This window comes from Ensifer sp. GW101-20A05 (assembly GCF_059424735.1).
On sequence record NZ_JBWKZT010000009.1, the window covers coordinates 54,760 to 112,430 of the forward strand.

48 protein-coding genes (1 of these 48 running past the window's edge) are annotated in these 57,671 nt (G+C 63.3%); 29 read left to right on the forward strand and 19 right to left on the reverse strand.

From position 1 onward, the window contains the following. Positions 1 to 95 precede the first annotated feature (95 nt). Together AC070A_RS21565 and AC070A_RS21570 are read right to left on the reverse strand one after the other, a co-directional pair. On the reverse strand, positions 96 to 416 hold the full coding sequence (locus AC070A_RS21565; RefSeq protein WP_057249227.1) for a 2Fe-2S iron-sulfur cluster-binding protein: 321 nt from the start codon (positions 414 to 416) through the stop codon (positions 96 to 98). 40 nt (positions 417 to 456) lie between these two features. Next, positions 457 to 1,710 (reverse strand): cytochrome P450, encoded by a 1,254-nt coding sequence (locus AC070A_RS21570; protein WP_057249226.1) that lies wholly within the window; start codon positions 1,708 to 1,710, stop codon positions 457 to 459. Between the two features lie 112 nt (positions 1,711 to 1,822). Between AC070A_RS21570 and AC070A_RS21575 the strand changes: the two genes are divergently transcribed. Continuing rightward, positions 1,823 to 2,671, forward strand: a complete 849-nt coding sequence (locus AC070A_RS21575; protein WP_082615765.1) for a helix-turn-helix transcriptional regulator — start codon at positions 1,823 to 1,825, stop codon at positions 2,669 to 2,671. Between the two features lie 98 nt (positions 2,672 to 2,769). Here the strand turns inward: AC070A_RS21575 and AC070A_RS21580 are convergent, their stop codons facing one another. The 3 genes from AC070A_RS21580 to puuE form a co-directional block, all read right to left on the reverse strand. Further along, positions 2,770 to 3,255, reverse strand: coding sequence for an ureidoglycolate lyase (locus tag AC070A_RS21580; RefSeq protein WP_057249225.1), 486 nt, complete (start codon positions 3,253 to 3,255; stop codon positions 2,770 to 2,772). Positions 3,256 to 3,362: 107 nt separating this feature from the next. Beyond that, complete coding sequence (gene alc / locus AC070A_RS21585) at positions 3,363 to 4,385, reverse strand: allantoicase (protein WP_057249224.1); 1,023 nt, start codon at positions 4,383 to 4,385, stop codon at positions 3,363 to 3,365. 10 nt (positions 4,386 to 4,395) lie between these two features. Continuing rightward, positions 4,396 to 5,811 (reverse strand): allantoinase PuuE, encoded by a 1,416-nt coding sequence (gene puuE, locus AC070A_RS21590; protein ID WP_057249223.1) that lies wholly within the window; start codon positions 5,809 to 5,811, stop codon positions 4,396 to 4,398. Between the two features lie 172 nt (positions 5,812 to 5,983). Between puuE and uraH the strand changes: the two genes are divergently transcribed. From uraH to xdhC, 4 genes are read left to right on the forward strand one after another with little or no spacing between them, the layout of a single operon-like run. Beyond that, a complete protein-coding gene (gene uraH, locus AC070A_RS21595) occupies positions 5,984 to 6,355 on the forward strand; it encodes a hydroxyisourate hydrolase (RefSeq protein WP_112996917.1) in 372 nt (123 codons plus the stop codon). A 3-nt stretch (positions 6,356 to 6,358) separates the two neighbouring features. Beyond that, positions 6,359 to 7,837: a xanthine dehydrogenase small subunit gene (gene xdhA, locus AC070A_RS21600; RefSeq protein ID WP_057249221.1), complete on the forward strand. Its 1,479-nt coding sequence runs from the start codon at positions 6,359 to 6,361 to the stop codon at positions 7,835 to 7,837. An 11-nt stretch (positions 7,838 to 7,848) separates the two neighbouring features. Continuing rightward, on the forward strand, positions 7,849 to 10,188 hold the full coding sequence (xdhB, locus tag AC070A_RS21605; RefSeq protein WP_057249220.1) for a xanthine dehydrogenase molybdopterin binding subunit: 2,340 nt from the start codon (positions 7,849 to 7,851) through the stop codon (positions 10,186 to 10,188). An 18-nt stretch (positions 10,189 to 10,206) separates the two neighbouring features. Then, positions 10,207 to 11,073, forward strand: coding sequence for a xanthine dehydrogenase accessory protein XdhC (gene xdhC, locus AC070A_RS21610; RefSeq protein WP_057249279.1), 867 nt, complete (start codon positions 10,207 to 10,209; stop codon positions 11,071 to 11,073). A gap of 4 nt (positions 11,074 to 11,077) precedes the next feature. Here the strand turns inward: xdhC and AC070A_RS21615 are convergent, their stop codons facing one another. After that, positions 11,078 to 11,884: an NAD(P)H-dependent oxidoreductase gene (locus AC070A_RS21615; protein ID WP_112996918.1), complete on the reverse strand. Its 807-nt coding sequence runs from the start codon at positions 11,882 to 11,884 to the stop codon at positions 11,078 to 11,080. Positions 11,885 to 11,978: 94 nt separating this feature from the next. On the opposite strand from AC070A_RS21615, the gene AC070A_RS21620 reads away from it, so the two are divergent. Beyond that, positions 11,979 to 12,905: a LysR family transcriptional regulator gene (locus tag AC070A_RS21620; RefSeq protein ID WP_057249218.1), complete on the forward strand. Its 927-nt coding sequence runs from the start codon at positions 11,979 to 11,981 to the stop codon at positions 12,903 to 12,905. A gap of 105 nt (positions 12,906 to 13,010) precedes the next feature. Here the strand turns inward: AC070A_RS21620 and AC070A_RS21625 are convergent, their stop codons facing one another. Beyond that, the gene (locus AC070A_RS21625) at positions 13,011 to 13,925 is read right to left on the reverse strand and encodes a LysR family transcriptional regulator (protein WP_057249217.1); all 915 of its coding nucleotides are present in this window, start codon (positions 13,923 to 13,925) and stop codon (positions 13,011 to 13,013) included. Between the two features lie 147 nt (positions 13,926 to 14,072). Between AC070A_RS21625 and AC070A_RS21630 the strand changes: the two genes are divergently transcribed. Beyond that, positions 14,073 to 15,311: a urate hydroxylase PuuD gene (locus AC070A_RS21630; RefSeq protein ID WP_058322534.1), complete on the forward strand. Its 1,239-nt coding sequence runs from the start codon at positions 14,073 to 14,075 to the stop codon at positions 15,309 to 15,311. Further along, entirely contained in the window at positions 15,308 to 16,660 is a 1,353-nt protein-coding gene (gene guaD / locus AC070A_RS21635) for a guanine deaminase (RefSeq protein WP_112996919.1), read from the forward strand. The genes AC070A_RS21630 and guaD overlap by 4 nt, the downstream gene beginning before the upstream one ends. 114 nt (positions 16,661 to 16,774) lie before the next feature. Here the strand turns inward: guaD and AC070A_RS21640 are convergent, their stop codons facing one another. After that, a complete protein-coding gene (locus AC070A_RS21640; protein ID WP_058322583.1) occupies positions 16,775 to 17,596 on the reverse strand; it encodes an IclR family transcriptional regulator in 822 nt (273 codons plus the stop codon). Between the two features lie 170 nt (positions 17,597 to 17,766). On the opposite strand from AC070A_RS21640, the gene gcl reads away from it, so the two are divergent. From gcl to AC070A_RS21660, 4 genes are all read left to right on the forward strand, one after another. Beyond that, on the forward strand, positions 17,767 to 19,551 hold the full coding sequence (gene gcl, locus AC070A_RS21645; RefSeq protein ID WP_112996920.1) for a glyoxylate carboligase: 1,785 nt from the start codon (positions 17,767 to 17,769) through the stop codon (positions 19,549 to 19,551). A gap of 76 nt (positions 19,552 to 19,627) precedes the next feature. Next, positions 19,628 to 20,443: a hydroxypyruvate isomerase gene (hyi, locus tag AC070A_RS21650; protein WP_113737386.1), complete on the forward strand. Its 816-nt coding sequence runs from the start codon at positions 19,628 to 19,630 to the stop codon at positions 20,441 to 20,443. Positions 20,444 to 20,448: 5 nt separating this feature from the next. Continuing rightward, positions 20,449 to 21,333 carry a 2-hydroxy-3-oxopropionate reductase gene (gene glxR, locus AC070A_RS21655; protein ID WP_057249211.1) on the forward strand — a complete coding sequence of 295 codons (885 nt, stop codon included), beginning with the start codon at positions 20,449 to 20,451 and terminating at the stop codon, positions 21,331 to 21,333. Between the two features lie 229 nt (positions 21,334 to 21,562). Continuing rightward, positions 21,563 to 22,831 carry a glycerate kinase type-2 family protein gene (locus AC070A_RS21660; RefSeq protein ID WP_112996922.1) on the forward strand — a complete coding sequence of 423 codons (1,269 nt, stop codon included), beginning with the start codon at positions 21,563 to 21,565 and terminating at the stop codon, positions 22,829 to 22,831. 33 nt (positions 22,832 to 22,864) lie between these two features. On the opposite strand, the gene hpaH is transcribed toward AC070A_RS21660, so the two are convergent. From hpaH to AC070A_RS21685, 5 genes are all read right to left on the reverse strand, one after another. Next, a complete protein-coding gene (gene hpaH, locus AC070A_RS21665) occupies positions 22,865 to 23,668 on the reverse strand; it encodes a 2-oxo-hept-4-ene-1,7-dioate hydratase (RefSeq protein WP_112996923.1) in 804 nt (267 codons plus the stop codon). Positions 23,669 to 23,743: 75 nt separating this feature from the next. Continuing rightward, positions 23,744 to 23,881, reverse strand: coding sequence for a hypothetical protein (locus AC070A_RS21670; protein WP_492383907.1), 138 nt, complete (start codon positions 23,879 to 23,881; stop codon positions 23,744 to 23,746). A 53-nt stretch (positions 23,882 to 23,934) separates the two neighbouring features. Next, positions 23,935 to 26,016: a penicillin-binding protein 1C gene (pbpC, locus tag AC070A_RS21675; protein ID WP_112996924.1), complete on the reverse strand. Its 2,082-nt coding sequence runs from the start codon at positions 26,014 to 26,016 to the stop codon at positions 23,935 to 23,937. A gap of 8 nt (positions 26,017 to 26,024) precedes the next feature. Then, the gene (locus AC070A_RS21680; RefSeq protein ID WP_162728175.1) at positions 26,025 to 31,481 is read right to left on the reverse strand and encodes an alpha-2-macroglobulin family protein; all 5,457 of its coding nucleotides are present in this window, start codon (positions 31,479 to 31,481) and stop codon (positions 26,025 to 26,027) included. Between the two features lie 211 nt (positions 31,482 to 31,692). Further along, positions 31,693 to 32,358 carry a GntR family transcriptional regulator gene (locus AC070A_RS21685; protein WP_113737387.1) on the reverse strand — a complete coding sequence of 222 codons (666 nt, stop codon included), beginning with the start codon at positions 32,356 to 32,358 and terminating at the stop codon, positions 31,693 to 31,695. Between the two features lie 290 nt (positions 32,359 to 32,648). Between AC070A_RS21685 and AC070A_RS21690 the strand changes: the two genes are divergently transcribed. Further along, positions 32,649 to 33,680 (forward strand): trans-3-hydroxy-L-proline dehydratase, encoded by a 1,032-nt coding sequence (locus tag AC070A_RS21690; protein ID WP_057249205.1) that lies wholly within the window; start codon positions 32,649 to 32,651, stop codon positions 33,678 to 33,680. 77 nt (positions 33,681 to 33,757) lie between these two features. Here the strand turns inward: AC070A_RS21690 and AC070A_RS21695 are convergent, their stop codons facing one another. Further along, positions 33,758 to 34,378 carry a cupin domain-containing protein gene (locus tag AC070A_RS21695; protein ID WP_112996925.1) on the reverse strand — a complete coding sequence of 207 codons (621 nt, stop codon included), beginning with the start codon at positions 34,376 to 34,378 and terminating at the stop codon, positions 33,758 to 33,760. A 226-nt stretch (positions 34,379 to 34,604) separates the two neighbouring features. On the opposite strand from AC070A_RS21695, the gene AC070A_RS21700 reads away from it, so the two are divergent. From AC070A_RS21700 to AC070A_RS21770, 15 genes are all read left to right on the forward strand, one after another. Beyond that, positions 34,605 to 36,182, forward strand: coding sequence for an ABC transporter substrate-binding protein (locus AC070A_RS21700; protein WP_057249203.1), 1,578 nt, complete (start codon positions 34,605 to 34,607; stop codon positions 36,180 to 36,182). Between the two features lie 63 nt (positions 36,183 to 36,245). Then, complete coding sequence (locus AC070A_RS21705) at positions 36,246 to 37,187, forward strand: ABC transporter permease (protein ID WP_112996926.1); 942 nt, start codon at positions 36,246 to 36,248, stop codon at positions 37,185 to 37,187. After that, positions 37,184 to 38,053, forward strand: coding sequence for an ABC transporter permease (locus AC070A_RS21710; protein WP_113737388.1), 870 nt, complete (start codon positions 37,184 to 37,186; stop codon positions 38,051 to 38,053). Before AC070A_RS21705 ends, AC070A_RS21710 begins: the two co-directional genes overlap by 4 nt. Position 38,054: 1 nt before the next feature. Beyond that, entirely contained in the window at positions 38,055 to 39,068 is a 1,014-nt protein-coding gene (locus tag AC070A_RS21715) for an ABC transporter ATP-binding protein (protein WP_113737389.1), read from the forward strand. After that, positions 39,065 to 40,081 (forward strand): oligopeptide/dipeptide ABC transporter ATP-binding protein, encoded by a 1,017-nt coding sequence (locus AC070A_RS21720; protein WP_113737390.1) that lies wholly within the window; start codon positions 39,065 to 39,067, stop codon positions 40,079 to 40,081. Before AC070A_RS21715 ends, AC070A_RS21720 begins: the two co-directional genes overlap by 4 nt. A 25-nt stretch (positions 40,082 to 40,106) precedes the next feature. Beyond that, a complete protein-coding gene (locus AC070A_RS21725) occupies positions 40,107 to 41,909 on the forward strand; it encodes an aminopeptidase P family protein (protein WP_057249199.1) in 1,803 nt (600 codons plus the stop codon). Positions 41,910 to 42,153: 244 nt separating this feature from the next. Continuing rightward, complete coding sequence (locus AC070A_RS21730) at positions 42,154 to 42,885, forward strand: DeoR family transcriptional regulator (RefSeq protein WP_057249198.1); 732 nt, start codon at positions 42,154 to 42,156, stop codon at positions 42,883 to 42,885. A 178-nt stretch (positions 42,886 to 43,063) separates the two neighbouring features. Further along, positions 43,064 to 44,077: a deoxyribose-phosphate aldolase gene (gene deoC / locus AC070A_RS21735; RefSeq protein ID WP_112996928.1), complete on the forward strand. Its 1,014-nt coding sequence runs from the start codon at positions 43,064 to 43,066 to the stop codon at positions 44,075 to 44,077. Positions 44,078 to 44,082: 5 nt separating this feature from the next. Further along, on the forward strand, positions 44,083 to 46,467 hold the full coding sequence (locus AC070A_RS21740) for an aldehyde dehydrogenase family protein (protein ID WP_113132674.1): 2,385 nt from the start codon (positions 44,083 to 44,085) through the stop codon (positions 46,465 to 46,467). A 135-nt stretch (positions 46,468 to 46,602) separates the two neighbouring features. Then, positions 46,603 to 47,055, forward strand: a complete 453-nt coding sequence (locus AC070A_RS21745; RefSeq protein ID WP_057249195.1) for an RbsD/FucU family protein — start codon at positions 46,603 to 46,605, stop codon at positions 47,053 to 47,055. A gap of 105 nt (positions 47,056 to 47,160) precedes the next feature. Continuing rightward, the gene (gene rbsK / locus AC070A_RS21750) at positions 47,161 to 48,093 is read left to right on the forward strand and encodes a ribokinase (protein WP_112996930.1); all 933 of its coding nucleotides are present in this window, start codon (positions 47,161 to 47,163) and stop codon (positions 48,091 to 48,093) included. Continuing rightward, positions 48,090 to 48,965 carry a carbohydrate ABC transporter permease gene (locus AC070A_RS21755; RefSeq protein WP_057249193.1) on the forward strand — a complete coding sequence of 292 codons (876 nt, stop codon included), beginning with the start codon at positions 48,090 to 48,092 and terminating at the stop codon, positions 48,963 to 48,965. The genes rbsK and AC070A_RS21755 overlap by 4 nt, the downstream gene beginning before the upstream one ends. After that, a complete protein-coding gene (locus AC070A_RS21760; RefSeq protein ID WP_492383910.1) occupies positions 48,962 to 49,990 on the forward strand; it encodes a carbohydrate ABC transporter permease in 1,029 nt (342 codons plus the stop codon). The genes AC070A_RS21755 and AC070A_RS21760 overlap by 4 nt, the downstream gene beginning before the upstream one ends. Positions 49,991 to 50,031: 41 nt before the next feature. Then, positions 50,032 to 51,486, forward strand: coding sequence for an ABC transporter substrate-binding protein (locus AC070A_RS21765; RefSeq protein ID WP_112996932.1), 1,455 nt, complete (start codon positions 50,032 to 50,034; stop codon positions 51,484 to 51,486). A gap of 130 nt (positions 51,487 to 51,616) precedes the next feature. Then, positions 51,617 to 52,708, forward strand: a complete 1,092-nt coding sequence (locus AC070A_RS21770) for an ABC transporter ATP-binding protein (protein ID WP_492383912.1) — start codon at positions 51,617 to 51,619, stop codon at positions 52,706 to 52,708. A gap of 39 nt (positions 52,709 to 52,747) precedes the next feature. On the opposite strand, the gene AC070A_RS21775 is transcribed toward AC070A_RS21770, so the two are convergent. The 5 genes from AC070A_RS21775 to AC070A_RS21795 form a co-directional block, all read right to left on the reverse strand. After that, on the reverse strand, positions 52,748 to 53,254 hold the full coding sequence (locus AC070A_RS21775) for a GAF domain-containing protein (RefSeq protein ID WP_112996934.1): 507 nt from the start codon (positions 53,252 to 53,254) through the stop codon (positions 52,748 to 52,750). A 77-nt stretch (positions 53,255 to 53,331) separates the two neighbouring features. Further along, positions 53,332 to 54,072 (reverse strand): ABC transporter ATP-binding protein, encoded by a 741-nt coding sequence (locus AC070A_RS21780; protein WP_112997018.1) that lies wholly within the window; start codon positions 54,070 to 54,072, stop codon positions 53,332 to 53,334. Continuing rightward, positions 54,069 to 54,902 carry an ABC transporter ATP-binding protein gene (locus AC070A_RS21785; RefSeq protein WP_425988029.1) on the reverse strand — a complete coding sequence of 278 codons (834 nt, stop codon included), beginning with the start codon at positions 54,900 to 54,902 and terminating at the stop codon, positions 54,069 to 54,071. The genes AC070A_RS21780 and AC070A_RS21785 overlap by 4 nt, the downstream gene beginning before the upstream one ends. Beyond that, entirely contained in the window at positions 54,902 to 55,807 is a 906-nt protein-coding gene (locus AC070A_RS21790; RefSeq protein WP_112996935.1) for an ABC transporter permease, read from the reverse strand. The genes AC070A_RS21785 and AC070A_RS21790 overlap by 1 nt, the downstream gene beginning before the upstream one ends. Before the next feature lie 11 nt (positions 55,808 to 55,818). After that, a complete protein-coding gene (locus AC070A_RS21795) occupies positions 55,819 to 56,811 on the reverse strand; it encodes an ABC transporter permease (protein ID WP_234793047.1) in 993 nt (330 codons plus the stop codon). Positions 56,812 to 57,007: 196 nt separating this feature from the next. On the opposite strand from AC070A_RS21795, the gene AC070A_RS21800 reads away from it, so the two are divergent. After that, positions 57,008 to 57,671, forward strand: partial view of a helix-turn-helix domain-containing protein gene (locus tag AC070A_RS21800; RefSeq protein WP_057249186.1) — the 5' portion only. It continues 17 nt past the right edge of the window; 664 of the gene's 681 nt are visible here — the first part of the coding sequence; it begins with the start codon at positions 57,008 to 57,010; the stop codon falls past the right edge of the window.

Genomic DNA, 57,671 nt, shown 5'->3' on the forward strand with positions numbered 1-57,671 from the left:
ACGAAAATGTTGCCCCGGCCTTTTTCTACCTGATCTGACTTTTTAAGGTACGCGAATCCGGGCGGAAAACCGTTTCACACTTTTCCTGGACTTGCTCAGTATTGCCCGGCCGGCAGATGCACCACCAGGCCATCGAACTCGGCCGAGACCGTGATCTGACAGCTCAGGCGGCTGCGCTCGTTGGGATTGACCACGCACTCGATCATGTCCTGCTCCTGGAAATCGGGTGCCGGCAATCGTTCGGCCCATTCGCCGTCGATGTAACAGTGGCAGGTGCCGCAGGCGCAGGAACCGCCGCATTCGGCGGCAATGGCATCGATGCCGTTCTGCACCGCCGCGGACATCAGCGATTGGCCGACCTCCGCCTGCACTTCTTTGGTCGTGCCGTCCGCGTCGATGAAGACGATCTTGGGCATGGGTATTCTCCGGTTCTTAGAATGTCGGTTTCAGTGCGGGTCAGGCTTGCCGGATGGCAATCTTCAGCCGCTTGGGGCCGCGCACCGAAAGGCCGCGCTTGTATTCCGGTTCCCGCTCGGCGAGTTCGATGGTCGGGAAGCGGCGAAGCAGGGTGCTGAAGATGATATCCATGTCGAGCCGCGCGAGGTGGTTGCCGAGACAGAAGTGCACGCCGCCGCCGAAGGCGAGGTGCCGGTTGGGCGTGCGGCCGATATCGAAGGTGTCGGCGTTGTCGAATTGCTTGGGGTCGCGGTTGGCAGCACCGTAGAGCAGGCCGAACTTGGTGCCGCGTTCGAAACGCCGGCCGCAGATCTCGACGTCCTCGACGCAATGCCGGTGGAAGAAGGGAAGCGGGGATTCGTAGCGGAACATCTCCTGTACGCCGGTCTGGATCAGGCCGGGTTCGTTCCTCAGCCGCGCCATCTGCTCGGGAAAGCGCAAGAGCGCATGCATGCCGCTGCCGAGCACGTCGATCGTCGAGCCGTGGCCCGCCATCAGGATCAGCATGCAGGTCGAGATGAATTCGTCGAAGTTCATTGCGCCGGAGCGCTCCGCCTCGATCAGCACCGAGATGAGATCATCGTTCGGCGCGCGCTCGCGCTCGGCCTTCAGCGCCGTCAGATACTCGTAGAACTCGGTGGTGTTGTCTTCGGCGATCTTCTTGCGCGCGTCGGAACGGTCGACGTCGAAGAACTGCACGATGTTTTCCGACCAGATGCGGAGCTGCGGACAGTCTTCGTCCGGCACGCCGAGCAGGCGGCCGATGATATGGCCGGGAACGTGGGCGGCGAGGTCGTCGACGAAATCGATCTCGCCGCGATCTGCAAGGCTGTCGATCAGGCGGTCGACATAGGCCTGGATCTGGTCGCGCAGCTTGGCGATCATGGCAGGCGTGAACAGCTTGAACACCTGCTTGCGCAGCCGGTCGTGCACGGCGCCGTCGCTGTCGAGCAGGCTGAACTGGACGAAGCGCTCGTGGTGCGGCATGTCATGCCAGTTACCGGCACGCTGCAGTTTCGCAAGCTCCTCGGCGGTCGCAATGTCCTCGAGCGAGCGCACCATCCGCTTGTCCATGACGATCGCCGAGACATCCTCGAAGCGCGAAGCCAGCCAGATGTCGAGGTCTGGGAAGTAATGCAGCCCTTCCTTCTCACGCAAGGCGCGGTAGGTCGGGTAGGGATCGCGGGCAAAATCCGGGGACAACGGCGCGAAGGTCAGCTTTGCGGCTTCGCCGTTCGGCGTGGCTTCGGTCATGGGCAATACTCCGTGCATAAAGCTGCATGATAGCGTCGCCACGGTCTCGTTGGGAATGGTACGCTGTCGCAAGATGATGGACAAAACTCGCATTGACTGACAGAAAACGCGGATGCTGTCTGAAAACGAAGAGATCCATTTCCATACGCCGGCCAAATTTGCCGATGCGTTTCCCTATCTGGCGCTGGTCGCCGGAAGCCGGACCGCCCATCCTGAGGAAGCGCCGATCCGCAAGCGGTTCCACCAGCATGTCTTTGTCTACACCACCGGCGGCCGCGGGCTGATAGAGGTGCGCGGTCAACGGTTCCTGGCCGAAACGGGCAATGTCGCCTGGCTCGATACCGCGCAGGCCTATGCGCACAGCTGCGCGCCCGACAGCGAAAACTGGCGCTATCTCTGGATGGGGATCGAGGGGCACGGTCTCGATGCGCTCTACCAGTTCCTGGGTGTCCAGCAGTCGCCATTGTTCGCGCCGAGGGATACGCAGACGGCACGCGCTGCCTTTGAGGCGGTGAGCGGGTTTCTTGCGGAACGCTCGCCTGCGACCGATGCCTTGGCGAGTGCGGCTATCTCCGGGCTGATCGTGGACATGATCGGTCCGCGTCTGACCGGCAGTGAGCCGGGCGAGGATGCACCGGGCGAGGATCGTTTGTTGGCTGTTCTTTCAGCGATGCGTGACGATCTCGCCCGCGCCTGGACGATCGATGATCTCGCGGCCCTAGCGCGGCTTAGCCAGTCGCAACTCTTTCGCCGCTTTCGCGATATGGTGGGCACGACGCCGATGGACTGGCTGCGCCACGAGCGCATCAACCAGGCGAAACGCCTGCTGATCGGCCGCGATGCGAAGGTTTCCGCGGTGGCGGCGGTATGCGGCTATCCCGATCCCTATCATTTCTCGCGCGATTTCCGCCGGGTGACGGGATACACGCCGACGAAGTTCCGTCGGGATGGCGGCTACTGATGTCGATTGATGGGCATCAGGAAAACAGTTGAGCCCTACGGTACGCCCCGTGACCCACGCACCGATGACCCGGTCAGTTGACCGGGCCATTCGTTCATTCATACAATCAGGAACGGCTCCTTGAAGAAGTGTTCCTCCAGATTGACGCCTTCGCCGCCGCGGTCGACAACCGCGAAATCCGAGACATCTTCGAGTGGTGTCAGGATGCCGTGCCAGACATTGCGGGCGATGTTCACGCCTTGGCCCGGTGTGGTCTTGAAGGCGATCGGTTCACTCGGGCCTTCGTCGGTTTCCCGGGAGACGACGACGAGGAACGGATTGTCGCTCAAGGGGATGAACGCCTGACTGCCGAGCGGATGGCGCTCGACCATGGTGAGCTTGAGTGGCAGCGGATAGGGTTCGCCGCGCACCAGGCTGATCATCGGCCGGGCCTTCTCGCCCGTCGTTTCGATCTTGGCGAGATCGTGATAGCGGGTGCATTTGCCACCGTTGATGGGGAAGTTGTGGGCGTTCTCCGTTTCGATTACGTCGCCGTAGGGCGCAAAGGCCTCCCGGGTCAGTGGCTGTATGACGATCTCCTTCATGCGACGCTCCTCCGTGCAATGTTGATCGATGGCAGCAATTCCAGGGAAAGCGCTTCCCTGGAACTTGCGGTTCAGGTCCGGTCATTTCGTTTCCTCTGCGAAACGATCTAGGGGCTGCCGGCTTTCGCAATACGCCCGAAGACACGCAACCGGCTGACGCCGCCATCGGGGAAGATGTTGAAACGCACATGGGTTACAGGGCCCGGCGCTTTGAACTCGTTTGCTCCGTAGGTGTGCAGGCTGTCGGCCGAGAGCTTCTGCTGCGGCAGAACCTCGCGCCAGAACATCGACGATGCGGTGATCGAGGCAGCCAGCTCGCACGTGGCTGCGCTGAGGTCGGCTGCCTGCAGCGAGCAGGCGTCCGGGTAGTTTCCCTTGAAGTGGGCGGTGTCGACCACGATCCGCTCGACCGCACCGCGCGCGGCAAGTTTCACCACGATCCAGTCGTTGCCGGGCTCGCGCCGGCGGCGCGTCTCCCAGCCGTCGCCCATGTTGATGCCGCGTCCGGGCGCAAGCAGCCGCTGGTGGCCGTAGTGCCCGTTCGAATACGCGATGATGCGGCCGCCGAGCAGCGACGAGGCGAGATCGACTGCCGTGTCGCCGATCGCCGCCCGGTCCAGGGCGGGCGTGCCGTAAACCTTGAGGCGGGCGATGCCGCCATCGGGATAGATGCGCAGGCGGACATGGCTCCAGACCGCTTCCGACCTGGCCTCGAAATGATGAAGCGCACTCGGCCCGAGCGGCCGCGCGCAGACAAGTTCCGTCCAGGTCGTCCGCTCATCCGGTCCATCGGGCGCCAGACAGGCGTCGATGGCGCAGGCGCTCGGATAGTTGCCGGTGAAATGCGCCGTATCGACCTCGAAGCCGCGGATACGACCGTTTGCGGCAAGCGCGATGATGGCATGATCGTTGCCGGGGCCGCGGCGACGCCGCGTCTCCCAGCCGTCCATCCACTTGCCGTTCTCGTCATAGACACCGGGATGATAGACCGGCGGCGCGTCTTGAAGCATGCGCTCGAGCGGCGCGAAGAACTCGTCGGTTGCGAAGACCGGCCTCGCGCCGAGAGCGGCGGAGGCGAGGTTGATCGCATTCAGCGCGAATTCGGGCGGGCTCACGCCGTCGGTCGTCATCGCGAGGCCCTCAGCTCGGCAGCATGTCCTTGAGGCGCAGATAGGCGATCCGCTCCACCTGCCGGCACGCCGTCTCGAATTCCGTCTCGCGGTCGTTTTCGACCCGGCCTTCGAAGGCCGCAAGGATTTCGCCCTTGGTCCGTCCCTTGACCGCCAGGATGAAGGGGAAGCCGAACTTCTCGACATAAGCCGTGTTGAGCGTGGTGAAGCGCTCGCGCTCGGCATCGGTCAGCGCATCGAGGCCGGCACCGGCCTGCTCGTTGGTCGAGCTCTCGGTGAGACGCTTGGCTTGCGCCAGCTTGCCAGCGAGGTCCGGGTGGGCGATGAGAACGGCGAGCCGTTCCTCGGCAGAGGCTTCGCGGAAGACAGCGGAAAGGGCGGCCGCAAGGCCGATCGCCGTGTCGTTGGCGGGCGAAAGCTCGCCCTGGAAGGCGCGCTTGGCGATCCACTTCGAATGTTCGAAGACGCCGCCGAAGCGGGTGACAAACTCTTCTTCAGAAAGCCGCGACGGGCGATCGTCCCAGGCCTTGAAGGGATAGGCCTCGGCCCAGTAGCAGGCGATATCGACGCGCTTTGCGAGCCAGACCTTCTCGTGGCTCTGCACATAGTCGAGGAAGCGGGCAAGTGCTGCGGCGCGGCCGGGGCGGCCGACGAGGCGGCAGTGTAGTCCGATGCTCAACATCTTCGGCGCGCCGGCCGCTCCTTCGGCGTAAAGAACGTCGAAGCTGTCCTTGAGGTAGCTGAAGAACTGGTCGCCGCTGTTGAAACCCTGCGGCGTCGCAAAACGCATGTCGTTGCTGTCGAGCGTATAGGGGATGACCAGTTGATGGCGCCCGGCATGTTCATGCCAGTAGGGCAGGTCGTCGGCATAGGCGTCGGACACGTAGTCAAAGCCGCCGGCTTCCGTCACGAGGTCGAGCGTGTTGTCCGAACAGCGGCCGGTGTACCAACCACGTGGGCGCTCTCCGGTAACGATGGTATGCAGGCGGATAGCCTCGGCGATCTCCTGGCGTTCGCGCTCGGGCGAAAAGTCCTTGTGCTCGATCCATTTGAGACCGTGCGAGGCGATTTCCCAGCCGGCGTCCTGCATGGCGGCAACCTGCTCGGGCGAACGCTTCAGTGCCGTGGCGACGCCATAGACCGTTGCCGGCACGCCGCGTTCGGTGAACATGCGGTGCAGCCGCCAGAAGCCGGCACGCGCGCCATATTCATAGATCGATTCCATGTTCCAGTGGCGCTGGCCCTGCCAGGCCTGCGCGCCGACGATTTCCGACAGGAATGCTTCGGAGGCCGCGTCGCCATGCAGCACGCAGTTCTCTCCACCTTCCTCGTAGTTGATGACGAATTGCACGGCGATCCGGGCGCCGTCGGGCCATGTGATCTTGAAGTTCGGGCCGTGGCCGTGAAGATCGCGGGGGTATCTCATCAAAGCAGCTCCTCCAGACATTTTCGTCTCTGCGGCAAATTTCTAGCCGCATTTGTTTCGAGCCATTCCCCCCAAAAAATTTGAAAGTCTCGAATGATCCGCTCGCTACCAAGCGGGCCGGAATGCCGGAATACTGCGAGGTGGAAAGCTGACTTCGGGAGGAGCGAAAAGAATGCAATCTCATGGTGGAAACGCCGGTCGCCTGACGACGCACGTGCTGGATACGGCAAGCGGCAAGCCGGCCGAGGGGCTGCGCATCGAGCTTTACCGGGTCGATAGCGATCGCCAGACGCACATCAAATCGGTCAAGACCAACGACGATGGTCGCTGCGACGAGCCGCTGTTGAGTGGCGAGCGCATGCAGACGGGCACCTACGAACTGCATTTTCATGCCGGCGACTATCTCGGGGGCGCGAGCAAGCGCGGCGAGAACCCGTTCCTCGACGTGATCCCGATCCGCTTCGGCATCGAGAACCGGGGCGCCCACTACCACGTGCCGCTGCTGCTTTCGCCCTATGGCTACTCCACCTACCGCGGGAGCTAAGCGATGACGATCCAGATCCGCAACACCATCCGCTTCATCCTGAACCATCGGCTCGTCGAACTTGCCGACGTCTCTCCGGTCCAGACGCTACTCGATTTCCTGCGCATCGACCGCAACCTCAAGGGCACCAAGGAAGGCTGCGCAGAGGGCGACTGCGGTGCCTGCACGGTGCTCGTCGGACGCTTGCTCGACGGCAAGCTCAAGTATGAATCCGTCAATGCCTGCATCCGTTTCGTCGGTTCGCTCGACGGCTGTCATATCGTCACGGTGGATTCGCTGGCGCAGCCGGCCGGCCCGCTGCACCCGGTGCAGCAGGCGATGCTCGACACGCACGCTTCGCAGTGCGGCTTCTGCACGCCCGGTTTCGTGATGTCGCTCTATGGCCTTTGGATGGAAAACCCGAAGCCGTCCATCGCCGAAATCGAAAAGGCGCTTCAGGGCAATCTTTGTCGGTGCACCGGCTATGCCGCGATCATTCGCGCAGCCGAAGCGATCTCGACGATCGGCGATGTTGGCAAGGACCCGCTCGTGGTCGAGCGCGATCGGATCGCCAAGGAACTGGCGTCGCTGCAGGACGGCCGCCGTGTGGAAATCGGCTCCGAGACGGAACGCTTCATCCTGCCGGGTTCGGTCGACGATTTTGCTGCCGTGTTCGAAGCCAACCCCAAGGCGACGATCGTTGCCGGCTCGACCGACGTCGGGCTGTGGGTCACGAAGTTCATGCGCGACATCTCTCCGGTCATTCACCTGATCCATCTCGAAGAGTTGCGGCGGATCACGGTCGATGCGGATGGCGTCACGCTTGGCGCCGGTGTGAGCTATGCCGAGGCCTATCCTGTTATCGTCGCGCATTTCCCCGAACTGACGGAGCTCTGGGACCGCATCGGCGGCCAGCAGGTCCGCAACATGGGCACCGTCGGCGGCAACATCGCCAACGGCTCGCCGATTGGCGACACGCCGCCGGCCCTGATCGCGCTTGGCGCTTCGATCACGCTGCGCAAGGGCGCTCGCCGTCGCACGGTCGTGCTTGAGGATTTCTTCATCGCCTATGGCAAGCAGGATCGCGAGCCAGGCGAGTTCGTGGAATCCGTGCGCATCCCGTTCGTCTCGGATAATGCCCGTCTCGCTGTCTACAAGGTGACGAAGCGTCTCGACGAGGATATCACCGCCGTCTGTGGCGGCTTCAACATCGCCTTCGACGCCGGTCGGATCACCGATGCGATCATCGCCTTCGGCGGTATGGCCGGCACGCCGAAGCGGGCCGCCAATGTCGAGGCGGCGCTGAAGGGCGCGGAATGGAACGAGGACACGATCGAGCGCGCGGTCGCCGCTTTCGATGAGGACTTCACGCCGCTCACCGACTGGCGCGCCTCGGCCGAGTACCGCCAACTGGTGGCGAAGAACCTGCTTCGCCGCTTCTATCTCGAAACGCAGTCGAGCGGCCAGATCCGCCTCGATCGCACCATTGCTGTCGCGGTTTAAGGGAGGAAGCCATGAACGTGATGCAGCCCATCGACCGCATCCGCGGCGGCGTGCACGAAAACGAACGCCACGAATCCGGCCACAAGCATGTGTCGGGTACGGCCGAATATATCGACGACATCCCGGAACCCCAGGGCACGCTGCACGGCTATCTCGGCCTGTCGCAGCGCGCGCATGCCGATATCCTCTCGATCGACTTCGAAGCGGTAAATAGCAGCGAAGGCGTGATCGGCGTGCTGACGGCGGCCGACATTCCCGGCGAAAACGACATTAGCCCGGCCCACAAGCACGACGAGCCGATCTTCGTCACCGACAAGGTGGAGTTCCACGGCCAGCCGATCTTTGCGGTCATCGCCACCTCCCGTGAGGCGGCCCGCCGCGCGGCGGCCAAGGTCAAAATCGAGTACCGCGACCTGCCGCATGTGACCGATGTCCTGGAAGCGGCGGCCGCCAACTACCCGCTGGTGATCGATCCCTTGAAGCTCGAGCGGGGCGACATCGAAGCCGGCTTCGCCAAGGCGAAGAACATCCTTGAAGGCGAGATGCGTATCGGCGGCCAGGATCACTTCTATCTGGAAGGGCAGATCTCTTTCGCCATCCCCGGCGAGGACGACGAAGTGCTCGTCTACTCCTCGACGCAGCATCCGGCTGAGACGCAGCACATGGTTGCGACCGTTCTCGGCGTGCCGTCGAATGCGGTGACCGTCAACGTGCGCCGCATGGGCGGTGGCTTCGGCGGCAAGGAAACCCAGGCCAACATTTTCGCAGCGGTTGCAGCGGTTGCTGCCAAGAAATACCGCTGCCCGGTCAAGGTCAGGCCGGATCGCGACGACGACATGAGCGCGACCGGCAAGCGCCACGACTTCCATGTCGACTACAAGCTCGGCTACGACGATGAAGGTCGTATCGAGGCGGTGGACGCTGTCTTTTCGGCGCGCTGCGGCTATTCGGCGGATCTCTCCGGTCCGGTCACCGACCGGGCGCTCTTCCACGCCGACAATTGCTACTTCTATCCGAACGTGCGCCTGCGCTCGCGTCCGCTGAAGACCAACACGGTCTCCAACACCGCATTCCGCGGTTTCGGCGGTCCGCAGGGCATGGTCGGCGGCGAACGCATGATCGAGGAGATCGCCTATGCCGTCGGCAAGGATCCGCTCGAAATCCGCAAGCTGAACTTCTACGGCGGCGAGGGCCGCAACCTCACGCCCTATCACCAGACGGTTGAAGACAACATCATCGGCCGCATCATCGAGGAGCTGGAAACCTCGGCCGACTATGCCAAGCGTCGTGAGGCGGTGATCGCCTTCAACCGCGAAAACCATGTGGTCAAGCGCGGCATCGCGCTGACACCGGTGAAGTTCGGCATCTCCTTCACCAAGACCGAATACAACCAGGCCGGCGCGCTGGTGCACGTCTATACGGATGGCTCGATCCATCTGAACCACGGCGGCACCGAGATGGGGCAGGGGCTCTACACCAAGGTCGCCCAGGTGGTTGCCGATGAGTTCCAGGTCAACCTCGACCGGATCAAGGTGACGGCGACGACGACCGGCAAAGTGCCGAACACGTCGGCGACGGCTGCCTCCTCCGGTTCCGACCTGAACGGCATGGCGGCCGCCAACGCCGCCCAGCAGATCAAGGAGAGGCTCGTGCGCTTTGCCGCCGAGCGCTGGAACGTTGCTGAGGCCGACGTCGCTTTCGAGCCGAACACGGTTCGCATCGGCGCCGAACGCCTTGGTTTCAACGAGTTCATCAAGATCGCCTATGGCGCCCGCATCCAGCTTTCGGCTGCCGGTTTCTACAAGACGCCGAAGATCCACTGGAACCGCGCGGAAGGCCGGGGCCGGCCGTTCTTCTACTATGCCTATGGCGCTTCTTGCTCCGAGGTCAGCGTCGATACGCTGACTGGCGAATACCAGGTCGATCGCACCGACATCCTGCACGACGTTGGCCGCTCGCTGAACCCGGCGCTCGACCTCGGCCAGGTGGAGGGCGCCTTTGTTCAGGGCATGGGCTGGCTGACGACGGAAGAACTCTGGTGGGATGCCAAGGGTCGGCTGCGCACGCACGCGCCTTCGACCTACAAGATCCCGCTTGCGTCGGATCGGCCACGCGTCTTCAACACACGGCTTGCCGAATGGTCGGTCAACCGTGAGGAAACCATCCGCCGTTCGAAGGCGGTCGGGGAACCGCCGTTCATGCTCGGCATTTCCGTTCTGGAGGCCTTGTCGATGGCGGCGGCCAGTGTTGCGGAGTATCGTATAGCACCGCGCCTTGATGCGCCGGCGACGCCGGAACGAGTGCTGATGGCAATCGAGCGGCTGCGGGCGGCCGCGAGGCAGAAAGGGTAACAGGGGCTGATTGTCATGGTGGCGAGCCGCGAGGATATCAGGGACTTTCTCCGACGCGAGCCGGATTGCGTGCTTGTGGAAGTGACGGGTGCAGCCGGCTCGACGCCGCGCGACACCGATGCCTGGATGCTCGTCGCCACCGATAGCCTCTTCGGCACGATCGGCGGCGGCCAGCTCGAATATATGGCGATCGACCATGGCCGGCGGGCGCTGAAGCGCGGCGACGCGCTGGAGGCAATGACCATCCCGCTCGGTCCGGAGATCGGCCAGTGTTGCGGCGGGCGCGTGGCGCTCGCCTTCACACGCATCGATCGGGAGAAAGCCGCCATGCTGATTGAACGCAGCGACCTGGAAATCGCCAGCCGGCCGCATGTCTATGTCTTCGGCGCCGGCCATGTCGGCGATGCGCTGGCCATGGCGCTGTCCCTGGTTCCGGTCCGCACCGTTCTCGTCGATACCCGCGAGAACGAGCTTTCGGCTGTCGCCGATATACCGGGCATTGAAACCTGCCTGACGGCGATGCCTGAGGCGGTCGTGCGCGATGCCCCGCCCGGCAGCGCCTTCGTGATCCTGACGCACGACCACGCGCTCGACTTCCTGATCGCCGCCGAGGCGCTTCGCCGCGACGACGCATCCTATGTCGGCATGATCGGCTCGAAGACGAAACGCGGGACCTTCAAGAATTGGTTGTCGCGTGAGATCGGCCGCCCGGATCTTTTCGACCGGCTCGTCTGCCCGATCGGCGGCACGTCGGTTAAGGACAAGCGGCCGGCCGTCATCGCAGCGCTTGCCGCCGCGGAAGTCATGGCGGCGGCGCTGAATTTCCGGCAGCCGGCCCAACCCGATAGCCCGCGTCGTCCGGCTGTCGCGAAGTTTGCACGCTAACGGCTCAGGCGCTATTGCCCTGGTGTATCGCACCGTTCAGGTGAAGCGCAAAGCCGCGCGCGTCTGCGGCTTCGATATCCGGACGCAGCTCAAGGGTCGGGATCAGGTAGTCGCCGCCATTCTGCCGGCGATAGGGAATAGGCGGCGTGGTTGTTAGCGTGCGCATCCTTTGCCTCAGCCGCTCGGCCGTCGCTTCGAAACCGGCTTCGTCAAGACCGTCGACCCGGTAGGCGACAAAAGGCGGAAGTACGTCGTAGCCGGGATAATAGAGAACGCCGTGATTGATCGGGAAAAGCAGATCGTCGATCGGTCCGTTGACCCCGCGCGGCGAGTAGTGTTCTTCCCAGCCACCTGTTGTCACCACCAACATGGCACGTTTTCCTGCGAGCGTTCCCTCGCCGAACCGCTTGCCCCAGTATTTGTCGCTGTGTTCGCCAACGCCATAGGCGAAGCCATAGGCATAGACGCGATCGACCCAGCCTTTCAGGATCGCCGGCATCGAGTACCACCACAGCGGAAACTGCAGGATCAGGGTATCGGCCCATAGCAGATTTTCCTGCTCGGCCCTGACATCAGCGGTCAGGGTATTGGTCGCGAAGGCTTCCTTCGAGGCACGGCTTGGCTTGAACCGGGCATCCGGAAGGAGCGCGGGGAAGTCGGCGCGGTCGATCTCGGATTTCCATCCTTCGGCATAGAGGTCGGTGACGCGCACCTCGTGTCCCTCGGCTTCCAGCGCCTTGACAGCGACATCGCGCAGTGTCCCGTTCAGCGAACGCGGTTCGGGATGGGCATAGACAAGCAGAACTTTCATGGTCGGCAATCCTTCAGTCGTGAACTGAGACTTTAGGTAGACCGCCGTTTGTCCATGCGGTAGATATCCAATATGGATAGGATTATACCGAAAAATGGATAAATCGGACGTGACGCTGGAACGGATGCGAAGCTTCGTACGGGTCGCCGAGCGCGGCAGCCTGTCGGCCGTTGCCCGCGAACTCGGCATCGGCCAGTCGAGCGTTACGCGGCATCTGAGGGAGCTGGAGGAAGCCGTCGGCGTGCCCCTGCTTAGCCGCACCACCCGGCGCGTCACGTTGACCGACGAAGGCAGTCGTTACTATGCCAACAGCATCCAGATCCTACGCTTAGTCGACCAGGCAGGCGACGAGGCGCGCAGCACCCGCGGCGCCTCGGCCGGGACCATCCGGGTATCCTGCACCGCCGCCTTCGGGGTCCTGCACGCAACCCGCTTGATCTTCGCCTTTCAGGATCGTTATCCTGATATCGAGGTCGATCTCAGCCTGACCGACGAGCGGATCGATCTGGTGCGGGAAGGGGTCGATATCGCGCTGCGTCTCGGGCCGCTCACCGACAGCTCCATGAAGCTCCGGGTGCTTGGCGAAAGCCGCCGTCTGTTCGTCGCCGCGCCCGCCTATCTGGCGGCACGTGGGTGCCCGGCTGCCCCGCGCGACCTCGCTGCCCATGAGGGAATCCGCATGTCGAACGTCGCAGGCAGTGACCTGATCTCGCTGGAAGGAGCAGACGGCCGCAGCCACGCGGTACCCTTTGGCGGGCGGTTCCTCGTCGACCATGGGCTTGCCGCCCGCGAGGCGCTGGTCGCCGGGCGCGGCATCGCACCAACACACCAATGGCTCGTCGACGATCTCCTGGCGAGTGGTCGGCTGTTGCCGATCCTGCCGGACTACAGGCTGCCTTCGGTGCCGCTCAGCCTGCTGATCGTGCCCGAGCGCGCAGGCATCGCCCGGGTTCGCCTGCTGGTCGACTTTCTCGTCGAGCAGGTCAGCGGTATTGCCGGTATTGAGAAGACGAGAGGCTAGAGCATCCCGCTTTCAGTGGAATCACTGAAAGCGGACAAGATGCTCTAGAATCAAAGTGCTAGAGCGTCCTTAGTGCGTTCGTCTGAACGCACGGCGCTCTAGACGCTACTCCAGCGCCTTGCCGATCAAGCGCTGACAGCGCTCGGCCATGTAGTCGATCATCAGCCTGACTTTCGGATCCTGGAAGCGCTTGTGTGGATAGATCGCCGCAAGCTGTACGCTGAGCGGCGGCGTGTCGACCAGAATCGGCACCAGCGCGCCGGAATTGATGTGGCTTTTCACCTCGAAGAGAGGCTTGTTGATGATGCCGCGGCCGTCGAGCGCCCATTGGGTAAGCACGTCGCCGTCGTCCGAATCGTAGGGGCCGGTCACCTCGAGTTTGCGCATGCCTTCCATGGTCTGGAGCGTCCAGAAATACTCCTTCGAACCCGGGTAGCGCAGCAGCAGACAGTCGTGTTTGTCGGCGATCAACGCGTCAGGGGTTTGGGGCACGCCGCGCTTTTCGAAATAGTCGGGCGACCCGCAGACCACGCGCTCGCAGTTCATGATGCCACGCATGCGCAGGTTCGAATCTTCGAGGATGCCGAGCTTGAACGCGACGTCGACGCCTTCCGAGAGGATATCGACATTGTGGTCCGACAGACGAAGCCGCACTTCGATGTCGGGATACTTGTCATGGAATTCGGGAATGCCCGACGCAATCAGGCGCCGACCTATCCCCAAGGGAGCGGTAATCTTCAGCGCCCCCTTCGGATTGCGCGATAGATCGGCGATCGCGTTTTCGGCCTCGTTGACCGCTTCGAGGATCTTCACCGCGCCATCGTAAAAGACGCGGCCATGCTCCGTCGGGGTCAGCTTGCGCGTCGTTCGGTTGAACAGGCGAACGCCCATATGGCGTTCCAACTCTTTGATTCTATTGCTTGCAACCGCCGGCGTCACGCGCTGGTCGCGACCGGCCGCCGATAGGGTTCCAAGCTCTACGACGCGCACGAAGACGCGCACATTGTCCAGATAAGACATGCCTCCGTCCCACTCCTCCGGCTTCTCTCTAGCCTATCCATTGCGTCGCTATTTTATAGATTTTTTTGAAAGTGTTGGTGAAGCAGCGACGTTCCCGCGACCTCCAGCAATGACACATAATGGTCCGAGGAGAAATGGGAGAATTCCATGTACGAGTATGCCATAGCCTGGGATTGGCTCACCTTTGCCATGAGATGGCTGCACGTCATCACGGGTATCGCGTGGATCGGTTCGTCATTTTATTTCGTTGCACTTGACCTTGGCCTGAAGAAGCGACCGGACCTTCCGGTCGGTGCCTATGGCGAAGAGTGGCAGGTGCACGGTGGCGGCTTTTACCACATCCAGAAGTATCTGGTGGCGCCGGCCAACATGCCGGAGCACCTGATCTGGTTCAAATGGGAATCCTACGTCACCTGGCTTTCCGGTTTCGGCATGTTGTGCATGGTCTACTATGCCGGTGCCGACCTCTACCTGATCGATCCGAATGTGCTCGACGTTTCGAAGCCGGTGGCGATCGCCATCTCGCTGGGCTCGATCGCCTTCGGCTGGCTCGCCTATGACACGATCTGCAAGTCGCCCTTCGGCCGCGACAACACCAGGCTGATGGTGCTTCTGTACTTCATCCTCGTCGGCATGGCCTGGGGTTACACGCAGCTCTTCACCGGCCGCGCCGCCTTCCTGCATCTCGGCGCATTTACCGCGACGATCATGTCGGCCAACGTGTTCTTCATCATCATTCCGAACCAGAAGGTTGTCGTCGGCGACCTGATCGCGGGCCGCACGCCGGATCCCAAGTACGGCGTGATCGCCAAGCAGCGCTCAACGCACAACAACTACCTGACGCTGCCAGTTTTGTTCCTGATGCTGTCGAACCACTACCCGCTGGCCTTTGGCACCCAGTTCAACTGGATCATCGCCTCGCTGGTGTTTCTGATGGGCGTCACCATCCGCCACTGGTTCAACACCCGCCACGCCGACAAGGGCAATCCGACCTGGACCTGGCTCGTCACCGCGCTGCTCTTCGTCGCGATCATGTGGCTGTCGACCGTGCCGAAGGTGCTTGCCGGCGGTGGCGAGGAAAAGATCTCCGCCGCGCAGCAGCCCTTCGTGACGGCGGAAGCCTTTCCGAAGGTGCGCGACACGGTGCTTGGCCGCTGTTCCATGTGCCATGCCAAGGAGCCGGGCTGGGAAGGCTTAGTCGTGCCGCCGAAGGGCGTGACGCTCGAGACCGACACCGAGATCGCCAATCACGCGCGTGAAATCTATCTGCAGGCCGGCCGTTCGCATGCGATGCCGCCCGCCAACGTCACCGGCGTATCGGACGAGGAGCGGCAGTTGCTCGTCGCCTGGTACGAATCCGTCGTGAATGGAGGAAAGACCCAATGACCGATTTGCTGATCCGCGGCCGCGTTCTGACCTTTGTCGACGAGCCCAAGGGCATCGACGATACCGCCTCCTATCGCTACTTCGAGGACGGCGCCGTGCTGGTGCGGGGCGGCAAGGTTGCCGATATCGGCGAGCATGCCGAAGTCGCCCGCCGCGCCGGCGCCGGCGTCAAGGTCGCGGACCACCGCCCCAATCTGGTGTTGCCTGGCCTGATCGACACGCACCTGCATTTCCCGCAGACGCAGGCGATCGCCTCCTACGGCGCGCAGCTTCTCGAATGGCTGAATACCTACATCTTCGTCGAGGAGCAGAAGTTCCGGAAGCCGGAACATGCCGACTACATCGCCGGCCGTTTCATGGACGAGCTTCTGTCCAACGGCACGACGACGGCCGTCGCCTATTGCTCGGTGCACCCGGAAAGCGTCGACGCCTATTTCAGCGCCGCGGAAGCCCGCGGCATGCTGATGATCGGCGGCAAGGTGATGATGGACCGCAATGCGCCCGACGCGCTGCGCGATACGCCGCAACTGGGCTATGACGAGACCAAGGCGCTGATCGCCAAGTGGCACGGCCGCGGCCGTGCGCATTACGCCATCAGCCCGCGCTTTGCCATCACTTCGACCCCGGAACAGATGGAGATGAGCCGCACGCTCGTGGCCGAGCACCCGGAGTGCTACGTCCAGACGCATCTTTCCGAGAACAAGGACGAGATCGCCTTCGCGACCTCGCTCTATCCGGAGGCCAAGGACTACACCGATATCTACGCGCGCTACGACCTTCTGACAAGCAAGACCTTGCTCGGCCACTGCATTTATTTGAGCGATCGCGAGATCTCGGTTCTCGCCGAGACAGGCGCGGTCGGCACCTTCTGCCCGACCTCGAACCTGTTCCTCGGCTCCGGTCTCTTTGACAGGGATCGCTTCGACAAGCTCGGCGCGCGCTGGTCGGTCGCGACCGACGTCGGCGCCGGAACGAGCTTCTCGATGCTGGAGACGATGGACGAGGCCTATAAGGTGTTGCACCTGCAGGGCCAGCGGCTGACACCGTTCAACTCCTTCTACCGTATGACGCTCGGCAACGCCCGGGCGCTGGACCTCGACGACCGCATAGGCTCGCTGCATATCGGCGCCGATGCCGATATCGTGGTGCTGGACAGTCGCGCAAAGCCGTCGATGGAGCTGCGCATGCGGGTCGCCGGTTCGCTGGCGGAAGAGCTCTTCATCCTGCAGACAATGGGCGACGACCGGTCGGTGGCCGAAACCTATGTCGGCGGCAAGCCGATGAAGGGTGTTGCGACCGCGGCCAAGCATACCGCGAACGCGGTGACGAGAAACTTCGAGACCGCATAGGGGCGGACGCCGACTGCGCCTCATTCGCCGTCGGCCGGACACCGATTGGTGCTCAAAGCAGAATCTCCCAGCGCCGCGCGTCTTGATCGATGCGCGGCGCTTTCGTCTGGGCCGTTACAGGTCTTCCGGCCGTTTGCCACCCATTGCCCTCGTCAGGGCGTCGGCGCGTTCGCGCACGATGGGGCCGAAGGTCGAAAGCTTCTGGTCGCTGACGCGGACGGACGGGCCGGAGATCGAAATGCCGGCGATGGTTTCGCCATATTCGTTGAAGATTGGTGCTGCGACACAGCGCATGCCGAGCGTGTGCTCCTCGTCGTCGACGGACCAGCCGCGGTGGCGGATTTCCTGGATGTCCTTGAGCAGCGCCGGCAGCGTGTCGCGGGTCTTGTCGGTGAAATGCGCGAGTTCGCGGCCACCGAGCAGCTGGGCGATCTCCTTGTCCGACCAGGTCGAAAGGATCGCCTTGCCGATGCCGGAGGCATGAACCGGACCGCGGCGGCCGGGGCGGAAGAAGGCGCGCATCGGCGCGTGGCTTTCGACCTGCGAGATGAAGACGACGTCGCCGCCTTCCTCGATGCCGATATTCGCCGTCTCGCCGCTTTCCTCCATGAGGCCCTTGAGGAAGGGGCGGCTGATCGTTCCGAGCTTGCGGAAGCGCAGATAGGCGTTGCCGATCTCGAACGCCTTGAGGCCGACGGTCCAGGCGCCGGTGTCCGGGTCGTTCATCACCATGCCGTGGCCGGCCAGTGTCGTCAGCAGGCGATGCACTGTGGATGGCGCCATGCCTGTCTGGTCGGCAAGCTGGGTCAAGGTCGAGCCGTCCTCCTGGGCGACGACCGTCAGAAGAGCAAGGCTGCGATCGAGCACCTGTACGGATGACGGTGCTGCATTCTCGCCCGCCTTGCGTCCGCGTTTTCCCCTGCCGTTGCCGTCCATCGAAGCCTCTCTGCAAATCACGTCTCTCGCCATCATCCTCTATCAGGCCACGGAGGGATTTTCTCCGAATTGTTGAAAATCTTTATTTCCACATGATGGAAATGATTTCCATTTAGGTGTTGCGTATCGAGAATTATGGATTATGTTTTCAGGAAATAGGAGGAGTTCCCATGGCTAAGATGCGTGCCGTTGACGCGGCTGTTTATGTTCTGGAGAAGGAAGGCATCGACTGTGCCTTCGGCGTACCTGGCGCCGCCATCAACCCGTTCTATTCGGCTCTGAAGGCTCGCGGTTCCGTCCGCCACATTCTCGCCCGCCACGTCGAGGGTGCCTCGCATATGGCCGAAGGTTATACCCGCGCCAAGCATGGCAATATCGGCGTCTGCATCGGTACGTCGGGCCCGGCCGGCACCGACATGATCACCGGCCTCTATTCGGCTTCGGCGGATTCGATCCCGATCCTCTGCATCACTGGGCAGGCGCCGCGCGCCCGGCTCGACAAGGAAGACTTCCAGGCTGTCGATATTGCGAAGATCGCCGCACCCGTAACCAAGTGGGCGGTTACCGTCATGGAGCCCGCGCTGGTTCCCTTCGTCTTCCAGAAGGCTTTCCACATCATGCGCTCCGGCCGTCCCGGCCCGGTGCTGATCGACCTGCCGGTCGACGTCCAGCTCGCCGAGATCGAGTTCGATCCGGACACCTATCAGCCGCTTGAGCCCTATAAGCCGAAGGCGACGCGTGCCCAGGCCGAGAAGGCCCTGGCCATGCTGAACGAGGCGGAGCGTCCGCTGATCGTCGCCGGCGGCGGCATCATCAACGCCGACGCCTCGGACCTCTTGACCGAATTCGCCGAGATCACCGGCATTCCTGTCATCCCGACGCTGATGGGCTGGGGCACGATCCCCGACGACCATCCGCTGATGGCCGGCATGTGCGGCCTGCAGACCTCGCACCGCTACGGCAACGCCAGCATGCTCGCTTCCGACTTCGTTCTCGGTGTCGGCAACCGTTGGGCCAACCGCCACACCGGCAACGTTCCGATCTATACGGAAGGCCGCAAGTTCGTTCACGTCGATATCGAGCCGACCCAGATCGGTCGTGTCTTCGCGCCTGATTTCGGTATCGTCTCGGATGCCGGCGCTGCGCTGAAACTCTTCCTCGACGTCGCGACGGAGTGGAAGACGGCCGGCAAGCTGCGCGATTGGTCCGCCTGGGCGGAAGAGTGCCGCGAGCGCAAGCGCACCATGCTGCGCAAGACGCACTTCGACCAGACGCCGCTCAAGCCCCAGCGCGTTTACGAGGAGATGAACAAGGCCTTCGGCCGTGACACCTGCTACGTCTCCACCATCGGTCTCAGCCAGATCGCCGGTGCGCAGTTCCTGCACGTCTACAAGCCGCGCAACTGGATCAACTGCGGCCAGGCCGGCCCGCTCGGCTGGACTTTGCCAGCGGCTCTCGGCGTTCGCGCCGCTGATCCGGACCGGCCGATCGTTGCGCTTTCCGGCGACTACGACTTCCAGTTCCTGATCGAGGAACTGGCCGTCGGCGCTCAGCACAAGCTGCCCTATCTGCATGTCGTCGTGAACAATTCCTACCTCGGCCTCATCCGCCAGGCGCAGCGCGGCTTCAACATGGACTTCGAGGTCAGCCTTGCCTTCGACAACATCAATGCCTCGGGCGATGCGGAGAAGGGGTACGGCGTCGACCACGTCGCGGTTGCCGAGGGCCTCGGCTGCAAGGCGATCCGGGTGCGCAGCCCGAACGAGTTCCAGGAGGCCTTTGATCGGGCACGGGCGCTGATGGACGAGCACCAGGTTCCTGTTGTCATCGAGTTCATCCTCGAGCGCGTCACCAACATCTCCATGGGCGCGGACATCAACGCCGTCGTCGAGTTCGAGGAACTGGCGATCCGCGGTGAAGACGTACCGACGGCGATCACCGCTCTGCTCGACTGAAGCCCGCCTGACTGAGGTGTGGGCGGTCCGCCGCCCGCATCCCGCTCCAAAGATGAATACAAGGAGGAAGCATCGCATGGCGAAGTTCGCTGCGAACCTGACAATGCTGTTCAACGAGGCGCCGTTCCTCGATCGTTTCGCCCTTGCTGCCAAGGCCGGCTTCGAAGGCGTGGAATATCTGTTTCCCTACGAATTCGAGAAGGTGAGCCTGCGCGCCGAGCTTCAGCGCCACGGCCTGACCCAGGTTCTGCACAACCTGCCGGCTGGCGATTGGGCCCGCGGCGAACGCGGCATCGCCATCCTGCCGGACCGGGTTGACGAATTCCGCAAGGGTGTCGCAAGCGCCATCGACTACGCGACGGCGCTCGACTGCAAGCAGGTCAACTGCCTGGTCGGTATCGCACCGGATGGCGTGTCCGACAGCATCCTGCGCACGACGCTGGTTGCGAACCTGAAGCTCGCCGCGGCTGAACTCGGCAAGCATGGCATTCGCCTGCTGATCGAGCCGATCAACCGCTTCGACATTCCGGGCTTCTACCTGAACACGGTGGGGCAGGCCGCTTCGATCATCGAGGAAGTCGGCAGCGACAATCTCTTCATCCAGTACGATCTTTACCACCAGCAGCGCACAGAGGGTGAACTGGTCGGTACCTACAAGCGCTTTGCCAACCGCATCGCCCACGTTCAGCTTGCCGATAATCCCGGCCGCAACGAGCCGGGCACCGGCGAGATCAACTATCCCTTCGTTTTCGACGCGCTGGAAGAGGCCGGCTATGACGGCTGGATCGGCTGCGAATACAAGCCGCGCACCACCACGGCCGATGGCCTTGGCTGGCTCGGCACCGAGCGCCAGCGCACCCAATCTGCAGACATCATCAAGATCAGGAGCTAAGCACCATGGCAACAATCGGTTTCATTGGACTGGGTATCATGGGCACGCCGATGGCGCGCCACTTGCAGGATGCCGGCCACACCATCGTCACCTCGAAGTTCGTCATTCCGCCGCGCCAGGAACTGCTCGACAACGGTTTGAAATTCGTCGAAACGCCGAAGGCGCTCGCCGAGACCGTCGACACGATCATCCTGATGCTGCCGGACACGCCTGAGGTCAAGGACGTCCTCTTCGGCGAAAACGGCGTTGCTTACGGCCTTTCCAAGGGCAAGCTCGTCATCGACATGAGCTCGATCTCGCCGATCGAGACGAAGGAATTCGCCAAGAAGGTTCGCGAAACCGGCGCCGAATATATCGACGCTCCGGTCTCCGGCGGCGAAGTCGGCGCCAAGAACGCCTCGCTCTCGATCATGGCCGGCGGCGCCCAGGAAAGCTTCGACCGCGCCCTGCCGCTCCTGCAGCTGATGGGCAAGAACATCACCCTCGTTGGTGACTGCGGCGACGGCCAGGTCACCAAGGTTGCCAACCAGATCATCGTCGCGCTGACGATCGAAGCGGTTTCGGAAGCGCTTGTCTTCGCGTCCAAGGCCGGCGCCGACCCGGCACGTGTTCGCGAGGCGCTGATGGGCGGCTTTGCTTCCTCGCGTATTCTCGAGGTACACGGCGAGCGCATGATCAAGCGCACCTTCGACCCGGGCTTCCGCATCTCGCTGCACCAGAAGGACCTGAACCTGGCTCTCCAGGGCGCAAAGTCGCTCGGCATCTCGCTGCCAAACACGGCAGCAACGCAGGAGCTCTTCAACAACTGCGCCGCCAACGGCGACAGCGGTCTTGACCACTCGGGTCTCGTGCGCGCGCTGGAGCGCATGGCGAACCACCAGGTCGCCTAGCGCAATTCCCGGAAAAGTGTGAAGCGGCTTTCCGCTCGGAATTGCGCCGCTTCAAAAGCGCAAGGCATGAAATGCACATGATCCGTCTGGCGTCCCATTGTGCCGGGCCGGTCATGTGTCCGGGCGGCGGTTGGAGGAACCGCCGCCCGAGACATCATCAAGCAATTCCAGGAAAAGTGTGAAGCGGTTTTCCGCCCGGAAATTGCGTAAGTGCTCTAAGGGGAGACAAATGCCAGCCATCACCGACCCACGCCGCTTCCTGGAAACGCTGTTCACCTCGGCCGTTGCCGCGGCTGACCCGGAAAAGGTGATTGCGGCCAATCTGCCGGAGCGGCCGAAGGGGCGCACGGTGGTCGTCGGCGCCGGCAAGGGCGCGGCGCAGATGGCGGCCGCCTTCGAGCGCCATTGGGATGGCCCGCTTTCTGGCGTGGTCGTCACCCGCTATGGCTACGCTGCCCCTTGCGAGAAGATCGAGGTGCTTGAAGCATCGCATCCACTCCCCGATGAAAACGGTTTACTTGCCTCGAAGCGTTTGCTCACCGAAGTCAGCGGGCTGACGGAGGACGACCTCGTCGTGGCGCTCGTCTGCGGCGGTGGCTCGGCGCTTCTGCCTTCGCCTCCGCCGGGCCTGGCGCTGGAAGACGAGATTGCCGTCAACCGGGCACTGCTTGCCTCCGGTGCGCCGATCAGCGCCATGAACGCCGTGCGCAAGCACGTCTCGATGATCAAGGGCGGCAGGCTTGCCGCCGCCGCCTATCCGGCAAAGGTCGTCTCGCTGATCGTCTCCGATATTCCAGGCGACGATCCGGCGCTGGTCGCTTCCGGCCCCACGCTTGCCGATGCGAGCACTCGCGAGGATGCGCTGACGCTCATCGAGCGCTACAGCCTGGATTTGCCGGCCAATGTCATGGCTTGGATAAAAAGCCCGAATAGCGTCGCGCCGTCGCCTGACGATCTGCGCTTTGCCCGAAACGAAGTCCGGCTCATCGCGTCCGCGTCGGTCTCGCTCGAGGCTGCGGCTACCGAGGCGCGTGCCGCGGGCATTGAAGCGATCATTCTTTCCGATGCGATCGAGGGCGAGGCGCGCGATGTTGGCGGCGTGCATGCGGCGATCGCCCGTGAGGTTGCCGGTCGCGGCCGTCCGTTCGCCAAGCCTGTCGTCGTACTCTCGGGTGGAGAGACGACGGTGACGATCCGCGGGAAGGGCAAGGGCGGCCGCAACAGCGAGTTTCTGCTGGCGCTGGCGCTCGGCATCGATGGCGCCAAGGGTGTCTCGGCGCTCGCCGCCGACACCGACGGCATCGACGGGTCGGAGGACAATGCCGGCGCCTTTGCCGATGATACGACCATCGCCCGGCTCGTCGCCCAACGGCTTGATGCGGCAGCGCTGCTGCAGAAGAACGACAGCTGGACGGCGTTTAACGCGCTCGGCGATCTCTTCAAGCCGGGGCCGACCGGCACCAATGTGAATGATTTCCGCGCCATCCTGGTGCAGTGAAACGGGCGTGTGCGTAGCCAGCCACTGTTCGCGTTAGGCGAAGTGGCAGCTCACCGAGCCATACGCGCCGAAATCCGCGACGATAGTGTCGCCGCTCTTGGCCTCGAGCGTGCGGATGAAAGAGCCTGAGAGGACGATCTGACCGGGCTCGATTGCATCGCCGCATTGCGCAAGCCGGTTGGCAAGCCAGACGATGCCGCGGGCCGGATGGTTGAGGACGCCGGCCGCAAGCCCCGTCTCCTCGATCACCGCATTGCGCGAGACGATAGCGCCCATCCAGCGCATGTCGACCCTATCCGGACGTACGGCGCGACCGCCGAGGATGAGGCCGCCATTGGCGGCATTGTCAGAGATCGCATCGACGAGGGTTCGCGCCTTCTTGCTTTTCGGATCCGTGCGGACGATGCGGCTGTCGAGGATTTCCAGCGCCGGCATCACATAGTCCGTGGCGTTCAGCACCTGGACGATATTGACGCGCGGACCCTTCAGCCCGGCCTTCATCACGAAGGCGATCTCGGCTTCGACCCGTGGTTGAATGAAGCGGTCGGCCGGAATGCTTGCGCCATCATCGAACAGCATGTTGTCGAAGAGTACGCCGGAATCCGGCGTGTCGATGCCGAGTGCCTGCTGCATGGCATTGGACGTCAGGCCGATTTTCCAGCCGATGATGCGGTGGCCGTCGTCGCGCTTGCGCCTGACCAAGGCCGCCTGGATCGCATAGGCGTCGTCGACAGTCATGTCGGGATGTTTGAGCGACAGAAGCCCGATCTGTTTTCGATCCTGCTCTGCCTGATGCAGGCTTTCGGCAGCCTTGGCGATCTCGGTTGCATTCAGCATGGTCCGGCCCCTCCACTCCAGCGTGTCTCACGATACACCAAGGTAGCCACGCGGGCACCGGTCGTCTTGTGATAGTCAGATCGGCTGGCTCGCCAGCATCAGGCCAAGGCCGATGAGGATCGAGCCGCAAGCGCGGGGCACCAGGTGGCCGGCGCCACCAGCCAGCCGCTCGAGCGTGAAGGAAGCGAGGAACACGGCGGCGACATCGGCCACCGCGGCAGTACTGGCTGCAAATCCCGAGGATGGCGTGCGTGAACTGAGCGCCGCTACTCGATAAAGACGCGCACGCTGGCGGCGCGGCCGACCGCGTCGATGACGGTGAGTGTCGAATAGCCGACCCCATCCGGCTGCCATTGTGTCACGCGGCGCCGGGTCAGCTCAGGGAGAGGCCGGCCATTGGCGAGCCAGCGGAATGGCGCTCGTCCGCCTTGCAGCTTGAGCGTCAGCGGCAAAATTGCCTGATGATCCATCCCAAGTTCGACGCGCGCGCCTTCGGGCGGGAAGACGATCTGCGGCGCCGGTTCGCGCGCTGAAGCGTTGACGAGGCCGCTAGCGGTCAGCGAGAAGCGGCGCTGGCTGATCGGCAGTTCCGCTTGCGAAATGCGGATCGCGCCGGCAGGAGCATCCGGTAGCGGGGTTATGCCGAAGCCTGACTTGGCGAAGCCTTCGAAGAGAATGGGGGCGGCACTGCCATAGCCGGTGAGGCCCGGTACGGCACCGTTGTCGGGACGGCCGACCCAGACACCGAGCACGTGGCGGCCGTCATAGCCGACCGACCAGGCGTCGCGGTAGCCGTAGCTGGTGCCGGTCTTGTAGGCGATGCCGCGCTGGCGGCTGCCCGTCGGCGGCAACACGCCCGAGAGCGCATCGGAAACATTCCAGACGGCGACGGGGGAAAGTAAGGGTTCGGCCTCGATCAGGCCGGCCTTGCCATCGATGCCGTCGCCAAGACGAAGGGGGAAGCCGCGATTGGCAAGTGCTGCATAAAGCTGGACGATATCGCGCAGCGAAAGTCCGACGCCGCCAAGGCCAATGGCAAGTCCGGGCGCTTCGCCTGCCGGCAGCCCCGGTTTAACCTCGGCGCGGCGGAAGCGCATCATCAGCTCAGCCGGGCCGACCGCATCGAGAAGGCGGATCGCCGGCACGTTCAAGGAGAGTTGCAGCGCCTCGCGCACGCTGACATCGCCCTGATAGCTCATGTCGAAGTTGCGCGGCCGATAGCCGAAGAAGTCCGCCGGCCGATCCTCGATGATCGTTTCCTGGCTGACGAGCCCCTCTTCGAAGGCGAGGCCGTAGATGAACGGCTTGAGGGTGGAACCCGGCGAGCGCGTGATGCGGGTCATGTCGATCCAACCGGAGCGGCTCGCATCGAAATAGTCGGCCGATCCGACCGAAGCGACGATCTCGCCGGTTTTGGCATCGGCCATCATCATGGCGACCGAAACCTTCGGCCCCAGCTTGGCAGCGCCCTCCCTTGCCACGGTTTCGAGGTTGCGCTGGACGGCGAGGCGCAAAGTCGTCTGATGCCGGGCCGCGTGCGGGTCCTTGCGCAACGCGCGCTCGGCGAGATGGGCGGCATAGGACGGCAGCTGTAGGCGGCGCGAGGGGACAGATGTCGCGATTGCGCGCTCGGCTTCGCCGTCCCCGATGACGTCAGCGACGGCGAGACGCGTCAGCACCCGCTCGCGGGCAGCGACTGCCGCGGCATGATTGCGATCCGGCCGGCGCTTTTCCGGCAATTGCGGCAGGGCGACGAGCAGCGCTGCCTCGCCGGCCGTCAGCCGCTTCGGCTCCTTGCCGAGCCAGGCGAGACTTGCGGCGCGCACACCCTCGATGTTTCCGCCATAGGGCGCGTGGGTGAGGTAGAGGTTGAGGATCTGGTCCTTCGATAGGCGCCTTTCGATCTGGATAGCGCGGGCGATCTGCAGGAGCTTGGCGGTGACTGAGCGCTGCGCGCGCGGCTCGATCAGGCGTGCGACTTGCATCGAGAGTGTCGAGGCGCCTGAGACGATCCGGCCGTTGCTGACGAATTGCAGAGCAGCGCGGCCGAGCGCGAGGAAATCGACGCCCGAATGCTCCTGGAAGCGCTGGTCCTCATAGGCGATCAGCATCTCAAGAAACTGCGGATCGACATCGTCGACCGTCGTCTTCAACCGCCAGAGACCTTCCGGTGTTGCGAAGGCGCGCAGCAACTGCCCGTTGGCATCGTCCACCTCACGTGAGACGACGCCAGCCTCCGCAAGTGGGGGCGGAAAGGCCTCGTCGGCCTTCTCGATCGCAAAGCCCGTCAGCCCCGTCAGCAGCAGGCAGACGGGCAAGGCGATCAGCAGTTTGCGCCCAATCGACATGGACGTGCCTATTGTGCCGCCTGAACCTCCATGCGCCCGGTGGCAGTGCGGGCCGAAAGCTGCGGCCGGTACATATCCTCGACGGAGGCAGCCGGATGGTCGTAAACGCCTGGGGTCACGGCACGCACCACATAGGCGAGCGTGACTTCGCGCCCCGCACCCGTGCTTCGGTCCAGCGCCGCGACGAAGCGGTCGTTGCGGAACTCCGTATGCGTCGCGGTGATTTCGCCGAGCCACTCGAAGTTGCTGAGCTGGGCGCTGTCGACGAGGCTCGGATTGTCGATCTGGAAGCCGGCCGGCAACAGGTCGGTGACGAGCACGCGCGACGGCCAGTCGTTGGCTTCCGTCACTTTCAGTACGACGACATAGCGCTGGTTCTGTCGCGCTTCCATGACGTTCGCCTCGGCGCCATCGAGCGTGTAGTAGGTACGCTCGATGGTGAAACCGTCGCCGCCGGCCGAAAGCGGCTGGGCAGGTGCGGCGACCGTGGTGACGACGGCCGAGACCGGATCGGCGCCCTGGTTGCGGATCACGATCGGATGGGTCGTAAGCGCGTCGCCGGTCATCTGGGCGGCATAGCTGCCGGTCTTCGATGCGCCGTTGACCTCCAGTGCCATATCCTCGTCGCCGTTATGGATGGCGCGGGCGGCAAGCAGCATCCAGGCCTGCTCCTGGGTGCTGGTGTAGGTCTTCTGTTCCCACTCCCTTGCCACGATCTTCGACAGCTCGGGAACGATCGGAGGCACCGGACGGCTTTCGGCGGCGAGCGCCAGCACCGCCGCGTTGTCACGCAGCGACGAGCCGTAATCGGAGCGCGACAGGCTGACATTGATGAGGCCGGTCGACATGTTCGCCGCCTTGGCAAAGGTATCCTGCGACCCCTGGGCGTCGCCATAGAGTGCCAGCGCCGCGGCGATATGCGCCTTGGCGAGCGGCGTCGGGAAGTCGTCGATCAGCGTGTTGGCGTAGTAGCGCAGGTCGTTGATCGCCGCCTTGCGATTGCGGGCGAGCACGTAGAGCGCATAGGCGATCTCGTTGCCGCGATCCTTGGCATTGGTGTCGTAGCTGACGCCGTTCTGCAGGTTTTCGAGCGCCTGGACCATCGCGGCCTCCGGCACGTCGTATTTCTGTTCGCGGGCGCGGGTCAGGAAGTCGGTGACATAAGCATCGAGCCAGAGGTCGCCATAACCCGGCCCCCAGAGGCCGAAGCTGCCCGACGACGATTGATAGGAAAGGACGCGATAGATCGCCTCCTGCACCCGTTTCGTCACGCCTTCGTCGTCGGTGAGACCGGACTGCTTGGCGAGCTCGCTGAGATAGAGCAGCGGCAGTGCGCGGCTCGTCGTCTGCTCGGCGCAGCCATAGGGGTAGCGATCGAGCGTCATCAGCAGCGCCGGCATATCGAAGGCGGCCGAACGCGTGACGCTGAGGTTGACCGAGGCGCCCTGCAGAATGCTGTCGGCGAGCAACTGCCCGTCGACGGTCAGGCTGCTTCCCGGCGCGATCGCGACAACCTGTCGCTGGGTCACCGGCAGGGTGGCCGGACGCACGAGCAGATCGAGCGACTGTTCCAGCGAAAGGCCGTTCGCACCGGTCAGTGCCACCGTGACGACGCCGTTGCCGGGGTATTGCCCGACCACCGGCAAGGTGATGGAGGAACGGCCGCCCTGTTCCAGGGTCACCGTGTTGCCGGTGCCCGGTTGTTCGACCGTGGCGGGACCGCTGGTCGTGACATGGATCTGGTAGTCGCCGGTCGGTGCATCGGTGTTGGCGATGTCGAGCCTCAGTTCCGACCGGTCTCCCGGCGCCAGGAACCGCGGCAGGCTGGCGGTGACGACGACCGGATCGCGGATCACCACGTCGCGCATGGCGTGGCCGACGCCGGATTTCGTCCAGGCAACGGCCATCAGCCGCGCCGTTCCGTTGAACTGCGGGATGTCGAAGCTGACGGTCGCCTTGCCGTCGCCGTCGAGCTGCACCGGACCTTCGAAGAAAGCGACCAGCTTTTCCGTGGGCGGGCTGCCCTGAAGAGCGACCTGTCCGCCGTCACCGCCGGTGCGCAACCGCCCGGTGGCGCCAAGCGAGCCGTCGATCAGGCGGCCGTAGAGGTCGCGGATCTCGAGGCCTAGCTGCCGCTGGCCGAAGTACCAGGCTTCCGGATCTGGCGCCTCGTAACGCGTGAGATTGAGGATGCCGACGTCGACCGCGGCGATCGTCACATAGGCTTCCTCGTTGGCACCGGCACCGGCAACCTGAAGGCTGATGTCGAGTGCCTTACGCGGTTCCATTTTTTCCGGTGCATCGAGTGTGACCGCGAGCTTGCGCTCGGCCGGATCGACCGAGAGCCATTTGATGCCGATCGAGCGCATCGGCATGCGGCTTTCCTGCGCATCGCCCGGCCGGTAGAGCGTCGCCGTCACATAGGCGCCGGCGCCCCAGGCTTCGGTAACCGGCAGCTCGACTTCGCCGCCTTCCGCGGCAATCGATGCGGTCTGGGTGGTGATCAGGTTCTCCGTGCCGACAGTGACCAGCAGTTCACCGGCAAAGCGCGGCGAGACCTTGAGCTTGGCCGTGTCTCCGACCGCGTATTTCTCCTTGTCGAGCGCGATCTCCAGGCCGTCGGGCGTTTCGGTCGAGGTGGCAGCGACATACCAGCCGGCGTCGAACTCGACGCTCGACGTCGGACCGTCGATCGAGGCTGTCTCGACCTCCAGGCGATAGCGCCCCCAACCAACCGGCACGGCGATTTCGCCGCCGTCTTCCGTCAGGTCGACGCTGCCGTTTGCCACCTGCTTGGTGGTGACGACAGGCTCGTATTTCCAGGCGCTGCCGTCACGGTACCAGTGATAATTGCGCTCGACGCTGATGAGTTTCCACAAGGCCCCGGGCATGGCGATCTTGCTGCCGCTCGGATCGACGGCGATGACACGGAACTTGCCGACGGAATTTTCGGCGAGTTCGCCTTCGAATTCCGGCTTGATCCCGAGCATCGGGCCCTCGGCGCGCACGGGCAGTTTCAGCGAACGTTCGACGGCGCGGCCGCCGGCCTCGCGCATGCGGACGGTGACGGTCGCGTCGAGCAGTTGCGTGGTCGAGGGCACTTCATCGATGAGGACGTCGAAGCTGGATTCACCTTCCTCGTCGAGCGGTGAAAGTTCCTCAAGCGGCAGGCGCGTGTCTTCGCTCGCCTCTTCGTCGGCGAGGCCGAAGGAATAGCCCTTGAAGGCGGCACTTTCGCGCGTCGGCTTGATCGTCACTTCGCCTTCGAGCTCGAGGCCGGCCGCGGGCGCGCCGTAGAGATAGCGCCCGTCGACAGCGACGCTTGCCGTCTCGCCGACAGCGATTTCCTTTGCGTCGCTCGTCAGGTCGAATTCGGTACGATCGGGCACGAAGTCGTCGACCAGGAATTGCTTTTCGCCGATCGCCGGGGATTTCGGATCGGTGAAGATCTGCATCGTCCAGGTGCCGCGCATGGCGTTTGCCTGGGTGTCTAGATCGAGCGTATGGCCGCCGAGCTTGCCGCCGGGGCTGGTCATGCGGCGATATTCGACGCCATCAGGGCGCAGGAAGACGAAGGTCAGCGGCAGGTTTTCGATCGCCATGCCGTCGACGTCGCGGGCAAGCGCTGCGGCATGCACCGTCTCGCCGGCGCGGTAGATGCCGCGCTCGGTCCAGGCGAGAATGTCGATGGCGCCGGGGGCCGCGCGGCCTGTGACGCCGCGGTCCGAGAGGTCGAAGCCGGCGCGGCTCATGTCGAGGAAGACGTAATCGTCTTCGCCGTTCTTGGCGGTGATGACAGCAGGGGTCAGTCCGGCCGTGCCACGGATCAGGCCGGCGGTGAAGGTAACGCGGCCATCGCTATCGCTGGTCGCGGTGCCGAGGATCTCGTTGTTCTTGGCGACGAGCTGCAGTTCGACGCCTTCGATCGGTTCGGCCGACGCGAGCGAGCGAACGAAGACGTTCAGCCCGTCGGTGCCGGCATAGGTGGAAACGCCGATATCGGAAACGACGAACCATTGCGTCGCCCGCGCATCCCATTCCTGGCTGACGCCGGTGGTCGGGGCTGCGGTTAGAACGTAGACGCCGGGCTTGCGCTCAGGCAGCGCCTCGTCGACCGGGAAGCTGGTGACAACCTCCTTGTTGACGTCACGCTCAATGTCGATCGTGCCCTGCCATACGAGTTCGCCGCTTTCGTCCTCAATGCGCTGGGCGCTGTAGCCGTCGAGCTGGGTCAGGAACTGCGAGCTCTGCAGCACCTCGGCGATGCTGCGGTCGCCGACGCGGTAGAGCTTGAGTTTGGCGCTGTCGGTATTGACTGATACGAGGGGGATGCCGCGGCGCGCGGTCGAGGGCAGCACGAAGCTGTCGCCGGTGAAGCGCACCATCTGGGCGCGGTCCGCGACATAGATGTCGAGGGTGACAGGCGCTTCGAGCACTTCGTCCACGGTGGAGGGCAGGCCGGTGCGAAGCGTCAGCTTGTAACGCTCGCCATGCGAAAGTCCCTCGACGCAGATCTGGTCGCCCTTGGCTTCAAGCGCTTTTGGCGCCGCACCGTTGACGGTGACGAAGGAGGCATAGTCGGCGCCGCTCTTCAGAAGCTGTTCTGAGAACTGCACGCAGGCGCGGGGCGTTGCTGCGTCCGAGTCGATCGTATGCTCGACCACGCGGAAGCCCTTGCGCTGCTTGAGATCGAGATAGGCCGCCTCGACCGATTTCGCCTTCACCAGCTCCAGGCTCGCCTTGTAGGCGTCCAGTGCGGCGCGGAAGTTTTCAGCGCCTTCGAGCGATTTCGCCATGACGGCGAGCGCATGGGCGCGGCTCTCGGTCGTGCGCGTGAGTTCATAACCGTTGATTGCAGCGATCGCCGCTTGCATCGACACGGCCGAATTGTTGGTGATGCGGTTGGCCGTGCGGGCTGTCTCAAGCCAAAGCTCGGCGTCGTCGGGCGTGATCGCCAGCGCACCCTGGAACGCCTTCAGGGCGTTCTCGATATTGCCCATGCCGGCCTGGCCGCGCGCCATGTCGAGGAGCGTATTGACGCCCATCCCCTGCTGGTCGTCGGCAAGGGCGAGGTTGGCCTTGGTGTTGCGGGCGTCCTGCAGGATCTGGTCCGACAGGAATTTCAGCCGCGGCGGCGCGCCGATATCGGCTTCGGCGGCCTGCGGCTGCACGATCTTGCCGGCGATCGCGCCCGGGAAGGAATTCAGCTGATTGTAATCGGACTTGAGGAAGCACCACTTCACCTTGGGATTGTAGGTGAAGGCGCGGCAGGACTGATCGGCGATACAGGTCTGCTGGCACTCATCGAGCGAGACGTTTTGCTCGGTCCTGAGATCGAAACCGAAATAGTCGCCATCCTGCGTTATCTCGACTTGGCGACCGGTCTCCTGCGCAGCGGCGGGACTTCCGATGGTCAAAAGAGACAAAAGTAGGGTGGAAAGGCCGAATAACGCGCGCACAGACATCAAGTCCTCCCAACGCTGCCGGTCTCGATAGAGGCTTCACTTTTCAGGCTTCCGCGTCGCTTGTCAACCGAGGAGAGATCAAGCTCCGGTGCAATTTCAGCGGGAGTCCAAGTGTGAAGGATTAAACATCGACCCGGAATGAAACAAGATAAAACGATATGTAAATCAAACTATTATGACGGGTGGTCAAAGCGGCGGGAAAGTCGCGCCGCTAGCCTCTTTGTTCTCTGAGGAAGATGGTCAACGAGCGACCGGCATCAAGGACATGGTCGCGCGTCAACGCACAAGCCCGCTCGGCATCGCGTGCCATACAGGCATCCAGGATCGCCTTGTGTTCGCGACGCGCCCGGGCAACGCCTGACGTCAGCGTCAACTGTGCCCGAAGGTAGCGATCGATACGGTCGAGCGAGGCGCGGACGATCTGGAGGTAATAGGGCCGCCGCGCCGCCTCGTAGAGACTGTAGTGGAAGTTGCGGTTGATCTCGCCCCAGCGCTCCGCATTCTCTTCGCGCTCGAACTCCTCGCAATGCTGGCGTGCAAGCTCGAGCGTGCGGCGGTCGAGATTGGGCACGGCCAGACGAATGACTTCAGCCTCGATGAGCGCGCGGAATTCGAAAATCTCTTCGATTTCTTCGATCGAAAGCCCGGCGACAACCGCGCCCTTGTAGCGCTCCGTGGTGATCAGGCCATGCTGCTCAAGGCGTGAAAGCGCCTCGCGCACCGGAATGCGGCTGGTGTTGAACATCTGGGCGATGTGGTCCTGGCGCAGGTTCTCGCCCTCGGCGAGGTCACCTTCGATGATCGCCTTGCGCAAGGCTTCATAGACGATATCGGCGGCTGAGGCGGCTTGCCTGACATCGACGGCATCGAGTTTCATCGTGTTCAAACCCTGCTGGCCAAGCCTTCCGGCTCGGCGGATTCGGAAGCGTTTTTGCGTTGTTGGTCAATGGTCATAGGTCCAATTCAGACGCCGGGCAACAGAGCCTTGTGGCCCAAGAGGCGATTTCGAATATTTCAGATTGTATATTGGATCCAATATTTCTATGAGTCTTTTCGTCGGGCTCAGCGCTGTCGCGTATCATCCCGGTAATATGCGGGAGCACGGCCGATGCGCAGGGTATCGGTCGCCCAGGTGGCACCCGTCCACCGCTTGGAAGGAGAAGAGGCATGCGCAGCAACAAGGTCGTCCACATCGTTTCCTGCCACGCGGAGGGCGAAGTCGGCGACGTCATCGTCGGCGGCGTCGCACCCCCGCCCGGAAATACGCTATGGGAACAGCGCCGCTTCATCGCTGAAGACCAGACACTGCGCAATTTCGTGCTCAACGAGCCACGCGGCGGTGTCTTCCGCCACATCAACCTTCTCGTGCCTCCGAAGGATCCGCGCGCGACGATGGGCTTCATCATCATGGAGCCCGAGGATACGCCGCCGATGTCCGGCTCCAACTCCATCTGCGTTTCCACCGTGCTGCTCGACAGCGGCATCGTGCCGATGCAGGAGCCGGAAACTCGCATGGTGCTGGAGGCGCCGGGCGGACTGGTGAACGTCGTCGCTGAGTGCCGCAACGGCAAGGCCGAGCGCATCACCGTCACCAACGTTCCGTCGTTTGCCGACAAGCTCGACGCCAAGCTCGAGGTCGAGGGCCTGGGTACACTCGCGGTCGACATCGCCTATGGCGGCGACAGCTTCGTCATCACCGACGCCCGCGCGCTTGGCTTTTCCGTGACGCCGGACGAGGCGCGTGAACTCGCCGAAACCGGCATCAAGATCACCCGCGCGGCCAATGAACAGCTCGGTTTCACCCATCCGGAGAATCCGGAATGGGATCACATCTCCTTCTGCCAGCTCACGCTGCCGATCGAGGAAAAGGACGGCGTTCTGCACGGTCGCAACACGGTTGTCATCCAGCCGGCCAAGCTCGACCGTTCGCCGACCGGCACCGGTTGTTCGGCACGCATGGCGGTATTGCATGCCCGCGGCGTGATGAAGGTCGGCCAGCGGTTCAGCGGCCATTCTATCATCGATTCGACGTTCGATTGCCGCATCGTCGGCGAGACGACGGTCGGGGGACGCCCGGCGATCGTGCCGGAAATCTCCGGCCGCGCCTGGATCACCGGCACGCACCAGGTGATGCTCGACCCGGCCGATCCCTGGCCGGCCGGCTATCGGCTTGCCGATACCTGGCCGCGCAAGCAGTAAGCGCGCAGACCGGCGCCCTGCATCTCGCGCAGGCGCTCCAATACGTCGCTCGCGCAAATCGCTGCGCGAGCGACCCGTCAGTCTTCCTTGATGATCCGGGTCGTGCCGACCCAGAGTTCGCGGGCCGGCCCGGCGCCGACATTGCGGGCGCTGTGCGGCAGCGAGGCAGGGAAGTGCAGCGTGTCGCCGGCCTTCAACAGATATTCCTTGCCGTCGATCTCGTAGAGCATCTCGCCCTCGATCAGGTAGAGGAAGTCCTCGCCTTCGTGGCTGGTCAGTTCGGAGGCGTAGCCCTTGGGCATATGGGTGATGCAGCCATTGAGCGCGGCGCCCGGAAAGCCGCGTTCGATCAGCTCGTAGACGCGCTCCTTGGTCTCGACATTGTAGCCGGGGCGTTCGCCGGCATGCGACACCATGGAATGCCCGTGCTGCGGCGGCTGCGACAGGAAGGTGTCGACGCTGGTGCCAAGCGCGTTGGCGACGTTGTAAAGCGAGATTAGCGACGGGGTGGAGATGCCACGCTCGATCTGGCTGATGAAGCCTTCCGTCAGACCGGCCTCGCGTGCCACGTCCTTCATGGTCTTGCCAATTTCCTTGCGGCGCGCCCTGAGCATTTGCCCGAGCGAGGCGGGAGTCGAGGTTTCGGGGAGGGAGGCGCCACTGGCTGCTTCTGGCGCCTCTTCGATCTTCAAGGGCATGATTTTCTTTCCGCTTGACTCACGTCTATCGATGTACTTTAGTCCAGCTAAAGTTGGTTCGGCAAGCGATCAGATCGCATGCTGGCCTTTTGAAAAGGGGAACTACAAGAACGTCTTCGCGGCAATCCGTCGGCGTCTAAAAACAGTAAGAAAAATTGGATCCAATATCCAATTGAACGTGTTGAGCGCGCGATCGATGCTGGCTGCGGTCAAAAGGAGGAGTGAGATGAAACGTATATTGCCAATCATGCTCGGGGCGACGCTTGGGCTGCTTGCAGCCACCTCGGCATTTGCGATCGAGCGCGGCGGCGCGATGACATTTGCGCGCTATGACGACTCGACCGTCATCGATCCGGTTTATGCGGACCGCAATCCTGATCTCTGGATGGTGAACGGCCTTTACGAAACGCTGTTGCGCAATGGCCCTGACGGCTCGATCGTGCCGGGGCTTGCCGAAACCCATGAGGTCTCCGCCGACGGCAAGACCATCACAATGGCGCTCCGAACTGGCCTGAAATTCTCCGACGGCTCTGATCTGACCGGCGCCGACGTCGTCTTTTCGCTCGACCGGGCGCGCAACCCGGAGCTCGGTCCCTGGGCAGGGCTCCTTGGCGCCGTCGACAAGGTGACAGCCGATGGCAACAAGATCACCGTGTCGCTGAAGAACCCCGATCCGACGATCATCTCGATCCTCGCGACCTTCAACACCGGCATCATGCCGAAGGCTGCCTTCGAGAAGGCGGCTGGTGCAACGGACCAGGAAAAGGCACGCGCCTTCTTCGCAGCCGGACCGGTAACCTCTGGTCCTTTCGTCATGAAGAGCCACGTGCAGGGCTCAAGCATGAGCTTCGAGCGCAACCCGAACTACTGGCGCCAGGGTGAAGACGGCAAGCCGTTGCCCTATCTCGACCGGGTGGAATTCCTCGTCATACCCGATGACGCCACCCGCATTCTCAAGCTTCAGGCCGGCGAAGTCGATGCGGCCGAGTTCATTCCCTTCGCCCGCGTCGGCGAACTCGGCGCCGATCCGAACCTGAAGATGGAGCTCTTCCCGTCGACCCGTATCGTCTACGCGCCGATCAACACGCGCGAGGCGAAGAAGGACGGCTCGAAGAACCCGCTTGCCGATATCAAGGTGCGTCAGGCGCTGAACTATGCGACCGACAAGAACGTGCTGATCAAGCTCGTGACTTTCGATACCGGCAAGCCGATGACCTCGCTGATGTCGGCCGCAACCCAGCTGCACTACGGTCCGGAACCGCTCTACCCCTACGACCCGGAAAAAGCCAAGCAGTTGCTTGCCGATGCCGGCCTCAGTGGCGGTTTCGAAGTGAAGCTCACGACGCTTGCCGGCAGCGCCGACGACGCGACGCTGTTTACCGCCCTCCAGCAGATGTGGGCGCCGCTCGGCGTCAACCTCAAGGTGGAGCAGGTCGACAACCCGACACGCGGCGAGAAGAACCGCGCCGGCGACTTCGACATCCACACCTATGGCTGGGCAAACGACGTCAACGACCCGGCGCAGGTGACCGGCTGGCTCGGCTATTACAAGCAGCGCCAGGCGGTCGGCACGGGCTGGAACAACCAGGAATTCAACACGCTGTTCGAAGCCTCCAACGTTGAGACCGATCCCGCCAAGCGCAAGGATGAATACAAGCGCATGCAGGAGATCTACGCGGCAGAAGCGCCGTTGCTTTTCCTGTTCGAAACGCCGTTTGCCGTCGCGGTCTCCAAGTCGATCGAAGGCTACGTGCAGACGCCGCTCGGCGCCAACGACTTCTCCGAAGCCTGGCGCGCCGACTGATTGCGGAATGATCTGCGAAGGCCGGGTGGAAATCCGCCCGGTCTTCCGTTGAAGGTTGGATCCATGCCCTCACTTTCCTATCTCGTGGCGCGGCTGCTGCAGATCATCCCGACGTTCCTCTTGGTGATGATCTTCATTTTCTTGCTCGTGCGCCTGTTGCCGGGCGATCCGGCAATCGCCATGGCCGAGGCCAAGGCGACCGATGCCCAGCTTGAACAGATCCGGCACAATCTCGGTCTCGACCAGCCGCTGCCGGTGCAGTTCCTCGTTTTCGTCAAGAACACGCTGACGGGTGAGCTCGGGCGCTCGATCATGCTGAAGGCGCCCGTGACCGAGATCATTCTCGCTCGCCTGCCGACGACGATCTTCCTGGCGCTCTATTCGGTCGTGCTTGCCATCTTCCTCGCCGGTCCGCTCGCGTTTCTCGCGGCGTCGCGCGTCAACACTCCTGTCGATGTCGCGATCCGCGGCGTCTTTCAGGTCGGCCTTTCCATGCCCGTCTTCTATATCGGGCTGCTGCTGCTGACGGTGCTGGCCGCGCAACTGCGCTGGTTCCCGGTCGGCGGTTACGGCAAGACCTTCCTCGCCAATCTCTACCATCTGATCCTGCCGGCGCTGAGCGTCGCGCTCTATACGTCGGCGATCATCCTGCGCAATCTCAGGGCCTCGCTGATCGAGGTGCTCGACGCCGACTACGTGCAGTTCGCCCGCGCCAAGGGGCTTTCGCCGCGCATCATCATGACCCGGCACGTGCTCAGAAACGCGCTCGTCTCCACCGTGACGCTGCTGGGCCTGTCTATCGGCAACCTGATGAGCGGCACGCTGGTGACCGAGACGGTCTTTGCCATTCCGGGCGTCGGCCGGCTGATGCTGGAGGCGATCTTTGCCCGCGACTACCCGTTGATCCAGGGCCTGACACTGACCTTCGCCGTGCTCGTCTCCGTCGTCTTCCTTTTGACGGATGTCGTGCAATCCTGGCTCGATCCGAGGCTTCGCCAATCATGACGGCTCTCACGCAATCTCATTCGCCGACGCGGGGTCGGATCGCTGCCTTTCTGGCCCGCGCCTTTTCCCGTCCGTCCTTTGTCGTTGGCGTCGTCATCCTTGGCCTGTCGCTTTCACTCGCGTTGTTTCCGCAGGTCTTTGCGCCCTACGATCCGCTCGCCTTCGACCTCCAGGCAATCCAGCAGCGGCCGAGCCTTGCGCATCCCTTCGGCACCGACAATTTCGGCCGTGACGTGCTCTCGCGCGTCATCTGGGCCTATCGCGTCGACATGCAGATGGCCTTCTTCGCGACGATCTTCGCGCTTTTGATCGGGATCACCGTCGGCGCCTTCGTCGGCTACTACGGCGGCATTGCCGACGTGATCTTCGGCCGCTGCGTCGACGCGATCATCACCTTTCCATTCCTGGTGTTGGTGATGGCTATCGTCGCGGTGCTCGGCCCCGGCCTCGTCAACATGTATGTGGCGATCACCGCGGTGAACTGGGTCTATTACGCCCGGCTGACGCGCGCCGAAATCATGGCACAGAAGGCCAACGACTATGCTGCCGCCGGCCTGGTGCTCGGCTATTCCGACCGGCGCATCATCTTCCGGCATCTGCTGCCGAATGCGATTTCGCCGATCCTCGTCTACTGGATGACCGACATGGCGCTCGCGATCCTGCTCGGGTCGTCGCTTGGCTATCTCGGCCTCGGCGCGCAGCCGCCGGCGGCCGAATGGGGTGTGCTGATCGCCGAGGGCCGTAACTTCCTGATGACGGCCTGGTGGATGAGCCTGATGCCGGGCATCGCCATCGTCTTGACCGGGCTCGGTTTCAGCCTCGTCGGCGACGCGCTTGCCGATCTGCTTCGACCGAAGGGGCGCTGACATGGCAACGCAAGAAAAACCCGTCGTACTCGACGTCCGGCACCTTCGCACCGAGTTCGGAACGCGAGAGCGTCCGCTGGTCGCGGTCGACGATGTCTCTTTCCAGGTGGCGGCGGGTGAGATCCTTGGGCTCGTTGGCGAGTCCGGCTCGGGCAAGAGCATTACGCTCCGCTCGATCCTCGGCATCATCAGACCGCGCGGGCGGGTCGCCGGCGAAATCCTGTGGAACGGCCAAGATCTCGTTCCGCTCTCCGAGGCACAGCTGCGGCGCATCCGTGGCCGCGAGATCGCAATGATCTTTCAGGAGCCGATGTCGTCACTCAACCCGCTGCTGACGGTCGGCCTGCAGATTTCGGAGAACCTCGTCGCCCATACGGACCTCGACGCCAGGCAGAGAAGAGCGCGGGCGATCGAACTCCTCGATCTCGTCGGCATCCCCGCGGCGCGCAATCGTCTCGATGATTTCCCGCACGAGTTCTCCGGCGGCATGCGCCAGCGTGTGATGATCGCCATCGCGCTTGCCTCCAACCCGAAACTGCTGCTGGCCGACGAGCCGACGACAGCGCTTGATGTCACGATCCAGGACCAGATCCTGAGGCTGATCCAGTCGCTCAGCCGCGACCTCGGCATGGCAGTGATCCTCGTCACCCATGACATGGGCGTCGTTGCCGAAACCTGTGACCGCGTCGCCGTGATGTATGGCGGCAGGCTTTGCGAGATCGGGTCGACGGCGGATGTCATCGGCGATGCGCGCCATCCCTATTCGCTGGGGCTGTTGCGCTCGATCCCGCGCGATGTCGCGCCGCGAACGCCGCTCTATTCCATCCCCGGCGCACCGCCGGCGCTGAACGCGCTTCCGCCCGGCTGCGCCTTCAGCGCCCGCTGTCCGGTCGCAGGACGCGAATGTCCGGACCTTCGACCCAAACTCGAAGCGATCGGCACGTCGCGGCAAGTCGCCTGCCATCATCTTGAGGATGCGCAAGCGCATTTCGGACCGCGGGAGGCGGCGCAATGACGACCATTCCGACTTCGGCAGGCACGACGCCCTTGCTTTCGCTTCGCGCGCTGTCGATCCAGTTCGAGAAGCGACGCTCGCTTTCCGACACGCTTGCCCGACGTCCGCAACAGGTCGTCTCGGCGGTCAATGGCATCGATCTCGACGTGATGCCGGGTGAGACGCTGGGCATCGTCGGGGAATCCGGTTGTGGCAAGTCCACGCTCGCGCGCCTGATCGCCGGGCTGCATCGCCCGACGGCCGGCGACATCCTCTTCGAGGGACAAAGCGTCGTCGGCCTCAAGGGGGCGCGGAGGCGGGCCTATAACCGGCGTGTTCAGATGATGTTTCAGGACCCCTACACCTCGCTCAATCCGCGCATGACCGTGCGTGATACACTGCGGGAAGCGATATCCGTGCATCGCATGCGTGAAGGGGCTGCGATCGACCAGCGCGTCGACGAGCTGCTGGACCTTGTCCGGCTGCCCGAAGGGGCCGCCGAAAAATATCCGCATGAATTCTCGGGCGGCCAGCGCCAGCGCATCGGAATCGCCCGCGCGCTCTCGCTGGAGCCTATCTGCCTTGTGGCCGACGAACTGGTTTCGGCCCTAGACGTTTCGGTGCAGGCGCAGGTGGTCAACCTGTTGATCGAGCTTCAGGACGAGCTGGGCCTGACGGTGCTGTTCGTGGCGCATGATCTCCGGCTCGTGCGCCACGTCTCGCACCGCGTCGCCGTCATCTATCTTGGCGCGATCGTCGAGATCGGCCCGTCGGAGGCGCTGTTTTCGAGGCCGATGCATCCCTATTCCAAGGGGTTGCTTGCTGCCGCGCCTTCGCTCGATCCCGACGCAAGACGTCGCGCCCCCGCGCTATCAGGCGAGTTGCCGAGCCCGCTTGCCATCCCGCCGGGCTGCCCGTTCCACGTGCGCTGCCCGCACGCGACCGAGCTCTGCCGTCGCGAAAAGCCGGCGCTGCGTCCGGTCGGTGCCGGCATGACCGCCTGCCATTTCGCCGAGACGATCGGCGACGCCTGAAACTCAATTCGATAAGGAAGACATCATGGATACGAGAGCAAGGCCGGATATCTCCGGCCGGATCGGCGCCCTGCGGCGCAAGCTTGCGGAAACCGGGCTCGACGGCTACGTCGTGCCGCGCTTCGATGAGCATCAGGGCGAATATTGCGCGCCGCACGACAATCGCCTGGCTTTCGTCACCGGGTTCACCGGTTCCGCCGGCGTGGCGATCGTCATGCGCGACCGCGCCGCCATCTTCGTCGATGGCCGCTACCAGGTGCAGGTGCGCGACGAAGTGGATCTCGACACCTTTGCGATCGAGCACTTTTACGATGCTCCGCTCAAGGATTGGCTGAGGAACAACCTGCGCAAGGGCGAGCGTGTCGGCTTCAACGCCATGCTGCTGCCATCGACCTGGGATGCGGACTGCGGCCGTTCGGTCGAGGCGGCAGGTGGCCTTTGGACGCCTGTCGACGACGACCTTGTCGACGCGATCTGGGCCGATCAGCCGGAAAAGCCGCTCGGCAAGATCATGGCCTTTCCGGTTGCCTATTCGGGCGAAAGCGTCGCCGAGAAAAAGCGCCGCATCGCCGCCATGCTCGCGGAGCAGGGGGCGGATCTCCTGGTCGAGGCGCAGCCCGACAATATCGCGTGGTTCCTCAACGTGCGTGGTCGCGACGTTGCCTTCAACCCGATGCCGCAATCTTTCCTGATCTTCGACCGCGCCGGGCAAACCGAATGGCTTGTCGATCACCGCAAGCTGCCGAACGACCTCTCGGATTTCGAACTTGACGATGTCGCGATTGCCGAACCCTCCCAGTTGCTTGAGCGCGTGCGAACGATCGCAGCCGGTCGCACCGCACTGATCGATCCGGGCTTTGCCCCGTCTGCGACGGCTCATGCCACGCGCGCCGCCGGCGGGACTGTACAGCTTGCCCGAAGCCCAATCACGCTTGCCAAGATGCACAAGAACGCGACCGAGCTTGCCGGCTTTCGCGATTGCCACCGTCTCGATGGCGCGGCCTGGATCCGCTTTTTCGTCTGGCTTGAACAAAATGCCGCCGATCGGGATGCGAGCGGCCGGCCGGTGAGCGAACTGGAGGCGGAGGAACGCATCCTCGGTTACCGGCAAATGGAGGAAAGCTTCGTTGAACCGAGCTTCCGATCGATCTCGGCGGCCGACAGCCATGCGGCGATGTGCCATTACGCCGCGACGAGCGAGACCAGTGCGCCGATCGCGAGAGGCGGGATCTATCTGCTCGACAGCGGCGGTCAGTATCTGACGGGCACCACCGACGCGACCCGCACGACCGCGATAGGTCCGGTCAGCGACGAGATCAGGCGTGCCTACACCGCCGTGCTCAAGGGGCTGATCTCCATGGTAACGCTGAAGTTTCCCAAAGGAACCTACGGTCATCAGCTTGACGCCTTCGCCCGTCGTCCCCTGTGGGATCTCGGGCTCGACTATGACCACGGGACTGGTCACGGCGTTGGCCACTTCCTTTCGGTCCATGAACAGCCCCAGCGCTTCGATCGGCGGGTGAACGAGATCGAGCTCAAGCCGGGCATGGTGACGACGATCGAGCCTGGTTACTACAAGGCGGGTGCTTATGGCATCCGCATCGAGAACCAGGTCGAGGTGGTAGACGACGGCGACGGTTTCTTAAGCTTCCGCAGCCTGACTCTGGTTCCGATCGATATGCGGTTGGCCGATGTCGGTCTGTTGACGCAAGCTGAGCGGCAGTGGATCGACGCCTATCACCGGCGTGTTGTGCAGGAGGTGGACGAACTGCTCGACACCGAAACCTTGACCTGGCTGGCGGCGCGAACTGCACCTGTTGGAGGCTGATCTTTAACCGCCTCCCGATCCGTTGTGACCGAGACCATTTGGTGTGACCGAAACCATTCATTCATACGGCGGGCCAGGTGTCCGCCGTTTCGCTTTTTCGACAAGCCACGTACCGCTAAAACCCCTTGGCTGCTTCGCAAGCAATGTAAGTCCCCCTTGCTTGCACATGCCATTTTGTGATAATTTTCACAAATACTGTTCGAGGCCACAGGGCAGCGAAAACGATCCGGACACGGAAGTAACCATGGTCAGCCGCAAGACAGCCCGCATCATCCAGCTCGCCGACGCGCTTTCGGGGCGGAGAGTTCTGCATCTGCGTGACGCTGCGGCCTTGCTTGGCGTCTCGGAAATGACGATCCGCCGCGACGTTGCCGACAATCCCGGTCAGTTCGCCTTTCTCGGGGGGCATATTGTGCCGGCGGGAGAGATTGAGCCCGATACGCCCTATGAACTGGCACGCGAGGCCGACAGCCATGCCGCGGCCAAGCGCGAGGCCTGCGTCCATGCTGCCCGCCACATTTGTCCTGACGAGACCATTTTCATCGATTGCGGCACCACGCTGGAATACCTCGTCGATCTCATTCCGGAAAATTATTCAATAACTGCAGTGTGTTATTCGCTGAACGTGGCGGAGAAGCTGACGCACAAGCCAAATGTGCGGATCGTCATGCTGGGCGGCGTCTATCACCCGTCATCGGCATCCTTCTCTGGCAATTCCGGGCTGGAGACGCTGGATTCGCTCGGTATCAATGTCGCCTTCCTGTCGGCGGCCGGTGTCGATCCGGGCCGTGGTGCCACCTGCGTCCATTTTCACGAAGTATCGGTGAAGCAGAAGGTCATTTCACTTGCCCGCGAGAGCCACCTCGTCATCGACCTCAGCAAGATCGGCAAGCTGAAGCCGGCGTTTTTCGCACCCCTTCATGTCTTTCGCTCTGTCATTACCGAAGAGGGCGAAACCCTGGTGCCGGCGCAGTAATCGCGACCGGATCAAAAATATTACGAATTCGTCAAAATCCGGACGCTTCGCTTGACACCCTCAATATTTGATGGAATAGTCACAAAAAATCGGTAGAAAAATAACAAAATTGACGATCTCCACGGCTGCGCCCTGGGTGTAGAGTTGTGCCGTGACAGGGAGTTCAAGGAGCCATCGCTTGGAAGACCTAGCTGTGAAGTCAGGCGCGTCGAAAGTCGTGCCATCGCCGGCGGCGGGCCATAACTGGCCGCGTAACAACGGCATCGATCTCGATCTTGGGTGGGTGCTGGACCAGCGCGTCAACCTGTCTGCCGCCGAGCGCCGCGTCGCGACGCTGCCGGGCCGCCGGACGGTGAAGAAGGACGCGCAGGCCGCCTGGCTGCTGAAGGCCGTCACCTGTATCGATCTCACCACGCTTAATGGCGACGATACGACGGAGCGCGTCAAGCGCCTCTGCGCCAAGGCGCGGCAGCCCGTGCGCCAGGATATCCTCGATGCGATTGGCATGGGCGGCCGCGGCATCACGACCGGTGCGGTCTGCGTCTATCATCGTTTCGTTTCGACCGCCGTCGAGGCGCTTGACGGTTCGGGCATTCCCGTCGCCGCGGTTTCCACCGGCTTTCCGGCCGGTCTCATTCCGCATGACGTCAAGCTGCGCGAAATCGAAGCGTCCGTCGCCGATGGCGCCAAGGAAATCGACATCGTCATCACCCGCGAGCATGTGCTCACCGGCAACTGGCAGGCGCTCTATGACGAGATGCGTGACTTCCGTGCCGCCTGCGGCGATGCCCATGTGAAGGCCATCCTCGCAACCGGCGATCTGAAGACGCTGCGCAATGTTGCGCGCGCTTCGCTCGTCTGCATGATGGCGGGTGCCGATTTCATCAAGACCTCGACCGGCAAGGAAGGCGTCAACGCCACGCTTCTGGTAACGCTCGTCATGCTGCGCATGATCCGCGCCTATCAGGAACAGACCGGCCTCAAGGTCGGCTACAAGCCGGCCGGCGGCATTTCCGCGGCCAAGGACATCCTGAACTACCAGTTCCTGATGAAGGACGAACTCGGCCGCGAATGGCTCGAGCCGGATCTCTTCCGCATCGGTGCGTCGAGCCTGCTTGCCGACATCGAGCGGCAGCTCGAACACCACGTGACCGGCGCCTACTCGGCCCTCAACCGACACCCGATTGGATGATCCCGATGACTGTCGCAAGGTTTTTTGACGAAATGTCCTATGGTCCAGCGCCCGAAGCCGACACGGAAGCCCGCCAGTGGCTGGCACGCCACAAGGGCGAATTCGGCCACTTCATCAACGGCGCCTTTGTCGCGTCTGCTTCCGGCAAGACCTTCGAGACGAACGAGCCGGCAACCGGCAAGCTTTTGGCGAAAATCGCGCTCGGCGGTTCCAAGGACGTCGACGACGCCGTTGCCGCCGCCCGCAAGGCGCAAGGGCCCTGGGCGAAGCTGCCGGGCCATGCCCGCGCCCGCCATCTCTATGCGCTCGCCCGCATGATCCAGCGCCATGCGCGTCTGATCGCGGTGGTTGAGGCGATCGACAACGGCAAGCCGATCCGCGAAACCCGCGACATCGATATCCCGCTTGCCGCCCGCCACTTTTATCATCACGCCGGCTGGGCGCAGCTGCAGGAAACCGAATTTGCCGACCAGGTGCCGGTCGGCGTCGTCGGCCAGGTCATCCCCTGGAACTTCCCGTTCCTGATGCTCGCCTGGAAGGTCGCGCCGGCTCTGGCGCTCGGCAATACCGTCATCCTGAAGCCGGCGGAATTCACGCCGCTAACGGCGTTGCTCTTCGCTGAACTTGCTGCCGCTGCCGGTCTGCCGGCCGGTGTGCTCAACGTCGTGACCGGCGAAGGCGAGACCGGCGCGCTGATCGTCGAGCATTCGGATATCGACAAGATCGCCTTTACCGGCTCGACCGAGGTCGGCCGCCTCATCCGCGAGCGTACGGCCGGCACCGGCAAGTCGCTGACGCTCGAACTCGGCGGCAAGTCGCCCTTCATCGTCTTTGACGATGCTGATATCGACGGTGCCGTCGAAGGGGTTGTCGATGCCATCTGGTTCAACCAGGGCCAGGTCTGCTGCGCCGGTTCGCGCATCCTCGTGCAGGAAGGCGTGGCACCGCTCTTTTACGAACGCCTGAAGCGCCGCATGCAGACGTTGCGCGTCGGTCACCCGCTCGACAAGGCGATCGACATGGCGGCAATCGTCGCGCCGGTGCAGTTGCAGCGCATTGAAAGCCTGGTCGCCAAGGGCGTCGCCGAAGGAGCAGCCCTGCACCAGCCGTCGATCGAACTGCCGAAGGGTGGCAGCTTCTATCCGCCGACCTTGCTGACCGGCGTGCAGCCGACCTCGATCGTCGCGACCGAAGAGATCTTCGGCCCCGTCGCCGTCTCGATGACCTTCCGCACGCCGGAAGAGGCGATCCAGCTGGCCAACCACACGCGCTACGGCCTTGCCGCCAGCGTCTGGAGCGAGACCATCGGTCTGGCGTTGCATGTTGCGGCGAAGCTTGCTGCCGGCGTCGTCTGGGTCAACGCCACCAATCTCTTCGACGCGTCCGCCGGTTTCGGCGGCAAGCGCGAGTCCGGCTTCGGCCGCGAGGGCGGTCGCGAAGGCTGCTATGAATATCTGAAGCCCAAGGCATGGCTCGGCCGCAAGCTCAGGGCGGCGGTTGCCGAACCGACGCTGAAGCCGGTCGCTGGCGAGTTTGCCATGCCGACCGTCGACCGCACTGCCAAACTCTACATCGGCGGCAAGCAGGCGCGGCCGGACGGCAATTACAATCGCAACGTTCTTTCGCCCAAGGGCAAGGTGCTCGGCGAGGTCGGCGAGGGCAATCGCAAGGATATCCGCAACGCCGTCGTCGCGGCGCAGGCGGCATCCGTCTGGTCCTCGGCAACGACGCACAACCGCGCCCAGATCCTCTATTACATCGCCGAAAACCTCAGCGGTCGCGCCGATGAGTTCGCCGACCGCATCGCTGACATGACCGGTGCCTCGGCCGCCAACGCCAAGGCGGAGGTCGAGGCCTCGATCGCGCGCCTCTTCACCTACGGCGCCTGGGCGGACAAGTACGAAGGTGCCATTCACCAGCCGCCGCTGCGCGGCGTCGCGCTCGCCATGCCCGAAGCCATCGGCGTCGTCGGCGTCATCTGCCCGCCGGAAGCGCCGCTTCTCGGCATGGTCAGCCTCGTAGCGCCGCTGATTGCCGTCGGCAACCGCGTCGTCGTCGTCCCGAGCGAGCCGCATCCCTTGGCTGCGACCGATTTCTACACGGTTCTGGAAACGTCTGACGTTCCGGCCGGCGTGGTCAACATCGTCACCGGTTCGGCGCTTGAGCTGGCAAAGACGCTCGCAAGCCACAACGACGTCGATGCCCTCTGGGCCTTCGGTACGCCGGAGCTATCGACGCAGGTCGAGATGCTTTCGGCCGGTAACCTGAAGCGTACCTTCGTCGACTACGGCAAGGCGACGAACTGGCTCGATCGCGATGCGGCGGAGGGCCCGGCCTATCTGCGTCGCGCGACCGACGTCAAGAACATCTGGATCCCCTACGGCGAGTAAGGGACCCGCCATGCGCGAGGCGGGGGGAGCCGGCTTGCGCGATGGACATTTGAACAGTTGGGGAGACGCGTTTCTCCCGAGAGCGGAAACGCATATGGCGCGGCTGCGACGGCATGGCGCCTGGAGGAGGACTGTATGCTGAAGAATATCGACCCGGCTCTGAACGCTGATGTGCTGCATGCACTCAGATCCATGGGGCACGGGGACACGCTGGTCATATCCGACACCAATTTCCCGTCCGACTCTATCGCCCGCAAGACGACGCTCGGCACGCTGCTGCGGATCGACAATGTCTCGGCGGCGCGTGCGGTCGAAGCGGTGCTTTCCGTGCTGCCGCTCGATACGCCGCTGCAGCCTTCCGCAGGCCGCATGGAGGTCATGGGTGCGCCCGACGAAGTCTTGCCGGTGCAGCAGGAGGTCCAGGCCGTGATCGATAGCGCCGAGGGAAGACCGGCGCCGATGTACGGCATCGAGCGCTTCAAGTTCTACGAGGAAGCAAAAAAGGCCTATTGCGTGATCACCACGGGTGAAACGCGGTTCTACGGCTGCTTCCTCTTCACCAAGGGCGTGATCCCGCCCAAGACCTAAGCGAACCGCCTGCGCGATCGCCGCGCAGTGTTAGACGACACATGAAATCGCGAGAGATTGCCTGGGCACGCCGTTCCTGCGGTGCGGTCGCAGGGGGAGGCTTGAATGAAGGTTGGTGTTTCGATCCTGGGTATCTTCGTGGCCGATACGGCCTATCTGGCGCGGCGCATGCCGGTTGTCGGTGAAACGATTACCGGCAGCGGCTTTTCCGTCGGACCAGGCGGCAAGGGCTCGAACCAGGCGGTTGCCTGCGCCCGAGCCGGCAGCCCGGTTTCCTTCATTTCGAAGCTAGGCCGCGACACCTTCGGCGAGATGGCGCTGCGCACCTATGCCGAAGCCGGCGTGACGCCGAAGATCGTGCAGATGGACGATCTGCCGACGGGGGCTGCCTTCATCTACGTCAACGACCAGAACGGCGAAAACGCCATTATCGTCTATCCGGGTGCTGCAGGCTCGATCGGAGTCGATGACGTCGAAGCCGCTCGGGAAACGATAGAGGCGTCGCGCATCTTCGTGACCCAATTGGAGCAGCCGGTCGCGGCAGCTCAGCGCGCGCTCGAGATCGCGCGCGCCGCCGGCGTCACCACCGTCTTCAATCCGGCTCCGGCCGAACCCTTCCCGGACGCAATCTATCCGCTCTGCGACTATCTCGTGCCGAACGAAACCGAGGCGGCAGCCATCGTCGGCTTTTCGTTGTCCTCCGAGGACGACATTCGTCGCGCTGGTGACGTGCTGCTGAAGAAGGGTGCCGGAACGGCGCTGATCACGCTCGGCGAACGCGGCGTGCTCTATCACAACCACGAGCAGTCGGTGCTGGTGCCGGCGATCGCCAGCGGGCCGGTGATCGACACGACCGGGGCAGGGGATGCTTTTGTCGGCGGCTTCTCTGCAGCGCTGGCGCGGGATCTCGCGCCGGTTGAGGCCGTGCGCTTCGGTTGCGCGACGGCCGGCATCGCGGTTACCCGCCGCGGCACGGCGCCCGCCATGCCGACGCTTGGCGAGATCGAGGCGCTTCTGGCGAGAGGGGCGGCCGCATGACGCGCAACGACCCGATCAAGCACTTCTTCATCTGGCCGGCGCTCCTCATCGTCCTTTTGATCTCGATCTTTCCGCTCGTCTATTCGCTGACGACCAGCTTCATGAGCATGCGGCTCGTGCCGCCGACGCCGGCGCGTTTCGTCGGCTTCGGCAACTACATCGACCTCCTGCAAAACCCGCGCTTCTGGCATGTGGCAGGCACGACGACGCTGATCGCCTTCATCTCCGTCGGGCTGCAATATGTGATCGGTCTCTCGGTGGCGCTGGCACTGAATTCGCGGGTTCCGGGCGAGGGGATCTTCCGAGTGAGTTTCCTGTTGCCGATGCTGGTGGCACCGGTTGCCGTCGCGCTGATTGCCCGCCAGGTGCTCAATCCGACGATGGGGCCGCTCAACGAGCTGATGACTGCGCTCGGATTTCCCAATCTGCCTTTCCTCACGCAGACGAGCTGGGCGCTCGGCTCGATCATCGCCGTCGAGGTCTGGCAGTGGACGCCGTTCGTCATCCTCATGCTGCTTGCCGGGTTGCAGACCCTGCCGGATGATGTCTACGAGGCAGCCGCGCTCGAAAACGCCACGCCCTGGCAGCAGTTTCGCGACATCACCTTTCCGATGCTGTTGCCGATCTCGGTCGCCGTCGTCTTCATCCGCCTGATCGAGAGCTACAAGATCATCGACACGGTCTTCGTCATGACCGGCGGCGGGCCGGGGATTTCGACCGAGACGCTGACGCTCTTTGCCTATCAGGAAGGCTTCAAGAAGTTCAATCTCGGCTACACGTCGGCGCTCTCCTTCCTGTTCCTGATCGTCATCACCGTGATCGGCCTCGTCTATCTCGCGATCCTCAAGCCCTATCTGGAGAAGCACAAATGAGCGTGCGCACTCTCAAGGGAAAACGGCGCTGGCTGGCGCTCGGCGGCTGCCTCGTCTGGCTCGCCATCACCTTCTTTCCGCTCTACTGGGTGCTGATCACCTCGTTCAAGACGCCGATCGCCGTCGTCGGCGGCCCGACCTATCTGCCTTTCGTCGACTTCGAGCCGAGCCTGACAGCCTGGAGCGAGCTACTGTCGGGCCAGCGCGGTCAGTTTTTCAACACCTTCCTGGCGTCGACGATCATCGGTCTTTCGGCATCGATCGCCGCGACATTCATTGGCGCCATGGCGGCCTATGCGCTGGTGCGCTTCACCTTCCGCTTCCGTCTGCTCTCGGCGCTAATCTTCGTGGCGATCGCCTTCGGCGGCTTCCTTGTCGGGCGCCATGTGCTTGGCTACGGCCAGGGGATTTCGCTAATCTACGCCTTTGTCGCAGCGCTTGCGCTTGCGGTGATCTCGAGCCGCTTTCGTCTGCCTGGGCCGGAACTCGGCAACAACGACATCGTTTTCTGGTTCGTCAGTCAGCGCATGTTCCCGCCGATCGTCGCCGCTTTCGCGCTCTACCTGATGTACACGGAGATGGGCAAACTCGGCTTCAAGCTGGTCGACAGCTACATCGGCCTGACCTTCGCCTACATCGCCTTCTCGCTGCCGATCGTCATCTGGCTGATGCGCGACTTCTTCGAGGCGCTGCCGGTCGAAGTCGAGGAAGCGGCGATGGTCGACAACGTGCCGTCCTGGCGGATCTTCTTCGGCATCGTGCTGCCGATGTCGAAGCCGGGGCTGATCGCCACCTTCATGATCACGCTCGCCTTCGTCTGGAACGAGTTTCTCTTCGCGCTGTTCCTGACCAATTCCAAATGGCAGACGCTGCCGATCCTCGTCGCCGGCCAGAATAGCCAGCGCGGCGATGAATGGTGGGCGATCTCCGCTGCCGTTCTCGTTGCCATCATCCCGATGATGGTCATGGCCGGGCTTTTGAGCCGGCTCATGCGCTCCGGCCTGCTACTCGGAGCGATCAAGTAAACCAACCACTTTGGCATGTATTCATTCACAGGGAGGATAGAATGAGGAAATTGCTACTGGCATCTGCATCTCTCGGCGCACTCGCGATGGGGAGCGCGGGAACGGCGCTTGCCTGCGAACCGGACTACACCGGCGTCGAGCTGACGGCAACGACACAGACCGGCCCCTATATCGCCTCGGCGCTGCAACTCGCGGCCAAAGGCTGGGAGGAAAAGACCTGCGGTAAGGTCAAGGTCGTCGAGTTTCCGTGGTCGGAACTCTACCCGAAGATCGTGACGTCGCTGACCTCTGGTGAAGACGCGTTCGACGTGATTGCCTTTGCGCCTGCCTGGGCGCCTGATTTCACCGACTTCCTGTCGGAAATGCCGGCCGACATGCGCAAGGGCGCCGATTGGGAGGATATCGCGCCTGTCTATCGCGAACAGCTGATGGTCTGGAACGGCAAGGTGCTGTCCCAGACGATGGACGGCGACGCCCACACCTACAGCTACCGCATCGATCTCTTTGAGAACGCCGACAACCAGAAGGCGTTCAAGGCGAAGTACGGCTACGACCTGGCGCCGCCGAAGACCTGGAAGCAATATCTCGACATCGCCGAATACTTCAACCAGCCGACCAACAACCTCTGGGGTACGGCCGAAGCCTTCCGTCGCGGCGGCCAGCAGTTCTGGTTCCTGTTCAGCCACGTTGCCGGATATACCAGCCACCCGGACAATCCCGGCGCCATGTTCTTCAATCCGGAGACGATGGACGCCCAGGTCAACAATCCCGGCTGGGTTCGTGGCCTCGAGGAGTACATACGCGCCTCGAAACTCGCGCCGCCGAACGCGCTGAACTTCTCCTTCGGTGAAGTGAACGCCGCCTTCGCCGGCGGGCAAGTGGCGGAATCGATCGGCTGGGGCGATACCGGCGTCATCGGCGCGGACCCGAAGCAGTCTAAGGTCGCGGGCAATGTCGGCTCGGCGCCATTGCCGGGATCGGACGAGATCTGGAATTACAAGACCAAGAAGTGGGACAAGTTCGACCATGTCGTCCAGACCTCGTTCATGGCCTTCGGCGGCTGGCAGGCGGCGGTTCCAGCGACATCGACGAAGCAGGAAGCGGCCTGGAACTATATCCAGTATCTGACGAGCCCGGCCGTCTCCGGCCAGGCGGCAATCACCGGCGGCACCGGGGTCAACCCCTATCGCATCTCGCACACGACGAACCTCGATCTCTGGTCGAAGATCTTCTCCGAGCGCGAAGCGAAGGAATATCTCGGCGCACAGAAGGACGCGGTGACCGCCAAGAACATCGCGCTCGACATGCGCCTGCCCGGCTACTTCTCCTACACGGAAGTGCTGGAGATCGAACTCTCCAAGGCGCTTGCCGGCGAAGTGACGCCGCAACAGGCGCTCGATAGCGTCGCCGAGCAGTGGAACAAGCTGACCGACGAATTCGGCCGTGACAAGCAGCTTGCCGCCTATCGCGCATCGATGGGGCTGCCCCAGGAATAAAGGCAACCGAGGGCCCGCCCCGAGGCAATCGGGGCGGGCCTTTTGATACCGGTGGTCGGTCTTGTTCGGATCGTCCACTCAATGTCCCGGACGCCACGCGCCGGGTACCGTCAGCAGCAAAGGCTTCCGCATGTCACAGGTCCGACTGGAGCAGATCACCAAGTCCTTCGGGAACGTCACCGTCATTCCGCCGCTCGATCTTCAGATCGCCGATCGCGAATTCGTCGTGCTCGTCGGGCCGTCCGGTTGCGGCAAGACGACGACCCTTCGGATGATTGCCGGCCTCGAAACGGCGTCGTCGGGTTCGATCAATATCGGCGACCGCGACGTCACGGAGCTGCGGCCGGGCCTGCGCAATTGCTCGATGGTGTTTCAGAACTACGCGCTCTATCCGCACATGACGGTCGCCGAAAACATCGGCTACGGCATGAAGGTGCGGGGCACGCCCAAGGCCGAGATCGACAAGGCGGTCGCAGACGCGGCGCGAATTCTCAATCTCGGTGCATACCTTGCTCGCAAGCCGAGCGCACTTTCCGGCGGCCAGCGCCAGCGCGTGGCGATCGGCCGAGCGATCGTGCGCCAGCCCGATGTCTTCCTCTTCGACGAGCCGCTGTCAAATCTGGATGCCAAGCTGCGCATCGAAATGCGCACCGAAATCAAACTGTTGCATCGGCGTCTTCAGACAACGGCCGTTTACGTCACGCACGACCAGGTGGAAGCGATGACCATGGCCGACCGCGTCGTCGTCATGAACCAGGGCCGCATCGAACAGGCGGCCGATCCGATTACGCTTTACGAAGCGCCGGCCAATCTCTTCGTCGCCGCCTTCATCGGCGCGCCCAGCATGAATTTCATCGAGGGCCGGCTCGAGCGCGGCGATGGCGGGCTCACATTCAGGGCGGAAGGCGATGTTGCTATTGCGGTTCCGGAGAGCCGCGTGGAAAGGCTTGGTGCCTTGGTCGGCAAGGACGTCGTGCTTGGCATCCGTCCGGAGCATACGATGGCAACGGATGCCGGAGCGCCGACCGTGAAGCTCACTGTGCGGGATGTCGAGCCGCTTGGGCCGCACACGCTGGCGCTCGGCAAGGTGGGGCAAGGCGCCTTCACCGCACAGGTTCACGCAGCTTCACGTATCGGCCCTGACGATCAGATCGAAGTGCCGATCGAGGCGCAAAAGATGCATTTCTTCCTGAAGGAAAGCGGCATGGCGATCGGCCGCTGACGGAGAGGCCGAAGGCGGCGGGGCCTTCGGCCAGCCTTGTTACTTCTGCTCGGCGCGCGCGGCGGCGAGGAATGCGAGCTTCGCCGGCATTTCCAGATGCTTGGAGAGTGCCACGCGTACCGGGGTGTAGTGGTGCTCGACGTCGAGGCAGTTGACCGTGCCGAGCAGTTCGCCGCCGACCACGACCGGAATGTTGGCAACCGAACCGCAGCCGAGCGACCAGATGGTTTCGTGGTCGCCGAAGACCTTGGAGATGTCGACGATGGTGTTGGCGACGAAGGTCTGGTGCGCCTTGTGCACGATGTCGAACCAGCTGTCGTAGCGGATCGGCTTGGTGCCGGAGGTCGGGTATTCCGCGGGGTGCGAGGTGTAGGCGCGGCGGGCGACTTCGTTGACCATGTCGACCGTCATGATGGTGAAAAGCTTGGCGCCGATCACCTGGCGGCAAAGCGTCTGCAGCGCGGTCCATACCGCGTCGGCATCGGTTGTCTTGGCAATCGCCGCGTCGAATTCCGCCAGCGCGGCAGCGATCTGTTCACTGTTCATGCTATGTCCTTGGAGTTACTCGGTATTTTAGAACGGTACGCGAGCGGAGGACCGCGCGCGTCGTTTATCGTCCCGCTCTAGTTGGCATGCGCGGCGCTGATCTGCATCAGCTCACGCGAATAGGGATCCTTGAGGTCGCCGCGCTTGAGATCGGCAACGTCGGCCACTTCGACGATGCGGCCCTGCCGCATGACGGCGAGCCGATCGCAAAGGAACGAGACGACGGCCAGATTGTGGGTGACCATCAGGAAGGTGAGGTTCTGCTCGCGCCTGAGGCGCTTCAGCAGATTAAGAATTTCGGCCTGGACCGAGACGTCGAGCGCCGAGGTCGGCTCGTCGAGCAGCAGCACCTTCGGCTTCAGCATCAGCGCACGAGCAATCGCCACACGCTGGCGCTGGCCGCCCGAAAGCTGGTGCGGGAAGCGGAAGCGGAACTTGCGATCGAGACCGACCGAGGCCATGACTTCCTCGATCCGCGCATTGCGGTCGCCGATGCCATGGATGGTCAAGGCTTCTCCGAGCGTCGCATCGACGGTCTTGCGCGGGTGCAGCGAGCCATAGGGGTCCTGGAACACCATCTGGCACTGGCGCGAGAATGCACGGTCGATGCCGTGGCCGCGGGGCGAGCCGAGCACCGTGATTTCTCCTGACCATTCCGGCGCAAGACCGGCAATCGCCTTCAATACGGTCGATTTGCCCGAACCGCTTTCGCCGACGAGGGCAAAGCTCTCGCCGTCGGCGATGTCGAGATTGACGTCGTGGGTGATCTGCACATCACCATAGGAGATGTCGAGGTTCTTGAGAGAGAGCGCGGTCATGCCTTGGCCCATGCGCTGCGGTCGAGCACCGGCAGCTCGTCCCGTGTTTCATCGAGGCGCGGAATGGAGGCGATCAGCCCGCGCGTATAGGGATGTTTCGCCGCCATCAGCTCACCGGCCTTGCACTCCTCGACCACCTCGCCGGTGTTCATCACGAGGATGCGGTCGCAGTAGCTGGAGACGAGGTTCAGGTCGTGGCTGATGAAGATCAGCCCCATGCCCTTGCGCTTCACCAGTTCGTCGATGATGTCGAGCACCTGCGCCTGCACGGAAACGTCGAGCGCCGAGGTCGGCTCGTCTGCGATCAGCAGGTCCGGCTCGGGGATCAGCATCATCGCGATCATCACCCGTTGCCCCATGCCGCCCGAGACTTCATGCGGATAGAGCCGGGCGACGCGTTCCGGATCGGCGATGCGCACCGATTCCAGCATCGCGAGCATGCGGTTGTTGACCTCACGGCGCGGCAGCTTCTGGTGCGTCAGCAACGCTTCGGCAATCTGCTCGCCGATGGTCATGACCGGGTTTAGCGAGAACTTCGGGTCCTGCATCACCATGGAGATGCGGGCGCCGCGAATGGCGCGCATCTGCCGTTCGGACTGTTTCAAGAGGTCGATGCCGTCGAAGACGAGCTTGTCGGCGGTGACGCGACCCGGCGCCCGGATCAGCTGCAGGATCGAGCGGCCGGTCATTGATTTTCCCGAGCCGCTTTCGCCGACGATGCCCAAGCGCTCGCGGCCGACTGTGAAGGAGATGCCGCGTACCACTTCGAGGTCGCCACGGGGGGTCGGGAAGGTGACGCGCAGCTTTTCGATTTCGAGAAGATTGCTCATCAGCGCTGCTCCCCGCTCTTCGGATCCAGCACGTCGCGCAGGCCATCGCCCAGGAAGCAGAAGCCGAGGCTGACGAGAATGATGGCAAAGCCCGGCATGGTTGCGACCCACCACTGGTCGAGAATGAACGAACGGCCACGTGAGATCATCGCGCCCCATTCGGGAAGCGGCGGCTGGGCGCCAAGACCGATGAAGCCGAGGCCGGCGGCCGTCAGGATGATGCCTGCCATGTCGAGCGTGACGCGGACGATCATCGAGGAGGTGCAGAGCGGCAGCACGTGGCCGAGATTGACGCGCAGGCTCGAAGCGCCGAGTAGCCGCACCGCCGAAATGAACTCGGAGTTCTTGAAGGTCAGCGTCTCTGCACGGGCGACACGGGCGTAGCCCGGCCAGGAGGTGATGGCGATGGCGATGATCGCATTTTCGATGCCGGGGCCGAGGGCCGCGACGAAAGCAAGCGCCAGGATCAGCTTCGGCAGCGACAGGAAGATGTCGGTGATGCCCATGAGGATACGATCGACCCAGCCGCCGAAATAGCCGGCGGCAACGCCGATCACCAGGCCGGCGGGGGCTGCAAGCACGGCAACGAGCGTGACGATCGCAAGCGTGATGCGCGCGCCGTAGACGACGCGGGACCAGATGTCGCGGCCGAGTTCGTCGGTCCCCATCCAGTGGGCGCCACTCGGCGGCAGCAGGCGTTCGCCGAGTGCCTGGCGCAGCGGATCATGGGTGGCGAGCCAAGGCGCGAATAGAGCCGTCAACACCAGGGCCAGGATGATGATAGCGCCGACGACGGCCAGCGGATTGCGCATCAGGGCGCCGAAGATGCGGTAGAAACGCCCGAGGCGCGCCTGCATCGGCGAGGCGGGGCTGTCGTCGATCAGCCAGTCGCGAAGTGTGGTCATGGTCGCCCTCCCTAGCGCGCCCGAGGATCGAGAACGCGGTAGAGCACGTCCGAAATCTTGTTGATACCGATGAAGACCGCGCCGATGACGAGGGTCGAGCCGAGCACGGCCGACATGTCGGCGTTGAGCAGGGCGACGGTCAGGTAGTTGCCGATGCCCGGCCAAGAGAAGATCGTCTCGATCATGACGGAGCCTTCGAGCAGGCCGGCATAGGAAAGGCCGATGACGGTGATCAGCGGCACGCGGATCGGCCGGAAGGCGTGGCGCCAGATGACGAGGCGCTCCGGGACGCCTTTCACCCGGGCGGTGGTGACATATTCCTGGCTCAACTGGTCGAGCATGAAGGAGCGGGTCATGCGGGCGATATAGGCGAGCGAAAAGAAGCCGAGGCAGGAGGCCGGAAGGATCAGGTGCCAGACGGCGTTTCGGAAGATCTCCCATTCGCCGGCGATGATGCTGTCGACAAGGATGAGCCCAGTGATCGGCGTCACCATGCCGTCATAGAAGATGTCGACCCGCCCCGGGCCGCCGACCCATTTCAGTCGCGCATAAAAGACGGCAAGGCCGACAAGGCCGAGCCAGAAGGCGGGCACCGAATAGCCGAGCAGGCCGATGACGCGGATGCCCTGATCGAGCCACGAGCCGCGGCGGGCGGCTGCAAAAACGCCGAGTGGGACGCCGATGAGCACGCCGAGGATGATGCCGAGTGTCGCCATCTCGAGCGTCGCCGGGAAGACGCGGGCAAGGTCTTCGATAACCGGCTTGCCGGTGGAAACCGAGGTGCCAAAATTGCCGGTGGCGACATCGCCGACATAGCTGACGAACTGGGTGATCAGCGGCTGGTCGAGCCCCATTTCCTGACGGACGCGCTCATAGACCGCAACGGGCGCGCGGTCGCCGACGACAGCGAGAACCGGGTCGATCGGCACGATGCGGCCGATGAAGAAGGTGATCGCGAGCAGGCCAAGGAAGGTTATCGCGAGCGTAACCAGGAAGCCCGCCAATGAGCTAAGGCGCTGCCGGCTCCGGCTAGGTCTGGAGGCGCGGCGTACCGGCGTTGCTGCAGTGGTGCTGTCATTTGCCACGTGGCGATTCCATCCCTCTTCGCTTGCGGTCTGTCCTGTCGATACCGCAAAAATTCGCTTGGAGTATATAAATAAGTTTGCTTAAATCAAAAAAATTTTACTGGGGGAGGAGAGCGTGAGCGTTCCGTCGGATGACGAAGCCACGTCCGGGAAAAGCACCGGGGCAGGGCAGCCGAAGGTGGGCGCGCTGGTGCGCGCGCGTCGGCGGCAGATGCATATGACGCTGCAGGCGCTGAGCGATGCGGCGGGCGTTTCCGTCGGTTATCTCAGCCAGATCGAGCGCGATCTCGCCATGCCCTCGCTTGGCACGCTGGCCCAGATTGCCCAGGGGCTCGGCGCCGAGCTCAACCACTTCATCCTCGCCCCGGCGATCGATACCGGCCTCTCGCGCGCCGAGGGGCGCATGGTGTTTTCGGTCGGCGGCTCGCCGGTTTCCTATGAGCGGATCGGCGCCGATTTTGCCGGCAACCAGCTTTCGAGCTTCGTCATCACCATTCCGCCGGGACACCGTTCCGAGGTCTTCAGTCATGAGGGCGAGGAGCTCGTCTACATGCTCGAAGGGGAGATCCTGTTCGGGCTCGACGGCGACGAGACCACGCTTTCCCCGGGCGACGGCCTGCATTTCCGCGGCATCCAGCCTCACTTTTGGTGGAACAAGACCGACAAGCCCGTGCGGCTGATCTGGACCGGCACGCTGCCGCTCTTCCGCTTGCGGGCATCGCAATCCAACGAGACCGGCGCGCCGCAAAAGGCGCTGAAGCCGGCGATGACAAAAACCA

What these genes read in the sequence shown, in the direction of transcription:
- AC070A_RS21755 (WP_057249193.1), top strand. Translation starts at nt 48,090, where the DNA reads ATGACGCGCAACGACCCGATCAAGCACTTCTTCATCTGGCCGGCGCTC.
- glxR (WP_057249211.1), top strand. Translation starts at nt 20,449, where the DNA reads ATGGCAACAATCGGTTTCATTGGACTGGGTATCATGGGCACGCCGATG.
- AC070A_RS21580 (WP_057249225.1), bottom strand. Translation starts at nt 3,255, where the DNA reads ATGAAGGAGATCGTCATACAGCCACTGACCCGGGAGGCCTTTGCGCCC.
- AC070A_RS21725 (WP_057249199.1), top strand. Translation starts at nt 40,107, where the DNA reads ATGGATACGAGAGCAAGGCCGGATATCTCCGGCCGGATCGGCGCCCTG.
- AC070A_RS21745 (WP_057249195.1), top strand. Translation starts at nt 46,603, where the DNA reads ATGCTGAAGAATATCGACCCGGCTCTGAACGCTGATGTGCTGCATGCA.
- AC070A_RS21715 (WP_113737389.1), top strand. Translation starts at nt 38,055, where the DNA reads ATGGCAACGCAAGAAAAACCCGTCGTACTCGACGTCCGGCACCTTCGC.
- AC070A_RS21775 (WP_112996934.1), bottom strand. Translation starts at nt 53,254, where the DNA reads ATGAACAGTGAACAGATCGCTGCCGCGCTGGCGGAATTCGACGCGGCG.
- AC070A_RS21695 (WP_112996925.1), bottom strand. Translation starts at nt 34,378, where the DNA reads ATGCCCTTGAAGATCGAAGAGGCGCCAGAAGCAGCCAGTGGCGCCTCC.
- pbpC (WP_112996924.1), bottom strand. Translation starts at nt 26,016, where the DNA reads ATGTCGATTGGGCGCAAACTGCTGATCGCCTTGCCCGTCTGCCTGCTG.
- AC070A_RS21565 (WP_057249227.1), bottom strand. Translation starts at nt 416, where the DNA reads ATGCCCAAGATCGTCTTCATCGACGCGGACGGCACGACCAAAGAAGTG.
- AC070A_RS21705 (WP_112996926.1), top strand. Translation starts at nt 36,246, where the DNA reads ATGCCCTCACTTTCCTATCTCGTGGCGCGGCTGCTGCAGATCATCCCG.
- AC070A_RS21640 (WP_058322583.1), bottom strand. Translation starts at nt 17,596, where the DNA reads ATGGACGGCAACGGCAGGGGAAAACGCGGACGCAAGGCGGGCGAGAAT.
- xdhA (WP_057249221.1), top strand. Translation starts at nt 6,359, where the DNA reads ATGACGATCCAGATCCGCAACACCATCCGCTTCATCCTGAACCATCGG.
- AC070A_RS21700 (WP_057249203.1), top strand. Translation starts at nt 34,605, where the DNA reads ATGAAACGTATATTGCCAATCATGCTCGGGGCGACGCTTGGGCTGCTT.
- AC070A_RS21615 (WP_112996918.1), bottom strand. Translation starts at nt 11,884, where the DNA reads ATGAAAGTTCTGCTTGTCTATGCCCATCCCGAACCGCGTTCGCTGAAC.
- AC070A_RS21570 (WP_057249226.1), bottom strand. Translation starts at nt 1,710, where the DNA reads ATGACCGAAGCCACGCCGAACGGCGAAGCCGCAAAGCTGACCTTCGCG.
- AC070A_RS21710 (WP_113737388.1), top strand. Translation starts at nt 37,184, where the DNA reads ATGACGGCTCTCACGCAATCTCATTCGCCGACGCGGGGTCGGATCGCT.
- rbsK (WP_112996930.1), top strand. Translation starts at nt 47,161, where the DNA reads ATGAAGGTTGGTGTTTCGATCCTGGGTATCTTCGTGGCCGATACGGCC.
- alc (WP_057249224.1), bottom strand. Translation starts at nt 4,385, where the DNA reads ATGACGACCGACGGCGTGAGCCCGCCCGAATTCGCGCTGAATGCGATC.
- puuE (WP_057249223.1), bottom strand. Translation starts at nt 5,811, where the DNA reads ATGAGATACCCCCGCGATCTTCACGGCCACGGCCCGAACTTCAAGATC.
- AC070A_RS21790 (WP_112996935.1), bottom strand. Translation starts at nt 55,807, where the DNA reads ATGACCACACTTCGCGACTGGCTGATCGACGACAGCCCCGCCTCGCCG.
- AC070A_RS21620 (WP_057249218.1), top strand. Translation starts at nt 11,979, where the DNA reads ATGGATAAATCGGACGTGACGCTGGAACGGATGCGAAGCTTCGTACGG.
- hpaH (WP_112996923.1), bottom strand. Translation starts at nt 23,668, where the DNA reads ATGCTGAATGCAACCGAGATCGCCAAGGCTGCCGAAAGCCTGCATCAG.
- AC070A_RS21680 (WP_162728175.1), bottom strand. Translation starts at nt 31,481, where the DNA reads ATGTCTGTGCGCGCGTTATTCGGCCTTTCCACCCTACTTTTGTCTCTT.
- AC070A_RS21685 (WP_113737387.1), bottom strand. Translation starts at nt 32,358, where the DNA reads ATGAAACTCGATGCCGTCGATGTCAGGCAAGCCGCCTCAGCCGCCGAT.
- uraH (WP_112996917.1), top strand. Translation starts at nt 5,984, where the DNA reads ATGCAATCTCATGGTGGAAACGCCGGTCGCCTGACGACGCACGTGCTG.
- AC070A_RS21785 (WP_425988029.1), bottom strand. Translation starts at nt 54,902, where the DNA reads ATGAGCAATCTTCTCGAAATCGAAAAGCTGCGCGTCACCTTCCCGACC.
- AC070A_RS21770 (WP_492383912.1), top strand. Translation starts at nt 51,617, where the DNA reads ATGTCACAGGTCCGACTGGAGCAGATCACCAAGTCCTTCGGGAACGTC.
- guaD (WP_112996919.1), top strand. Translation starts at nt 15,308, where the DNA reads ATGACCGATTTGCTGATCCGCGGCCGCGTTCTGACCTTTGTCGACGAG.
- AC070A_RS21730 (WP_057249198.1), top strand. Translation starts at nt 42,154, where the DNA reads ATGGTCAGCCGCAAGACAGCCCGCATCATCCAGCTCGCCGACGCGCTT.
- AC070A_RS21740 (WP_113132674.1), top strand. Translation starts at nt 44,083, where the DNA reads ATGACTGTCGCAAGGTTTTTTGACGAAATGTCCTATGGTCCAGCGCCC.
- AC070A_RS21760 (WP_492383910.1), top strand. Translation starts at nt 48,962, where the DNA reads ATGAGCGTGCGCACTCTCAAGGGAAAACGGCGCTGGCTGGCGCTCGGC.
- AC070A_RS21660 (WP_112996922.1), top strand. Translation starts at nt 21,563, where the DNA reads ATGCCAGCCATCACCGACCCACGCCGCTTCCTGGAAACGCTGTTCACC.
- AC070A_RS21630 (WP_058322534.1), top strand. Translation starts at nt 14,073, where the DNA reads ATGTACGAGTATGCCATAGCCTGGGATTGGCTCACCTTTGCCATGAGA.
- AC070A_RS21575 (WP_082615765.1), top strand. Translation starts at nt 1,823, where the DNA reads ATGCTGTCTGAAAACGAAGAGATCCATTTCCATACGCCGGCCAAATTT.
- xdhB (WP_057249220.1), top strand. Translation starts at nt 7,849, where the DNA reads ATGAACGTGATGCAGCCCATCGACCGCATCCGCGGCGGCGTGCACGAA.
- AC070A_RS21780 (WP_112997018.1), bottom strand. Translation starts at nt 54,072, where the DNA reads ATGACCGCGCTCTCTCTCAAGAACCTCGACATCTCCTATGGTGATGTG.
- AC070A_RS21720 (WP_113737390.1), top strand. Translation starts at nt 39,065, where the DNA reads ATGACGACCATTCCGACTTCGGCAGGCACGACGCCCTTGCTTTCGCTT.
- hyi (WP_113737386.1), top strand. Translation starts at nt 19,628, where the DNA reads ATGGCGAAGTTCGCTGCGAACCTGACAATGCTGTTCAACGAGGCGCCG.
- AC070A_RS21765 (WP_112996932.1), top strand. Translation starts at nt 50,032, where the DNA reads ATGAGGAAATTGCTACTGGCATCTGCATCTCTCGGCGCACTCGCGATG.
- AC070A_RS21690 (WP_057249205.1), top strand. Translation starts at nt 32,649, where the DNA reads ATGCGCAGCAACAAGGTCGTCCACATCGTTTCCTGCCACGCGGAGGGC.
- AC070A_RS21625 (WP_057249217.1), bottom strand. Translation starts at nt 13,925, where the DNA reads ATGTCTTATCTGGACAATGTGCGCGTCTTCGTGCGCGTCGTAGAGCTT.
- gcl (WP_112996920.1), top strand. Translation starts at nt 17,767, where the DNA reads ATGGCTAAGATGCGTGCCGTTGACGCGGCTGTTTATGTTCTGGAGAAG.